The organism is Aeromonas sp. s6, assembly GCF_040907815.1.
Taxonomy (GTDB): domain Bacteria; phylum Pseudomonadota; class Gammaproteobacteria; order Enterobacterales; family Aeromonadaceae; genus Aeromonas; species Aeromonas caviae.
Map to the genome: position 1 here is coordinate 1 of NZ_JBFOCN010000085.1, position 51,562 is coordinate 51,562.

The 51,562-nt window shown below is 63.6% G+C and carries 47 protein-coding genes and 4 pseudogenes; 15 read left to right on the forward strand and 36 right to left on the reverse strand.

From position 1 onward, the window contains the following. The 19 genes and pseudogenes from AB5Y50_RS13120 to AB5Y50_RS13210 form a co-directional block, all read right to left on the reverse strand. On the reverse strand, positions 1–941 hold a 941-nt coding region (locus AB5Y50_RS13120), incomplete at its 3' end, for an IS4-like element IS50R family transposase (protein WP_368162397.1). Between the two features lie 92 nt (positions 942–1,033). Further along, a pseudogene (locus AB5Y50_RS13125) lies at positions 1,034–1,543 on the reverse strand (transporter substrate-binding domain-containing protein); the annotation flags it as partial. 459 nt (positions 1,544–2,002) lie between these two features. Next, positions 2,003–2,314, reverse strand: coding sequence for a DUF2845 domain-containing protein (locus tag AB5Y50_RS13130; RefSeq protein WP_029313965.1), 312 nt, complete (start codon positions 2,312–2,314; stop codon positions 2,003–2,005). Further along, positions 2,299–3,312, reverse strand: a complete 1,014-nt coding sequence (locus tag AB5Y50_RS13135; protein WP_104451726.1) for an ABC transporter permease — start codon at positions 3,310–3,312, stop codon at positions 2,299–2,301. The genes AB5Y50_RS13130 and AB5Y50_RS13135 overlap by 16 nt, the downstream gene beginning before the upstream one ends. A gap of 79 nt (positions 3,313–3,391) precedes the next feature. Continuing rightward, entirely contained in the window at positions 3,392–4,273 is an 882-nt protein-coding gene (locus tag AB5Y50_RS13140) for an ABC transporter ATP-binding protein (RefSeq protein ID WP_180906985.1), read from the reverse strand. 137 nt (positions 4,274–4,410) lie between these two features. After that, positions 4,411–5,022: an FKBP-type peptidyl-prolyl cis-trans isomerase gene (locus AB5Y50_RS13145; protein ID WP_010673478.1), complete on the reverse strand. Its 612-nt coding sequence runs from the start codon at positions 5,020–5,022 to the stop codon at positions 4,411–4,413. 191 nt (positions 5,023–5,213) lie between these two features. Continuing rightward, positions 5,214–5,304 (reverse strand): annotated as a pseudogene (locus AB5Y50_RS13150) (copper homeostasis protein CutC); the annotation flags it as partial. Positions 5,305–5,342: 38 nt separating this feature from the next. Further along, positions 5,343–5,432, reverse strand: a pseudogene (locus AB5Y50_RS13155) (copper homeostasis protein CutC); the annotation flags it as partial. Positions 5,433–5,470: 38 nt separating this feature from the next. Further along, positions 5,471–5,560, reverse strand: a pseudogene (locus AB5Y50_RS13160) (copper homeostasis protein CutC); the annotation flags it as partial. 38 nt (positions 5,561–5,598) lie between these two features. Then, positions 5,599–6,324 (reverse strand): copper homeostasis protein CutC, encoded by a 726-nt coding sequence (locus AB5Y50_RS13165; RefSeq protein WP_043152365.1) that lies wholly within the window; start codon positions 6,322–6,324, stop codon positions 5,599–5,601. 41 nt (positions 6,325–6,365) lie between these two features. Then, the gene (locus AB5Y50_RS13170; RefSeq protein ID WP_041214715.1) at positions 6,366–7,268 is read right to left on the reverse strand and encodes an ROK family protein; all 903 of its coding nucleotides are present in this window, start codon (positions 7,266–7,268) and stop codon (positions 6,366–6,368) included. A gap of 109 nt (positions 7,269–7,377) precedes the next feature. Further along, positions 7,378–7,884 (reverse strand): N-acetyltransferase family protein, encoded by a 507-nt coding sequence (locus AB5Y50_RS13175; protein ID WP_368162968.1) that lies wholly within the window; start codon positions 7,882–7,884, stop codon positions 7,378–7,380. Next, positions 7,872–8,687, reverse strand: coding sequence for a M48 family metallopeptidase (locus AB5Y50_RS13180; RefSeq protein ID WP_010673474.1), 816 nt, complete (start codon positions 8,685–8,687; stop codon positions 7,872–7,874). Before AB5Y50_RS13180 ends, AB5Y50_RS13175 begins: the two co-directional genes overlap by 13 nt. Before the next feature lie 152 nt (positions 8,688–8,839). Next, entirely contained in the window at positions 8,840–9,814 is a 975-nt protein-coding gene (locus AB5Y50_RS13185; protein ID WP_039039286.1) for a PstS family phosphate ABC transporter substrate-binding protein, read from the reverse strand. Positions 9,815–10,087: 273 nt separating this feature from the next. Beyond that, positions 10,088–11,383 carry a phosphate regulon sensor histidine kinase PhoR gene (gene phoR / locus AB5Y50_RS13190; protein ID WP_010673472.1) on the reverse strand — a complete coding sequence of 432 codons (1,296 nt, stop codon included), beginning with the start codon at positions 11,381–11,383 and terminating at the stop codon, positions 10,088–10,090. A 72-nt stretch (positions 11,384–11,455) separates the two neighbouring features. Further along, positions 11,456–12,145 carry a phosphate regulon transcriptional regulator PhoB gene (gene phoB / locus AB5Y50_RS13195; RefSeq protein WP_010673471.1) on the reverse strand — a complete coding sequence of 230 codons (690 nt, stop codon included), beginning with the start codon at positions 12,143–12,145 and terminating at the stop codon, positions 11,456–11,458. A gap of 102 nt (positions 12,146–12,247) precedes the next feature. Next, entirely contained in the window at positions 12,248–12,658 is a 411-nt protein-coding gene (locus AB5Y50_RS13200) for a VOC family protein (protein ID WP_010673470.1), read from the reverse strand. A 68-nt stretch (positions 12,659–12,726) separates the two neighbouring features. Beyond that, positions 12,727–14,013 (reverse strand): GGDEF domain-containing protein, encoded by a 1,287-nt coding sequence (locus tag AB5Y50_RS13205; RefSeq protein WP_043152359.1) that lies wholly within the window; start codon positions 14,011–14,013, stop codon positions 12,727–12,729. 303 nt (positions 14,014–14,316) lie between these two features. Continuing rightward, positions 14,317–15,993: a sigma-54-dependent Fis family transcriptional regulator gene (locus tag AB5Y50_RS13210; protein ID WP_043152357.1), complete on the reverse strand. Its 1,677-nt coding sequence runs from the start codon at positions 15,991–15,993 to the stop codon at positions 14,317–14,319. A gap of 290 nt (positions 15,994–16,283) precedes the next feature. On the opposite strand from AB5Y50_RS13210, the gene AB5Y50_RS13215 reads away from it, so the two are divergent. Continuing rightward, entirely contained in the window at positions 16,284–17,801 is a 1,518-nt protein-coding gene (locus AB5Y50_RS13215; protein ID WP_043152355.1) for an aldehyde dehydrogenase family protein, read from the forward strand. Between the two features lie 51 nt (positions 17,802–17,852). Here the strand turns inward: AB5Y50_RS13215 and AB5Y50_RS13220 are convergent, their stop codons facing one another. Next, a complete protein-coding gene (locus AB5Y50_RS13220; RefSeq protein ID WP_010673466.1) occupies positions 17,853–18,647 on the reverse strand; it encodes a helix-turn-helix transcriptional regulator in 795 nt (264 codons plus the stop codon). Between the two features lie 96 nt (positions 18,648–18,743). On the opposite strand from AB5Y50_RS13220, the gene AB5Y50_RS13225 reads away from it, so the two are divergent. After that, positions 18,744–19,631, forward strand: coding sequence for a DMT family transporter (locus AB5Y50_RS13225; protein ID WP_043152352.1), 888 nt, complete (start codon positions 18,744–18,746; stop codon positions 19,629–19,631). Positions 19,632–19,726: 95 nt separating this feature from the next. Here the strand turns inward: AB5Y50_RS13225 and AB5Y50_RS13230 are convergent, their stop codons facing one another. Then, positions 19,727–20,131 (reverse strand): carboxymuconolactone decarboxylase family protein, encoded by a 405-nt coding sequence (locus tag AB5Y50_RS13230; protein WP_039039282.1) that lies wholly within the window; start codon positions 20,129–20,131, stop codon positions 19,727–19,729. After that, positions 20,128–21,111 (reverse strand): aldo/keto reductase, encoded by a 984-nt coding sequence (locus tag AB5Y50_RS13235; RefSeq protein WP_043152346.1) that lies wholly within the window; start codon positions 21,109–21,111, stop codon positions 20,128–20,130. The genes AB5Y50_RS13230 and AB5Y50_RS13235 overlap by 4 nt, the downstream gene beginning before the upstream one ends. A gap of 99 nt (positions 21,112–21,210) precedes the next feature. On the opposite strand from AB5Y50_RS13235, the gene AB5Y50_RS13240 reads away from it, so the two are divergent. After that, positions 21,211–22,119, forward strand: a complete 909-nt coding sequence (locus tag AB5Y50_RS13240) for a LysR family transcriptional regulator (protein ID WP_043152344.1) — start codon at positions 21,211–21,213, stop codon at positions 22,117–22,119. Positions 22,120–22,234: 115 nt separating this feature from the next. On the opposite strand, the gene AB5Y50_RS13245 is transcribed toward AB5Y50_RS13240, so the two are convergent. Continuing rightward, positions 22,235–22,927 (reverse strand): response regulator, encoded by a 693-nt coding sequence (locus tag AB5Y50_RS13245; RefSeq protein WP_043152342.1) that lies wholly within the window; start codon positions 22,925–22,927, stop codon positions 22,235–22,237. Between the two features lie 3 nt (positions 22,928–22,930). Then, positions 22,931–24,496, reverse strand: a complete 1,566-nt coding sequence (locus AB5Y50_RS13250) for a sensor histidine kinase (protein WP_043152340.1) — start codon at positions 24,494–24,496, stop codon at positions 22,931–22,933. A 258-nt stretch (positions 24,497–24,754) separates the two neighbouring features. On the opposite strand from AB5Y50_RS13250, the gene slyA reads away from it, so the two are divergent. The 4 genes from slyA to AB5Y50_RS13270 all read left to right on the forward strand — a co-directional run bounded on the left by slyA (position 24,755) and on the right by AB5Y50_RS13270 (position 27,867). Continuing rightward, positions 24,755–25,228 carry a transcriptional regulator SlyA gene (gene slyA / locus AB5Y50_RS13255; RefSeq protein WP_010673459.1) on the forward strand — a complete coding sequence of 158 codons (474 nt, stop codon included), beginning with the start codon at positions 24,755–24,757 and terminating at the stop codon, positions 25,226–25,228. Between the two features lies 1 nt (position 25,229). Then, the gene (locus AB5Y50_RS13260; protein ID WP_010673458.1) at positions 25,230–26,285 is read left to right on the forward strand and encodes an HlyD family secretion protein; all 1,056 of its coding nucleotides are present in this window, start codon (positions 25,230–25,232) and stop codon (positions 26,283–26,285) included. A gap of 10 nt (positions 26,286–26,295) precedes the next feature. Continuing rightward, positions 26,296–27,324 (forward strand): DUF2955 domain-containing protein, encoded by a 1,029-nt coding sequence (locus tag AB5Y50_RS13265; protein ID WP_010673457.1) that lies wholly within the window; start codon positions 26,296–26,298, stop codon positions 27,322–27,324. Between the two features lie 183 nt (positions 27,325–27,507). After that, on the forward strand, positions 27,508–27,867 hold the full coding sequence (locus tag AB5Y50_RS13270; RefSeq protein WP_010673456.1) for an MliC family protein: 360 nt from the start codon (positions 27,508–27,510) through the stop codon (positions 27,865–27,867). 58 nt (positions 27,868–27,925) lie between these two features. Here the strand turns inward: AB5Y50_RS13270 and AB5Y50_RS13275 are convergent, their stop codons facing one another. The 4 genes from AB5Y50_RS13275 to nrdD all read right to left on the reverse strand — a co-directional run bounded on the left by AB5Y50_RS13275 (position 27,926) and on the right by nrdD (position 31,417). Continuing rightward, positions 27,926–28,318 carry an energy transducer TonB gene (locus AB5Y50_RS13275; protein WP_010673455.1) on the reverse strand — a complete coding sequence of 131 codons (393 nt, stop codon included), beginning with the start codon at positions 28,316–28,318 and terminating at the stop codon, positions 27,926–27,928. 133 nt (positions 28,319–28,451) lie between these two features. Further along, a complete protein-coding gene (locus AB5Y50_RS13280; protein WP_010673454.1) occupies positions 28,452–28,622 on the reverse strand; it encodes a YqaE/Pmp3 family membrane protein in 171 nt (56 codons plus the stop codon). Between the two features lie 57 nt (positions 28,623–28,679). Continuing rightward, on the reverse strand, positions 28,680–29,189 hold the full coding sequence (gene nrdG / locus AB5Y50_RS13285; RefSeq protein WP_010673453.1) for an anaerobic ribonucleoside-triphosphate reductase-activating protein: 510 nt from the start codon (positions 29,187–29,189) through the stop codon (positions 28,680–28,682). A 110-nt stretch (positions 29,190–29,299) separates the two neighbouring features. Next, complete coding sequence (gene nrdD, locus AB5Y50_RS13290) at positions 29,300–31,417, reverse strand: anaerobic ribonucleoside-triphosphate reductase (protein WP_109422245.1); 2,118 nt, start codon at positions 31,415–31,417, stop codon at positions 29,300–29,302. 439 nt (positions 31,418–31,856) lie between these two features. Between nrdD and AB5Y50_RS13295 the strand changes: the two genes are divergently transcribed. After that, a complete protein-coding gene (locus AB5Y50_RS13295) occupies positions 31,857–32,825 on the forward strand; it encodes an ABC transporter substrate-binding protein (protein ID WP_050485116.1) in 969 nt (322 codons plus the stop codon). Positions 32,826–32,882: 57 nt separating this feature from the next. Here the strand turns inward: AB5Y50_RS13295 and ligA are convergent, their stop codons facing one another. From ligA to AB5Y50_RS13310, 3 genes are all read right to left on the reverse strand, one after another. Next, positions 32,883–34,889 carry an NAD-dependent DNA ligase LigA gene (gene ligA, locus AB5Y50_RS13300; RefSeq protein ID WP_043152325.1) on the reverse strand — a complete coding sequence of 669 codons (2,007 nt, stop codon included), beginning with the start codon at positions 34,887–34,889 and terminating at the stop codon, positions 32,883–32,885. A gap of 99 nt (positions 34,890–34,988) precedes the next feature. Then, a complete protein-coding gene (gene zipA, locus AB5Y50_RS13305; protein WP_010673449.1) occupies positions 34,989–36,119 on the reverse strand; it encodes a cell division protein ZipA in 1,131 nt (376 codons plus the stop codon). A gap of 15 nt (positions 36,120–36,134) precedes the next feature. Then, on the reverse strand, positions 36,135–39,509 hold the full coding sequence (locus tag AB5Y50_RS13310; protein WP_010673448.1) for an AAA family ATPase: 3,375 nt from the start codon (positions 39,507–39,509) through the stop codon (positions 36,135–36,137). A gap of 110 nt (positions 39,510–39,619) precedes the next feature. On the opposite strand from AB5Y50_RS13310, the gene cysZ reads away from it, so the two are divergent. Beyond that, the gene (gene cysZ, locus AB5Y50_RS13315) at positions 39,620–40,384 is read left to right on the forward strand and encodes a sulfate transporter CysZ (protein ID WP_010673447.1); all 765 of its coding nucleotides are present in this window, start codon (positions 39,620–39,622) and stop codon (positions 40,382–40,384) included. Positions 40,385–40,518: 134 nt separating this feature from the next. Next, positions 40,519–41,133 (forward strand): trimeric intracellular cation channel family protein, encoded by a 615-nt coding sequence (locus AB5Y50_RS13320; RefSeq protein ID WP_010673446.1) that lies wholly within the window; start codon positions 40,519–40,521, stop codon positions 41,131–41,133. Positions 41,134–41,227: 94 nt separating this feature from the next. On the opposite strand, the gene AB5Y50_RS13325 is transcribed toward AB5Y50_RS13320, so the two are convergent. From AB5Y50_RS13325 to AB5Y50_RS13340, 4 genes are all read right to left on the reverse strand, one after another. After that, positions 41,228–41,479 (reverse strand): DUF3862 domain-containing protein, encoded by a 252-nt coding sequence (locus AB5Y50_RS13325; protein ID WP_368162976.1) that lies wholly within the window; start codon positions 41,477–41,479, stop codon positions 41,228–41,230. 103 nt (positions 41,480–41,582) lie between these two features. Next, positions 41,583–42,128 carry a DUF882 domain-containing protein gene (locus AB5Y50_RS13330; protein WP_010673444.1) on the reverse strand — a complete coding sequence of 182 codons (546 nt, stop codon included), beginning with the start codon at positions 42,126–42,128 and terminating at the stop codon, positions 41,583–41,585. Positions 42,129–42,276: 148 nt separating this feature from the next. Further along, positions 42,277–43,758, reverse strand: coding sequence for a murein L,D-transpeptidase (locus tag AB5Y50_RS13335; protein ID WP_029313953.1), 1,482 nt, complete (start codon positions 43,756–43,758; stop codon positions 42,277–42,279). Between the two features lie 91 nt (positions 43,759–43,849). Next, positions 43,850–44,617: an ABC transporter substrate-binding protein gene (locus AB5Y50_RS13340; RefSeq protein ID WP_010673442.1), complete on the reverse strand. Its 768-nt coding sequence runs from the start codon at positions 44,615–44,617 to the stop codon at positions 43,850–43,852. A 309-nt stretch (positions 44,618–44,926) separates the two neighbouring features. Here AB5Y50_RS13340 and AB5Y50_RS13345 point away from each other — a divergent pair, with 309 nt between their 5' ends. From AB5Y50_RS13345 to AB5Y50_RS13365, 5 genes are all read left to right on the forward strand, one after another. Further along, positions 44,927–45,472, forward strand: a complete 546-nt coding sequence (locus AB5Y50_RS13345) for a hypothetical protein (RefSeq protein ID WP_010673441.1) — start codon at positions 44,927–44,929, stop codon at positions 45,470–45,472. A 57-nt stretch (positions 45,473–45,529) separates the two neighbouring features. After that, a complete protein-coding gene (locus AB5Y50_RS13350) occupies positions 45,530–46,588 on the forward strand; it encodes a glycosyltransferase family 2 protein (protein ID WP_010673440.1) in 1,059 nt (352 codons plus the stop codon). Continuing rightward, positions 46,585–46,956, forward strand: a complete 372-nt coding sequence (locus AB5Y50_RS13355; protein WP_010673439.1) for a GtrA family protein — start codon at positions 46,585–46,587, stop codon at positions 46,954–46,956. Before AB5Y50_RS13350 ends, AB5Y50_RS13355 begins: the two co-directional genes overlap by 4 nt. Beyond that, a complete protein-coding gene (locus AB5Y50_RS13360) occupies positions 46,956–48,122 on the forward strand; it encodes a membrane protein (RefSeq protein WP_029313951.1) in 1,167 nt (388 codons plus the stop codon). Before AB5Y50_RS13355 ends, AB5Y50_RS13360 begins: the two co-directional genes overlap by 1 nt. 206 nt (positions 48,123–48,328) lie before the next feature. Beyond that, positions 48,329–50,452, forward strand: a complete 2,124-nt coding sequence (locus AB5Y50_RS13365; protein WP_010673437.1) for an alpha-amylase — start codon at positions 48,329–48,331, stop codon at positions 50,450–50,452. 49 nt (positions 50,453–50,501) lie between these two features. Here the strand turns inward: AB5Y50_RS13365 and AB5Y50_RS13370 are convergent. After that, positions 50,502–51,562, reverse strand: a 1,061-nt coding sequence (locus AB5Y50_RS13370; protein WP_368162444.1) for an IS4 family transposase, incomplete at its 5' end; no start/stop codon positions are given.

A 51,562-nucleotide genomic window follows, 5' to 3' on the forward strand; every position in this document is an offset into this window, starting at 1 on the left:
CGCAAGGCTTGGGCTAGCGACTCGACCGGTTCGCTGGTCAGCAACAACCATTTCAACGGGGTCTCACCCTTGGGCGGGTTAATCTCCTCGGCCAGCACCGCGTTGAGCGTGATATTCCCCTGTTTTAGCGTGATGCGCCCACTGCGCAGGCTCAAGCTCGCCTTGCGGGCTGGTCGATTTTTACGTTTACCGCGTTTATCCACCACGCCCTTTTGCGGAATACTGATCTGATAGCCACCCAACTCCGGTTGGTTCTTCAGATGGTCGTACAGATACAACCCAGACTCTACGTCCTTGCGTGGGTGCTTGGAGCGCACCACGAAGCGCTCGTTATGCGCCAGTTTGTCCTGCAGATAAGCATGGATATCGGCTTCGCGGTCACAGACCGCAATCACGTTGCTCATCATGCTGCCCATGCGTAACCGGCTAGTTGCGGCCGCAGCCAGCCATTTGCCACTCTCCTTTTCATCCGCATCGGCAGGGTCATCCGGGCGCATCCACCACTCCTGATGCAGTAATCCTACGGTGCGGAATGTGGTGGCCTCGAGCAAGAGCACGGAGTGAACCCACCATCCGCGGGATTTATCCTGAATAGAGCCCAGCTTCCCAAGCTCTTCGGCGACCTGGTGGCGATAACTCAAAGAGGTGGTGTCCTCAATGGCCAGCAGTTCGGGAAACTTCTGAGCCAACTTGACCGTTTGCATCGCGCCAGCCTTTCTGATCGCCTCGGCAGAAACGTTGGGATTGCGGATAAATCGGTAAGCGCCTTCCTGCATGGCTTCACTGCCCTCGGATGAGATGGTTATTGATTTTCCAGAATATTTTGCCAATTGAGCGGCGACGTTAACCAGACGGGTGGTACGGCGAGGATCACCCAGCGCCGCCGAAGAGAAAACAGATTTGGCCCAGTCAGCCGTACGATGAAGAGCAGAAGTTATCATGATCGTTACTATGTTGGGAGTCACATAGAAGATCAGATCCTGGAAAACGGGAAAGGTTCCGTTCAGGACGCTACTTGTGTATAAGAGTCAGACTTCATGCCGCCATTGGCGCGGAAATAGTCGGCCAGGTTGAGCTCGGTGGTGGTGCCGGACTGGATGCAGACAGCGGCACCGTCAAGCTCCTTGGCGCTCTTGACCCCGAGGGACTGCTTGACCAGGAACCCCTGCCCGTCGTAGTAGTTCACCCCGGCGAACGTGAGGCCCAGCGACCCATCCCGGGTCAGGGTCCAGGTGGTGTTGCGCGAGAGCAGATCCACTTCCCCGGACTGCAGGGCGGTAAAGCGCTCCTTGGCGGTGAGGGAGACATACTTGACCTTGCTGGCGTCCCCCAGTACCGCGGCGGCCACGGCGCGGCACACGTCCACGTCGAGCCCGGTCCAGGTTCCCTTGGCATCCGGGTTGGAGAACCCGGGCAGGCCGTCACCGACCCCGCACTGCACGAATCCCTTCTTCTTGACGGCATCCAGCGTACCGTCCGCCCACGCATTGGCTGCCATCAGCGACAGCGCCATCACCATACCTGCCTTGTGTATCTGCTTCATGTCACTCTTCCCTGTGGTTTGATTCGAACAGGCATCAAAATCTAGCGAGATGCCATCGTTTCCCTGCTTTTTGGCAGCTTATCCAGCCGCAGAAAAACCTGTCAATCGGTGCAATCCGGCCCAACCATGGTGCAACAGAACAAAATATCTAAACGGGGGAATATGCACTCTCAGAATCAAAAGTAGACCCTTATTTGCCAAATAGCCTGCTGCTTAAAACCCTTCTTGGCATGAGGATTATTTTTCGAAAATAAATCGGCTGCACCGCATTGGGGCAGCTATTTCTGCTGACAACTGACTCATCAGATTCGGTTTTATGCCAAAAGCACCAGAGTGAGACAGCATGACCCCATATGGAAAATGGCGATAACAGGCAGGGAAAAGAAACAGAAAAAGAGGTAAAAGACGGGGAAATGGCGACCTCATCTCCCGCAGGCTGGGCTTCAGAAAACCAGGAGGTCATCCTCCCCGTGGACCATCCGCAATGTCGGTGATCACGCCGTTTTCGACGGTGACAAACTGCATGAATTCCCGCTTGCCGAAGTTGTAGGTCCAGCGCTCGGCATACTTGACCGTTACTCTCGCCCCGAAGCCGTTCTCCTCGAAGCGGGTGAGATCTTCCTTGAGCATCGGTTGGCCGCAGCGAACCAGCAGCTCTGCCGTGGTGTCTCCCTCGGTCAGCAAAGCGTTCTTGCAACGCAGGGTACCTGCCTGCACAGGCAAGGCCGCCACCAGCAACAACCACAGAACAGGTTTCATTTTGCACTCCATTTGAACAGCATGGCGCCCAGCGAGATGCACACCAGGGCGAACACCATGACCTGACCCAGAGGGCCTGCCACCTCCTGCCATCCCGCCCCTTCCAGCATCACGGCGCGGGCTGCTTCGATGATCTGGCTGAGGGGCAGCCTGGCCGCAAGCTGCTGCAGCCAGGCGGGCGCGCCTTCCAGCGAGAACCAGACACCGGATAAAAACATCATGGGCAAGCTGATGAGATTGAGCAAACCGCTCGCCAGCTCCTCGTTCTGCAGGCGAGCGGCGATGAGCAGGCCAAGGGAGGCCATGGCCGTTCCTCCCGCCAGGGCGATCACCAGCAGCAGCCACCCCGAACCGATGAGGGGCACATCCAGCAGCCAGTAGGCCGCGCAGAAGACCAGCAGGCTCACCACCAGGGTGATCAGCACCCGTGACAGCAACTGGGCGAAGAGAAACTCCAGCGCGCCGAGCGGCGTGGCTCGCAGCCGTTTCAGCACCCCGTTCTTGCGATAACGCACGATGACGAACCCGACCCCGAACAGGCCGGAGAACATCAGGTTCATGCCGATCACCCCGGGCAGCAGCCAGTCGCCGTAGCGGATGGCGCGCCCGCTCAGAGTCTCTCTTTGCAAGGGCACCTGGACCGCCTGGCGCAGCAGATACTCGGCCATGGCCCCCTGAGGAGCGTCCGGGTTTATCCAGTAACGCCCCCCAGCGGGTGAGAGCAGCAGGTCCAGCTGATGGTGACGGACCTTGAGCTGACCTCTCGACGCCTCGTCATAGGGGATGATCTTGAGCAGCGGCACGGCGCGCAGCGGGGCATAGGTTGCGGGCAGTTCCCCCACCACCCCGATCTGTACCAGCGGTTTGGGCGGGCCGGAGAAGATGAGGGAGAAACCGATGACCAGCAGGAGCGGGAAAAGCAGGTTCCACACCAGGGCCGCGCGATCGCGTACGAACTCGAGGGTGCGGGCATAGAAGAGCGCCCCGATGCGCTTGAGGGATCCCTTCATCGTCCACTCCCGGGATTGCATGTCGGCAAGGCGTACCGCAGCACGGGGGCCACGGTCAGACAGAACTCGGTCATCCCTCTCATGCGCCGCTCCGCAGGCTGTGACCGGTCAGGTTCAGGAAGAGATCTTCCAGATTGGGGGAGCGCACCTGCATGCCGGTGAGCGGCACACCAAGATCCAGCAAGGCTGGCAACAGGGTCGCCACGTCGGGGCAACAGAGCTCCACCTGATCGCCGACCGGACGCAGGGGATAGCCGAGCCCAGCCAGGGCCGGGTGCCCCCCAAGACGCACCAGCACGCCGTCGAAGTGTTGCGCCAGCAAGGCAGCCGGCGTATCCAGACTGAGCAGGTGGCCGTGATCGACGATGGCAATCAGATCGCATAGCTGCTGCGCTTCGTCCATGTAGTGGGTGGTGAGCACCACCGTCTTGCCCTGGGCCTTGATCGCCTCTATTCGCTGCCAGAAGTGGTGGCGCGCCTGGGGATCCAGTCCTGTGGTGGGCTCATCCAGAAACAGCAGTTCGGGATCCCCGAGCAGGGCCAGGGCCAGCAGCAGGCGCTGACGCTGGCCCCCCGAGAGCTTGCGACTGTCCCTGTCGATGAACTCGCCCAAGGCGCACAGATCGATGAGCAGCTCCCGTGGCAAGGGATTGGGGTAGAGGTTGGCGAACAGACGCAGGGTATCGCGCACCGTCAGGAAATCCTGCAGCGCCGTGTGCTGGAACTGGATGCCGATGCGGGAGCGATAATCCGGGCCGCGCGGGGCGCCGTGAAACAGGATCTGGCCGCTGTCCGGGGTGAGGATCCCCTCCAGCAGCTCTATGGTCGTGGTCTTGCCCGCTCCGTTCGGGCCGAGCAGGCCGAAACAGCTGCCGGCGGGAATGGCAAAGCTGAGCCCGTCCACCGCCTTGACGCCGGGGAAGTGCTTGACGAGATCGACGACCTCGATGATGGCTGCCATGGCGTGTCTCCCTCACATGGCCGGAATGGACGACGCTCTGACTATATCCAAATCCCCGCCGAAGGCACATGGCCCGTTTGGGCGGTCCAAAAACAAACGGCGACCTCAGGGTCGCCGTTTGCATCACACCAGCCGGATCACAGGATGTCCAGCAGCTCCACTTCGAATACCAGAGCGGAGTACGGCGGGATGGAGCCGGCGCCACGGGCACCGTAGGCCAGATCCTGCGGAATGTAGAGCTTCCACTTGGAGCCAACCGGCATCATCTGCAGCGCTTCCACCCAACCGGCGATCACGCCGGTCACCGGGAACTCGGCCGGTTGGCCGCGCGCAACGGAGCTGTCGAACACGCCACCGTGGGTGAAGGTACCGTGGTAGTGCACGCGCACGGACTGACCGGCAACCGGCACGGCGCCATTGCCTTCGACCATGACTTCATATTGCAGACCGGAGTCGGTGGTCTTCACTTCGGCGCGCTTGGCGTTGTCGGCCAGGAAGGCTTCGCCTTCGGCGGCAGCGGCCTTGGCGGCAGCTTCCTGCTCTTCCTGCATGCGGGCGGTGATGACCTGGAAGGCATCGTTGATATCGTCACGGCTGACCGCGAACTCCAGGCCGTTCAGGGCATCTGCCAGACCTTGTTGCAGGGCCGGGATATCCAGACCGGCGAAGGCTTGCTGAGCCAGTTGGTCGCCCATGTTGCGGCCGATGCCGTAGCTGGCCTTCTGTTCGATAGAGTCGTATTGGGACATTGAGAGGTTGCTCCGGGTCCTGATGGTAAAAGAGACGGGATGATAACAGACTTTTTTGCACCGTGCTGCCAAGACGCCCCTCAATTGCCCGCCGGTGGGAGACGCCTCACATCGGCCCCCTCATCCCCACCCCTTCTCCCGCAAGGGGAGAAGGGGGCAAAACAGAGCACCATGCCGCCGCACGGTCTGTATCAGGCCCTGTCCAGAAGTGCCCGCACCGCTGCGACCTTGGCGCCGTCGGTGATGTTGACCCGGCCGTCCGTCCGAGGTACCCATGTTGACGTCACAGAGAGAGGCACCATGGCGCCACACGGCCTGTATCAGGCCTTGTCCAGCAGTGCCCTCACCGCTGCGACCTTGGCGCCGTCGGTGATGTTGACCCGGCCATCGTCCGAGGTGCCCATGTTGACGTCAAAGAGAGAGGCACCATGGCGCCGCACGGCCTGTATCAGGCCCTGTCCAGCAGAGCCCGCACCGCCGCGACCTTGGCGCCGTCGGTGATGTTGACCCGGCCGTCGTCCGAGGTGCCCATGTTGACGTCACAGAGAGAGGCACCATGCCGCCACACGGTCTGTATCAGGCCCTGTCCAGCAGAGCCCGCACCGCTGCGACCTTGGCGCCGTCGGTGATGTTGACCCGGCCGTCGTCCGAGGTGCCCATGTTCACTCCATGGGGCACCATGCCGCCGCGCCAGCCCATGCCGGACATGTGCACTTCATTGACGCCGGTGAATTCGATGATGGTGCGCACGTTGTCGGCGTTGACCCCGGCCCCCGGCATCAGGCTGGCCCGTCCCGCCAGCGCCTGGTGCATGGCCTGCAAGGTTTCGAGCCCCGCCAGCGCGGTCGGCGCATGGCCGGAGCTCAGAATGCGCTCGCAACCCGCCGCGACGATCGTCTCGAGATCCAGCCGCCAGTCGGAGGAGAGATCGATGGCCCGGTGGAAGGTGACGCCGAGAGGCCCCGCCGCCTCGACCAGTTGCCGGAGCTTGCCTTCGGGTACCCGTCCATCTTCATCCAGCAGACCGACCACCACCCCTTGCAGGCCGGCAGCACGAGCGGCCGCGATATCCAAGAGCATCATCTCGAACTCGCCGTCGTTGAAGCAAAAATCTCCGGCGCGTGGACGGATCATGGCGTACACCGGCACAGTGGCGTGGCGGGCAGCCAGCTGCATAAAGCCATAGGAGGGAGTGAGGCCACCCAGCCCCAGCGCAGAGCAGAGCTCGATGCGATCGGCGCCGGCCGCCTGGGCGGTGAACAGGGATTCGAGGTTGTCGATACAGATTTCAAGACGGGTCATGATGACTCCTTGTTCGGGGAGATCAGACCCTCTGTCCGATCTCACAGATTGAGCAGGGCTGCACCGCGCACACCGCCGGCTCCACCGAAGCGGGCCTCGCGGATCGCCGGCAGGGCGACACCGGGCAGCAGGTGGCCGGGCAGACGTTTGGGCAACTCCTCATAGAGGGCTGGCAGGGCGCTCAGGCCGCCCCCCAGCACCACCACATCGGGATCAATCACCGAGATGGCGGTGGCGAGGCCAGCGGCGATGATCTCGAGCCAGCAGTCGATGGTCGAAAGGGCCGCCGCCTCACGGGCATCGGCACGGGCGACGATCTGGTGGCCGCTCACCCGTTCCCCATGAACATGGTGGTATAGCCGCTCCAGGCCCGTACCCGACGCATAGGTTTCGAAACAGACCAGGCGCCCGCAGCCACAGCGGGGACGGGGCAAATCCGGGTATTTCATCAGGATGGTGGCGGGCAGCGGGTAGTGACCTATCTCCCCCGCCAGCCAGTTGCGCCCCTGGATGAGCTTGCCCGCCAGGTAGACGGCGCCGCCGATGCCGGTGCCTATGGTGACGCCGAGGGCGCTGCCAGCACCGTCTGCGGCCCCCTGATGCACTTCCGACCAGAGGAAACAGTTGGCGTCATTGTCGACCTTGACCGGTCGGCCCAGCAGTTCGGCCAGATCCGCCCCCAGATGGCGGCCATGGATGGCGGGCAGGTTGGCCGCCACTATGCTCCCGTCAAGGCGATTGAGGATCCCCGGAAACCCGATGCCGACGACCCCTTTCACCCCGAAGCGCGCATCCGCCGCCTCGACCCGCTCGCGGATCAGCTGCTGCAACCCTTCGTAATCATTGCCGGGAGTGCTCATGCGCTCCTCGTGACAGAGATTCAAGGCGCCGTCATACACAGCGAACGCTATCTTGGTGCCGCCAATGTCAAATCCGTAGTACATGCCACACTCCCTTGCGGTGGACCCGGCCACCTCAGTCTGTCCAGATGGGGCACATTGTATTAATTCGCAAAAAAAATAAAGTGACCGAGGGCGAAAAACGGGAGCCAGCTCAAAGCAAACGGAACATTTGTCGCTGTTGGCAAGGTTGTCCGAGGCTCATCAGGGTGCGCTCCTGACCGTCGAACATGAAGCCGCAGCGCAGGTAGAATCCCTCGCCGATGTGATTGCCATCCAGCAGCCAGAGCCTGACGCACTCGCAACCGGCCCGGCGCATCTGCACCGCCACCGCCTGCCACAGCCGTTTGCCATGACCCTGACGCCAGTGATCGGGATGAAGGTAGAGCGCCCGGATCCGCGCCGTCATCAAGCCTTCCTCCAAGGAGGGCTGCCAGTAGAGCAGGCCGATGACCACGTCGTCCTGACAGACCAGCATGGGAACGGGGCCGGGCTCGGCGAGCCGATGTCGCCAGATCTGCAGGTGGTCGGTCACCGCCAACTGGGCCAGCATGTCGGCCCCCAGCACCTCCCCGTAGGCCGCCAGCCAGCTCGCCCGCTGCATCACCGTCATGGCGGCGGCATCGGCGGGACGCGCCAGGCGCAGGCTTACGCCTTGCACTGGGGAACCAGCCCTGATGCTTTCGCCTGCTGGTACAGGGGCTGCACTTCGGCCTGCTGGGCCTGCAGGTTGGCGATCCGGCTCTGGTCGCTGGGGTGGGTGGAGAGCAGCTGGGGCGGTGCCTTGCCACCGGAGGCGGCGCTCATGTTCTGCCACAGGGTGACGGCTTCGGCCGGGTTGAACCCGGCGCGGGCCATCAGCTCGAGACCGAGCCGGTCCGCTTCGCTCTCCTGGGTTCTGCCATAAGGCAGGGCTATCCCCACCTGGACCCCGAGGCCCAGGGCGGCCATGGTGGCAGCGCCCCCGAGGCTGTCGCTGCTGCCGATGGCGGCGTCCGCCACCGCCAGCCCGATACCGGTCAGCTGATCCCGGGAGAGGCGCTCGTTGGAGTGCTGGGCCAGCACGTGGGTCAGCTCGTGACCGATGACGGTGGCGAGCTGGTCCTGATTCTTGGCGACTTTCAGCAGGCCGCTGTACACGCCTATCTTGCCGCCGGGCAGGGCGAAGGCGTTGATCTCCTTGGAGTCGAACACCACCACCTCCCAGCTGGTGATGCCATAGCTGGCAGGCACCTGGGCGGTCACCGCCTTGGCCACGCAGCCCACATAGGCATTCATCCTGGCATCCGTGCTCACCTTCTCCTGCTGCTTCATCTGGGTGAAGGAATCGGCACCCAGCTGGTTCATCTGCTGGGGGGAGAAAAGCAACATCTGGTTGCGACCGGTCGGTGACTGGGCGCAGCCGGCCAGCAGGGCGCTGCACAAGGCCGTCAGGGCCAGTCTGGAGAGGGAAGATGCGCGCATGAGAGGGTCCTTTGCCGTGAAGTTGCCCTATTCTCGGAAATGCCGCCGCCCGGCGCAAGCCGGGCGCTGCGCCCTGCGACCAAAAAGATCCTGGGGCGCACCAATGAAAACGAGCCCGCATGGGGCTCGTTTTTCTGCAAGGGCATGTTCTGTTACATGATGCCCAGCTTCTTCAGGTCGGCCTGAACCACCTTGGCCGGGACCGGCACATAGCCGTCCTTGGCAACGATGGTCTGGCCCGCCTTGGAGAGCATCATCTTCACAAACTCCTGCTCCATCGGGGAGAGCGGCTTGTTCGGATGCTTGTTCACGTAGACGTACAGGAAGCGCGACAGCGGGTACTTGCCGGTGATGGCGTTGTCGGAGCTCGCCTCGATGAAGGTCTTGCCATCCTTGGAGAGCGGAACGGCGCGTACGCCGGAGGTGACGTAGCCGATACCGGAGTAGCCGATGCCGTTCAGGGAGGAGGAGACGGACTGTACCACGGAGGCGGAGCCCGGCTGCTCGTTCACGCCGCTCTTGAAGTCACCGTTGCACAGGGCGTGTTCCTTGAAGTAACCGTAGGTACCGGACACGGAGTTGCGACCGAACAGTTGCAGATCCTTGCCGGACCAGCTGCCGTCCAGACCCAGATCAGACCACTTGGTGGCCGCCTTGGCTTCGCCGCACTTGAGGGTGCTGGAGAAGATGGCGTCGATCTGCGACATGGTCAGCCCCTTGATGGGGTTGTCCTTGTTGACGAACACGGCCAGGGCATCGACGGCGACGCGGATGGCGGTCGGCTTGTAGCCGTAGCGCTTCTCGAATGCCTCCTCTTCACCGGCCTTCATGGCGCGGCTCATGGGGCCAAACTGGGCGACGCCCTCGGTCAGGGCAGTCGGTGCGGTGGAAGAACCGGCGGCCTGGATCTGCACGTTGACGTTGGGATACATGCGCTTAAATTCTTCGGCCCACAGGGTCATCATGTTGGCCAGGGTGTCCGAGCCGACAGAGGACAGGTTGCCCGAGATGCCGCTGGTCGGTGTGTATTCCGGCAGGTCTTTATCCACACCGGCAGCCAGAGCGCTGACAGAAAACAGGGTTGCTGCGGTGAATCCGATGACACCAGCCAGTTTGTTGAGTTTCATCCAATCTCTCCAAGTCCAAGGTTGCAGAAGGCAATCGTCAGGTTGACGTCTAAACGTGGTTGACACCCGATCGCAATGATCCGTGGGCCAGCACCACTCCTTCTCCAGTGTTACAGAAGGTCCGTTCTTTAAGACGGCGCCAGTATCTGGCCTGGCAGTGACAAATTTATGGAATTTATATGACACTTTGATGACATGGGCCGAGAGTGGCCCGGATGAAAAAAGGGCTGCGATGCAGCCCTTCTCTCGTTGCTAACACATTGACACAAAATATTATTTCACCAGCACCATGCGGGCGGGAATGAGAAAGCTGAAGCGGCTGCCCGCACCGACCCGGCTCTCGATATCGAGATGGGCATCGTGATGACTCAGGGCGTGCTTGACGATGGCAAGGCCGAGCCCGGACCCTCCGGTGTGGCGCGAGCGGGCCTTGTCGACCCGATAGAACCGCTCGGTGAGCCGCGCCAGATGCTCGGGGGGGATCCCCTCCCCCTCATCCTGCACCGCAAACAGCGCCATGCTCCCCTGCTTGCGCCACTCCACGGTGATCTTGCGCCCCGCCGGGGTGTAGTGGATGGCGTTGTAGACCAGGTTGGAGACGGCGCTGCGCAGTTGATCCTGATCCCCGCGCACCAGCAGATTGGGCTGAACCATGAAGACGATCTCGTGGGCCCGCTCGCCGGAGAGCGCCCGCGCCTCCTGCTCCAGCAGCCCCAGCATGGCGGGCATGTCCACCAGATGGGAGAGATCCACGGTGGGCGCCGCCTCGATGCGCGACAGGGTGAGCAGCTGGTTGACCAGATTGTCCATGCGGATCGTCTGCTCCATCATCACCTTGTGCGCCTTGGCCCACATGGCGGGGGGCGGCGGCTCCTCGGTCATCTCCAGATACCCCTTGAGCACGGTGAGGGGGGTGCGCAGCTCGTGAGAGACGTTTGAGACGAAGTGCTTGCGCGTCTTCTCCAGGCTGCGCAGCCGGGTCACGTCCCGCACCACCAGCATGGCCTGGTCCTCCGCATAGGGCATGATGCGAAATTCGAGGAACTTCTCCTCGTTGATGGGGGAGTGCATCTCGAACGGCTCGTCATACTGCCCCTTGCCCAGATAGGCGACGAAGGCGGGGTGACGGATCAGGTTGCCGATGTGCTGGCCGGCATCCTCGGGCCAGCGAAAGCCGAGCAGTTGCTCCGCCAGCCGGTTGCACCAGAGGATGCTGCCGTCGGTGCGAAACACCACGGCCGCATCGGGCAGCGCCTCCGCCCCTTCCCGAAAACGGCGGATGAGGCCCGCCAGCTCCCGGCGCCGGGCCCGGTGACGCTGTTGCAACTTGTAGATGCCGTTGAAGATGTGCTCCCAACTGCCGCTGCCGTGGGGCGGCACCAGGCTGCGATCGTGCCACAGCCAGTCCGACAGCCGCTTCTGGAAGCGGTAGTGCCAGACCAGGTGCACCACAGTGGCCACCAGCAGGCAGAGAACGAGATGATCGATTAACCAACCTACCAAGACGAAGGGGCTGTAGAAGAACGCCATTCGCCACAACTGTCGCCGCCAGGCGTAAGGTTGCAACATTAAGATCTCCTAGAGACAGCAAAGAGCCGGGTCCAATGCCCGCCGGCAGGCGCTGGCGGCACTGGCCCTGACCTAGAGACGGGTCGAGAAGCGGTAGCCGGCCCCGCGCACCGTCTGGATCAATCTGTCGTGCCCCGTCTCTTCGATGGCCTTGCGCAGGCGGCGAATGTGCACGTCCACCGTCCTGTCCTCGACATACACGTTGGTACCCCAGACGTTGTTGAGCAACTGCTCGCGGCTGTAGACCCGCTCGGGGTGGGTCATGAAGAAGTGCAGCAGCTTGAATTCGGTCGGCCCCATGTCGAGGGCCTTCTCCTCGGCACTGACCCGGTGGGAAACGGGATCCAGCTTTAGCCCCTGCACCTCGATCACCTCGTCCACCGAGGTGGGAGAGACACGGCGCATCACGGCGTGCAGGCGGGCGGTGAGCTCCTTGGGGGAGAAGGGCTTGGTGATGTAGTCGTCGGCACCGGCCTCGAGCCCGCGCACCTTGTCCTCTTCCTCGCCCCGGGCGGTCAGCATCACCACCGGGATCTGGCGAGTCATCTCATCCTGCTTGAGCTGCTTGAGGAACTGGATACCACTGCCACCTGGCATCATCCAGTCCAGCACGATGAGTTCGGGGTAGGGTTCGCGCACCTTTGCCAGTCCATCGGCGTAATCTTCTGCTTCTACTGTTTCATATCCCTTCTGCTCAAGCACGAAGCAGAGCATTTCGCGGATCGGTGCCTCGTCCTCGACCACCAGAATTCGCTTAGCCATATCCCTTCTCTCTCCTCTGTGAAGATGGGTGCGCCAATTATTAGAACTTTCTGTGACACTTTTATGACTTTATGACGGGCGGGATGATAAACGTTTTCAGATTCAGTTGGCAGCAGCGAGTTGCAGCAGGTCCCAGCGATTGCCACTGATGTCCTCGAACACCACCACGGTGCCGTAAGGTTCGAGGCGCGGCTGTTCACAAAAATGAACGCCATAGGCCTGCATCCGCTCGTAATCGCCCCAGAAGTCGTCGGTCTCAAGGAACAGGAAGACTCGACCGCCCCCCTGGCGACCGATGGCGGCGCGCTGCTCCTCGTTGGCCGCGCGGGCCAGCAGCAGGGCGGAACCGGGAGCCCCCTTGGGAGCGACCCGCACCCAGCGTTTGCCCGGTTTGCCCGGCTCGTCGAGGGGGGTGTCCTCCAATAGCTCGAAGCCCATTCCCCGGGTGAAGAAGGCGATGGCCTCGTCGTAATCCGCCACCAGCAGCGTCAGGGCGCCAATGTGTTGTGCCATAGCATCTCTCCTCGGATGGATGATGGGGCGCATGATAGCCCCGCCCGGCCATGGGCTCCAGCGCCGGTTCAGTCGGGCGCCACCTCCACCCGGTTGCGACCATTCTGCTTGGCCTGATAGAGCGCCTCGTCGGCCCGCTTGAGCGCCTGCTCCAGGCTATCCTTGCGCCGCTCGGCCACCCCGAAGGAGGCGGTGATCCTGAGCCCGAGGGGCCAGCCTCTGTACGCCTCGAGCGCCGCTCTCAGCCGCTCCGCCAGGGCGGCGGCCCGTCCCTCGTCGTAATGGAGACAGACCAGCACGAACTCCTCCCCGCCCCAGCGCACCAGGCGGCACAGGCTGTCACAATGGCGCAGCAGCTCGCTCACCATGTGCTTGAGCACCTCGTCCCCCATGGGGTGGCCGTGGGTGTCGTTGACCCCCTTGAAGTGATCGATGTCGATATAGATGAAGGAGAGCGGCATCTCGCCGAGCTCGCTCAAGAGCTTCTCCCCCCCGAGCCGGTTGAGGGCCCCGGTCAGGGGATCGTAGCGGGCCTCCTCCTCGGTGCGGCGGTTCTGCTCGCTCAGGCTCTGGCTGAGGGCCTCCGCCGCCAGCCGCGCCTCACGGGCCTTGCGCAGCCGATCCCCCATCCACAGGTACTGGATCAGGAACAGCAATATCCCGTAAATCAGCCAGCCCAGCAGCAGCTGGCGGTAGAAGTCTCCCGGCTTGCCCCAGCGGCCATAAAACTCCATCGTCTCCAGGATCAGCCGGTAGTCCCCGGGTTGCATCTTGTCGTCGGTGGCAAGCTCGATGGCATAGACATGGTGCAGATCCGGGCCCTGCTGCGCCAGCGGGATCCGGTACTGCTGCACCCACCAGGAGCTGGGGGCGAACACCTTGAGGGGAACGTCCTGGATGCGGCCGTAATCGTCGGGGCGAAAGAGCACCTCGTTGAACTTGTGGGAGATCTCGTCCCCGGCGATGGAGTAGGCGGGATCATAGTTGCGCAGATAGAGGCGCCAGCTCTGCGACCCCTCCCCTTCCACCCGCAACTTGACCCGCACGCCATCGAAATGGGAGAGATCCATGCCCCGCTCCGGCGCAGAGAGGGTCAGGATCAGCTCGCAGAAGGGGGAGGCGTAGCCCGCACGCAGCCGGCAGTCGATGGCCGGCTTGTCGCCATCGGCCATCAGCGTGGTGACCGAGTGGCCCCCCTGGCTGCGATCATCCTGGGCCCTGGCGGCGATGCCGGCCTGGCTCAGGATGTCCAGCCGCCGCTCGGGGCCGAACTCGAACGCCAGTATGGCCAGCAGGCTGCTGAGCAGCAGGCTCCAGAACAACAGATTGGTCATGCGGGAATAGGATGGGGTCATGGCAATCACACCTGAAAAAGAGCTTTTACTCTACACCTTGTGATTCCGCACCGTGCTGATCCAGATCCAAGGTTATTACACGCGCCCTCATGGGCGCAGGGGCATGGGTCGGCTCAGTCGCCTACCATCTGCCGGGTTGATTCCTGTCGGCATTGCACCGCAAGAGGCGGACGCCAGCTCCGGGGGAAGCGGCTTCCCGATGTCATCATTCCTTTCACCACTGAGCACTACATGCCATTGAAAAATAAAGAAAAATCATCGCAGTGCCCCAGTCTACACAAGCGCTGGACGGCGCGACACCCTTCACCCCTCCTCCCGCAGTGCCCGATAGAGGGTAGTGCGACTGATGCCAAGACGGCGCGCCGCCTCGCTCACGTTGCCGCCGCACTCTGCCAGGGTCTGCTGCACCCGCTGCCGACTCTGCTCGCGCAGGGTACTCCCTCCCAAAGGTGAGCTCTGCCCCCCCTCCACGGCGGGCAGATGCAGATGGGCAGGTTCAATCCAGCCCTGCCCCTCTGCCAGTACACAGGCCACCTCCAGCGCCTGTTTGAGCTGGCGCACGTTGCCGGGCAGAGGGTGAGCCAGCAACCGCTGCTCCGCCTCCCGGCTCAGTTGTAGCGCCGGGTCCATCTGGGCGAGCAGGTTCAGGATCAACCCCTGACGCTCGGGCACCGACCAGGCCCGCAGGGGTGCCAGTTGCTGGCGCCAGCCGCAGATGCGGTAGTAGAGATCTTCGCGAAAGGTGCCGGCCGCCACCATGGCCGCCAGATCCCGATGGCTGGCGCTGACCAGCCAGAAATCCACCGCCTCGGGTCTGTGGCTGCCTACCGGGGTGACGACGCGCTCCTGCAACACCCGCAGCAGCCGGGTCTGGGCCTGGAGCGGCAGCTCGCCAATTTCATCCAGCATCAGGATGCCGCCGTGGGCGGCGCGCAGATAGCCCTGGCTGCCCTGGCTGCGGGCACCGCTGAAGGCCCCCCCCACGTAGCCGAACAGCTCGGCCTCCACCAGCTCCGCCGGCAGGGCGCCGCAGTTGACGCACACCAGAGGGCGCTCCCGACGGCTCGATCTGGCGTGCAGGGTGCGCACCAGGTGCTCCTTGCCGCTGCCGGTCTCCCCCTCGATGAGCAATGAGATGCCCCGCTCCAGCATCTTGAGCGGCACCTGCTGCGCCTGCGATCCCCCCTCCTCAACCGCGCTCGGCAGGGGGAGCCTGGCGGCGCGCTCCCCCGCCTCCGGCACCAGCCGCAGGCCGCGGCGCTCGCGCAGCAACTGCTGACCGTCGAAGGGGTGCTGGCCGAGCCAGAGCCGACCGGCCCGGTTGGCCCCGAGCAGCTCGCCCCCTTCCCCCAGCAGCAGGCGGGCAGACCAGAGACTCTGGGGATCGAGATCCACCAGCCAGCCCGGCTGGCGGGCCAGCAGGGCGTTTTCCAGGGTCATGGCCAGGAGGCGCACGGTGCCCAGCATGTCGCCGCCGTGGTGGGCCGCATCGGTGGAGATGTCGAGCACGCCGAGCAGTTGCCCGTCCGGCCCGAGCAGGGGGCAGGCGCTGCAACTGAGAAAGCTGTGCTGGGCGAAGAAGTGCTGCGCCCCCAGCACCTGCACCTCGCTCTGCTCGGCCAGCGCGGTGCCGATGGCGTTGGTGCCCTTGCTCGCCTCCCCCCAGCGGGCGCCGCTGCGCAAAAAAATGCGCTCGGCATGGCGGGCAAACCGGTCGTCTCCGCTCACCGCGAGGATGGCCCCCTCGCCGTCACACAACAGCAGACGACAGGGTCTCCCCGCCAGCAACTGGCCAAAGAGCGGCAGCACGAAGCGCTGGAAGCAGGCGATGAGCGTCCTGTGCTGCTCCTGGCGAGCCGACAGCTCCCCCTGGGGCAGCAAGTCCAGCTCGGCGCTCTGCTGGCGGCTCAGCCCCTGATGCAGGCAGCGCTCCCAGGAGCGCTGGATTGGGCTGGCACCGGATTGAGGCAACTCGCTCATCACACCTCCTTCTACACACTCGCGAATAGGGCCGCCTTGGGGGAGCGCCTTCATCACGTCTCCTGTTCACAAACGGCACAGTGTCACACCCGATGTTCAGAAACGGCACAGTTCGGGGGCCGCCCTGGGGGGCACTGGTTAACCAAGATACCCCTTGGCACCCCGTTTGATAACGTTTTTGCAACCTTTTTGTGTAGAGCGCCGCCCGCTGGCACGCCCCTTGCGATGACAGGAAGCAACCGGACTGCCCGCCAGGCCGGTCAGGACCACACACACATAAGGATGATGAGATGATTTATACCGCTCCCGGTCAGGCAGGTGCCCTGGTCAGCTTCAAATCCCGTTATGACAACTTCATCGGTGGCGACTGGGTGGCGCCGCGCGCCGGCCGCTATTTCGAGAACATCTCGCCGGTGGATGGCCGGGTGTTCTGCGAGGTGGCCCGCTCCGACGCCGCCGACATCGAGCTCGCCCTGGACGCGGCCCACAAGGCGTTCGCCAGCTGGAGCAAGACCAGCGTCACCGAGCGCAGCAACCTGCTGCTGCGCATCGCCGATCGCATCGAACAGAATATTGAAGTGCTCGCCGTCGCCGAGACCTGGGAGAACGGCAAGGCGGTGCGCGAGACCCTGGCCGCCGACCTGCCCCTGGTGGTGGATCACTTCCGCTACTTCGCCGGCTGCATCCGCGCCCAGGAGGGCTCCGCCGCCGAGCTGGACCAGAACACCGTCAGCTACCACTTCAAGGAGCCCATCGGCGTGGTCGGCCAGATCATCCCGTGGAACTTCCCCCTGCTGATGGCCGCCTGGAAGCTGGCCCCGGTACTGGCGGCCGGCTGCTGCAGCGTGCTCAAGCCCGCCGAGCAGACCCCGGTCACCATCATGCTGATGATGGATCTCATCAAGGACATCCTGCCCCCTGGCGTAGTCAACGTGGTCAACGGCTTCGGCGCCGAGGCGGGCCAGGCGCTCGCCACCAGCAACCGGATCCAGAAGCTGGCGTTTACCGGCTCCACCGAGGTGGGCGCCCATATCCTGCGCTGCGCCGCCGACAAGCTGATCCCCTCCACCGTGGAGCTCGGTGGCAAGTCCCCCAACATCTACTTCGCCGACGTGATGCAGCACGAGAGCAGCTACATCGACAAGGCGGTGGAAGGGATGCTGATGACCTTCTTCAACCAGGGCGAGGTGTGTACCTGCCCCTCCCGCGCCCTGGTGCAGGCCAGCATCTATGACGACTTCATGGACCGGGTGCTGGCCCGCGCCCGCACCATAGTGCAGGGCAACCCCCTCGACACCACGACCCAGGTGGGGGCCCAGGCGTCCCGCGAGCAGTTCGACAAGATCCTGAGCTACATGGAGATCGGCCGCGGCGAAGGGGCCAAGATGCTGCTGGGCGGCGGCCCGGCCAAGGTGAGCGGGCTGGAGGGGGGCTTCTACATCCAGCCCACCATCTTCTCGGGCCAGAACAAGATGCGGGTGTTCCAGGAGGAGATCTTCGGGCCGGCGCTCGGGGTTACCACCTTCAAGGACGAGGCGGATGCCCTGGCCATTGCCAACGACACCCAGTACGGGCTGGGGGCGGGCCTGTGGACCCGGGATAGCAACCTGGCCTGGCGCATGGGGCGCGGCATCCAGGCCGGCCGGGTCTGGGTCAACTGCTACCACGCCTACCCGGCCCATGCGGCCTTTGGCGGCTACAAGAAGTCGGGGATCGGTCGCGAGACCCACAAGATGATACTGGACCACTACCAGAACACCAAGAACCTGCTGGTGAGCCACGACATCAACCCCCTCGGCTTCTTCTAAGCCCATCCCGTGATCCACAAGGGCGCCTGCAGGCGCCCTTTTTCATGCGGTTCAGGCCACGGGTTGGCCCAGCTGCTGGCGATAGCGCTGGGGGGCGCAGCCCTGTTCGCGCTGGAACATGGCGATGAAAGCCGAGGTGGAGGCGTAACCGAGGCGCCAGGCGATCTCCTGCACCGGCATCTCGCCCCGCAGCCAGTCCAGCGCCTTCACCAGCCGCAGCCGGGTGCGCCACTGGCCCAGGCTCATGCCAAGCTCCTTCTGGCAACGCCGCGCCAGGGTGCGCTCCGTGGTGTGCAGCGCCCTGGCCCACTCCACCAGCGTGCGGTTGTCCTCCGGCGCCGCCTGCAATGCCGCCAGCAAGGGTGCCAGCAGGCGATCCCGGCTCTGGGGCAGGTAGCTCGGCTGGCAACGGGTGCGGGCCAGCTTCTCGATGAAGAGCTCACCCTGACGGGCATCCCACTCATCCTCCATGTGGCCGACCCGGCGCTGGGTGAAGTCCTCCAGCAGGGCCCGCAGCAAGGGGGTGAGGGCCAGCAGCTGGGGTTCCCGTGGCAGGCGCGGTGCCAAGGCGTGGCTCACGTAGATGGAGGTGTAATCCAGGGTCTGCTCGTTGAAGGCGGTGTGGGGCAGGTCCGCCGGCACCCAGATGAGGTAGTCCGGAGGCGCCACCAGCCGCTCTCCCCCCACCTCCACCACCATGACCCCCAGGCTGATGAGGCTGAGCTGACCCCAGGGGTGGGCGTGCTCGGCGCAGGCGTTGCCCCCCTGGATCTGGCTGTAGCGAAAGTAGAGGGGGTTGGGGTCGGCCAGCAGGCGATCCTGCTCGGCCAGGGTGAGGGTGCCCATGCAGATTGTCCCAAAGCGGTTATGACATGTCTTATTTACGCTACTTGCCTCGTTCAAGACAAGGCTAGACTCTCCCCATCGTACCAAGGAGTGCCTATGCCTTTTCTCTTCCCCCTGCTCGCCATCCTGATCTGGGCCGCCAATACCGTGGTCTCCAAGGCCGCCGCCGGCGTGCTGGATCCCGCTGCCATCTCCTTCTATCGCTGGGTGATCGCCGCCCTCGCGCTCTCCCCCTTCTGCCTGCCGCAGCTCTGGCGCCGCCGGCGCGATCTCCGCCCCTGGCTCGGCAAGCTGCTGGTGCTCTCCCTGCTCGGCATGGTGCTCTACCAGTGCCTCGCCTACTACGCCGCCCACAGCACCTCGGCCACCAACATGGGGGTCATCGGCTCCCTGCTGCCCCTGCTCACCCTGCTCATCGGGGCCTGCTGCTTTGGCCAGAAGCCGGGCAAGCAGGCGCTGCTCGGCATGAGCCTCTCCCTGTTCGGGGTGCTCTGGCTGCTGGGTCAGGGCAATCCCCTGGCACTGCTGCACAGCGGCATCAACCCCGGCGACGGCATGATGCTGCTGGGGGCGGCCAGCTATGCCCTCTATGGCCTGCTGATCCGCCGCTGGCAACTGCCGTTCGGCCCCTGGCTCAACCTCTACCTGCAGATCCTGCTGGCGGTGCTGCTGCTCATCCCGGTGGCCCTCTCTGCCGATTCCCTGGCCATTCCCGCCCAGGGCTGGAGCATGGTACTGTTCGCCGGCCTCGCCTCCTCCATCTTCGCCGCCTACTGCTGGATGCGCGGCCTCGCCACCCTGGGGGCGGAGCGCACTTCGGTCTTCATGAACCTGATGCCCCTGTGCACGGCCCTCATCGCCGTCATCGCCCTGGGGGAGCCCATCCACGGCTATCACCTGCTGGGGGGCGGCCTCATCCTGACCGGGGTCATGCTCTCCCAGCTCAAGCCGAGGGTACGCCGTCCTCTGCCGGAAGGTGCTTGAGCCGGCCAGCACCATGAAAGAAGGGAGCCTCGGCTCCCTTCTTGCTGCCCTCGTCAGGGCACGCCTGACCTTTTCGCCAGGGTGGCGTCTCCTCCTTAATCCCTGCCCCCCCGCCCCTTGTCATGGGCGGCGAAGGCGCTGCGGGCCGCACTAATGCCATTCATGCAGGCGGGCACTCCGGCATAGACGGCGACCTGGAGCAGGATCTCGATGATGGTCTCCCGGCTGACCCCCACATTGAGGGCGGCCCGGATATGGAACTCGAGCTGTCCGGGCGCCGTGCCCATTCCCATCAGGGTCGCCACCGTGAGCATCTCGCGGGTGCAGAGATCGATGCCGGGACGGGCGAGCACATCGGCAAAGGCAAACCCCAGCACCAGCTCGGCAAGCTCCGGTGACAGGGCATCCAGGCTGGCGGCGACCCGCGTGGGCGCCTGGGGATCGAGCCGGGCCAGCAGCGCGAACGCCCGTTCACGGCGATCCGTGTGCGAGCCGCTCATGCGTTCACCCCCTTCATCCCCTCGGCGGTATAGCGCTCCCCCGCCACCGGCAGGGTCCGGATGGCCTGTCCCAGGGCCCCGAGCTCCGCTGGGGAGAGGCGCACCGAGAGGGCGCCGAGGTTATCCTCAAGGTGGGTCAGGCGCCGGGTGCCGGGGATGGGCACTATCCCCTCCCATTGCGCCAGCAGCCAGGCCAGGGCTATCTGCGCCGCCGAGCATCCCTTCTGCTGCGCCAGGGCCATGACCGCCTGCACCAGGGTGCGGTTGGTGGCGAGGTTCTCCCCCTGAAAGCGCGGCAGACCGGCCCGAAAATCCCCTTCCTCGAACACCGCCTCCTGCTGGTAACGCCCGGTCAGAAACCCGCGCCCCAGGGGGGAGTAGGCCACCAGACCAATCCCCAGCTCCCGGCAGGCGGGCAGCACCGCCGCCTCCACCTCCCGCGTCCAGAGGGAGTATTCGGTCTGCACCGCCGCCACCGGGTGCACGGCATGGGCGCGCCTCAGGGTGGCCTCGCTCACCTCGCACAGACCGATGCGGGCTATCTTGCCCTCCTGTACCAGCTGCGCCAGCCCGGCCATGGTCTCCTCGACGGGATGGGCCGGATCGAGGCGGTGCACATAGTAGAGATCGATCTGCTCGATGCCGAGGCGGCGCAGGGAGCCCTCGCAGCTCTGGCGCGCATAGCGGGCGCTGTTGTCGAGGGTACGCCTGTACTCCCCGTGCTGGCGCACGATGCCAAACTTGGTGGCGACCTTCACCTGCCCCCGCCGGGTCGCGAGAAAACGCCCGATCAGCGCCTCGTTGTGGTGGGGGCCGTACATGTCGGCGGTGTCGAGCAGGTCGATGCCCCGCTCCACTGCCTCCGCCAGCACCCGCAAGGACGTATCATCGTCCCGCGGCCCGTAGAATTCGCTCATCCCCATGCAGCCCAGCCCCAGGGCAGAGACCTGCAGGTTGGCTCCCAGTGTTCGTCGTTGCATCGCATTTTCTCCCTGACAAGTTGCAGGGGAGTATGGTCTTCCGAAAATGAATGAGATATAGAGATAACTGGCAACCTATTTTCCGATTATGGAAACACTATGCACGATCCCCTGCTCTGGGACGACGCCCGCGTCTTCCTGGCCATCGCCCGCAGCGGCACCCTGAGCGGTGCCGCCCACGCCCTTCGCATGGGGGTGGCCACCGTCTCCCGGCGCCTGGACAGGCTGGAGGCGGCCCTCGGCCTGCCCCTGTTCAGCCGCCACCAGCAGGGCTATCGCCTGACCGACGACGGGGAGGCCCTGCTTGAGCGAGCCGAGGCGCTGGAACATGCGGGACTGGCCTTTGGCGAGGCGGGGCAGTTGCAGGGACAGGTGGCCGGCACAGTGCGCCTCGCCACTGCCGAGAACCTGGCCAATCCCCTCATCATCCCCTCCCTGCCGACGCTCTTTGCCCAGCACCCCGAGCTGAGGGTAGAGCTGGTCACCGGGGTGCAGACGGTGAACCTGCACCGGCGCGATGCCGATCTCGCGGTGCGCATGGTCAAGCCCGATGCCGGCCACCTCACCCTGCGGCGCCTGGGCACCCTGGGCTTTGGCCTCTACGGGACCGGCGCCTACCTGGATGCCCGCAGCCCCGGGGTGGATGCCGCCAGCTTCGATCAGGATGACTTCATCGGCTGGAACGAAACCCAGAGCCACCTGCCCGCAGCCAGATGGATGACCCGCATGCTGCGCGGCCGCCCCTGCCGGGTGGAGACCGGCACCCTGGCGGCCCAGCTCGCCGCCGCCCAGGCCGGTCTGGGGCTCGCGGTGCTGCCCCACTACCTGGCCCGCCAGACGGATCTGGTCTGCCTGCTGCCGGAGCTCGGGGTGGATCAGCCCATCTGGCTGGTGCTCCACAGCGATCTCGCCCACTCCCGGCGGGTGCGGGCCGTGGCGGATCACCTCATCGCCCTGTTCGAGCGCGCCCGTACCGCCCTGCACCCCTTCTCGGGCGACCCCAGATAGAGCGGGCCGGGTCGCATCGGGGCGAAACAAAAGGGAGCTCAAAGGCTCCCTTTTATCTGCGCGGCCTGCGCAGCATGGTGTGCGCGGCCTCTTCGGCGTTGTGCCCGCGACGGGGTCACGACTCCCGGCGCCAGTGGTAGCGCCGCTCCGGGCGGCCGCGCTGGCCGTAGCTGAGCTCCACGTCCAGCCGATCTTCTGACTCCAGAAACTCCAGGTAGCGGCGGGCCGTGGTGCGACTCAGGGAGAGGCGCAGGGCCACGGTGTCGGTGGAGAAGGTGTTGTCCGGCTCCCCCGCCAGCAGATCCAGCACCTGGCGCAGGGTGATGGCGTCGATCCCCTTGGGGGTTTCCCGCGCCTCCCGCCCCTGGTTGCGCGCCTTGCCCATCAGGCGGTCCAGGTCGCTCTGGGCCAGCTCCCCCGGCTCGCAAAGGCGGCGATGCAGGACCAGGATCTCCTCCAGGCTCTGCTGGATGCGAAACAGCCGCAGCGGCTTGATGACGTAGTCCTGCACGCCCAGGTTGAGGGCCTGCTGTATGGTCTCCACGTCGCAGGAGGCGGTCACCATCATCACCATCACCTCCCGGTTGTGGCTGCGCAGCCGGCTCACCCACTCCAGGCCCGAGCCATCGGGCAGGGAGATGTCGACCATCAGCAAGCGGGGCTCGCTCCCCGCCATCAGGCGATCCGCCTCGGCCAGGGTGCCGGCCCGCCCCATCAGGGAGAACCCGGCCGTGGAGGAGACCAGCTCCCCCAACATGGCGCCTATCCGCTCGTCATCCTCGATAATCAGCGTGAAGATTGGCTTCATGACTTACACCAATTGGTTTTTATTCAAATAGATACCAAACAGGGTCGTCTGCTCGGCGGTGCGGCGCCATTCTATCACGCCCCCCCGCCTGGCCACCGTCTTCTTGACCAGGAAGAGGCCGACCCCGTGATCCCCGGTCTGGCGGCTGACACCGTAGTCGAACAGGTGATCCGCCAGCGCCTCGTCCACCCCCTCGCCACTGTCCTCCACCTCGATCACCAGCCGCCGCCCCAGATCATCGAGGGAGAGCAGCACCCTGGGAGCGGCGTGCTCGCGGTTCCCCCAGGCGGCGCGAATGCCGTTGTCCAGCAGGTTGCCGATGCAGGTGATGAGATCCGCCGACACCTCGGCCGGATACTCCCCGAGGGCCGACCCCGCATCCAGCACCAGCTCCACCCCCAGCTCCCGCGCCCGGCTGAACTTGCCGAGGATGAGCCCGGCCACCGGCTTGTTCTCGATGACCCGCAGCAGATCCTGCAACATGTTCTGGCAGGCTTCGTTCTCCTGCTGGATGAGGTCTACCGCCTGCTCCACGTGGCCGAGCTGGAGCAGACCGGAGAGGCTGCTGAGCTTGTTGGCGAATTCATGGGTCTGGATGCGCAGCATCTCGCCGTACTGGCGCAGGTGGGTCACCTGCATGCCCAGGCTGCCGGTGCCGTCTGGCCGGCTGAAGATGAGCATGCGCCCCGGCTCGCGACCGCTGAGCTCCTGCCAGTGGCCGACGAAGTCATCCCCCTGCACGGTGAACCTGACCGCCCCCCCTTGCTGCAACGTGGGCACGAGGCCGGGGGCCAGCTCCGCCAGGGAGCGGCCCAGCAGGGCGTGGCGCCCGGTGCCGGGCAGTCGCAACTGATAGAAGGCTGCGCTGTTGAGCATGGTGATCCTGTGCTGGTTGTCCAGGGCCACTATCCCCTCCGAGATCCCCTCCAGCACCAGATCCTGCTGGGCGAAGCGATTGGCGATGGTTTCCGGCTCCAGATCCAGCAGGGTGCGGCGCAGCAGGTGCTGCACCCAGAGCGCCAGCAGCAGGCCGCACCCCAGCACCGCTGCAATGGCGCCGACCAACAGGGCGATCCGCTCCTGATAGGTGCCCTCCACGGTGCGCATCAGATAACCCACCGCCACCGCGCCGATGGCCTGGCCATCGGGCCCCACCACGGGAGCGAAGCAGCGGATGGCGGGGCCCAGGGTGCCCACGTCCCGGGAGCAGTAGCTCTCGCGCGACTGGAGTGCAGGCCAGATGTCCTCCCCCCGGAAGGTCTGGCCCACCAGCTCGGGCGAGGGGTGGCTCAGGCGCCTGGCATGTTCGTCGGTCACCACCATGTAGGCGGCATCGGTGCGGCTGCAGATCCCCTGCACATAATCCCGCAGCCCGGGATCGCTCCCCTTCTCCAGGGCCTGGACCACCCGGCTGTCCGCCGCCAGCACCCGGGCCAGATCGCTCCCCTTCTCCTTCAGGTTGTTCTCCAGCAGGTGGCGCATGAAGAGGGCGAGCAGACAGCCCAGGATCAGGATCAGCAGCAGTGACAAGCCAAGCGAGAGGGTGACTAGCTGGTGGCGCAGTTTCATCGTTCAACCTTGCAGCGGACGGGAAAGCCCAGGGTGAGGGTGTCGCCCCGCCGGGTCAATGGCCAGCCTGGCGCACCTCAAAGGTGGCCACTCTAACGCCTCCTCCGGCCGTTGTCGGTTAGCTGGCCCGCAAAGCCATATAAAAACTTAAACACCACGGCCCGGGCAAAAAACCTGAACGTGAGCTGTATCACACTATTTACTTAGCCTGCGAAATAAATATAATGCTTCGCAAGCTAAGTAATTGAGGTGCCCGTCATGAAAAAGGATCTGGAGATGTTGCGAGAACTCTCCCTCGCCGAGCAGCTGGGGCGATTGCACCGGCTCTGGCGCACCGTGGCCGATCTCGAGCTGGCGCCTCTGGGGCTCACCCATCCCCGCTGGACCGCCCTGTGGAAACTCAGCCGCCTCGGCGGCCACCTCAGCCAGAAGACCCTGGCCGAGGCCCTGGAGATAGAGCTCCCCTCCCTGATGCGGACCCTGGGTCAGCTCGAGGAGCAGGGGCTGATCGAGCGCCATTGCTGCAGCCAGGACAAGCGGGCCCGCATCGTCACCCTGACCCCGGCGGGCAAGGCGCTGCTCGATCAGATCGAGGGCCGCATCATCGCCGTGCGCCGGGAGCTGCTCACCGGCATCAGCCAGCAGGAGCTGGCCCAGTTTGAAGACATTGTGCACCGCATCTCCGCCAACGCCCTCGGCAAGATAGCCGCACAGCACGAAGAGAGAGAATAAGATGACACCGGATCAACAATTCAAGCGCTGGATAAAGTGGGCCATCGTCTGCTTCGTCCTGGTGTTTGGCTACTTTCTGCTGGCCGACATCAAGATGCCCCTGACCCCCCAGGCCATGGCCACCCGGGTCGTCACCCGGATGGCCCCCCAGGTCAGCGGCAAGGTGGTCGAAGTCGCCGTCGCCAACAACCAGCACGTCAAGCAGGGGGATCTGCTGTTCGCCCTCGACCCGGAACCCTTCCAGCTCGCCGTGGATCAGGCCAGGCTCGCCCTGGATCAGGCCAGGCAGCAGAACCGCCAGCTGGACGCGACCCTGACCGCCTACGAAGCGGAGTACAGCTCGCTGCGCACCCAGGCCGACCAGAAACAGCGGGAAGCGGCGCGCATCGACGCCCTCTACCGCCGTCACATGGTCTCTGAACAGCAGAAAGATGACGCCGACAGCGCCGCCCGCACCGCCCGTGCCAACCTGCTCGGCAGCCAGGCCCGGGTAGAGCAGGCCCGCGTCAACCGCGGCTTGCCAGGGGAAGACAACCTGCTGCTGCGCCAGGCCCGCAACCGCCTCGCCCAGGCCGAGCTCAACCTCGCCTACAGCCGGGTTCATGCGAGCCAGGACGGCATCATCACCAACCTGCAGCTCAAGCCTGGCAGCGTGGCCAATGCGGGCTCCCCCCTGCTGGCCCTGGTCTCCGAGCAGGTGGACGTGATCGCCGATTTTCGCGAGAAGAGCCTGCGCCACGTCAGCGCCGGCAGTCAGGCCCTCGTCGCCTTCGACGGCGAGCCCGGTCGTCTCTATCCTGCCCGCGTCGCCAGCCTGGATGCCGGGGTCAGCGCCGGCCAGTTTGACGCCAACGGCCAGCTTGCGAACCCCGTCGAGTCCGATCGCTGGGTGCGGGATGCCCAGCGCCTGCGCCTGCACCTGACCCTGGAGCAACTGCCCGCCCACCTGCCGGCCGGGGCTCGCGCCACGGTGCAGCTGCTGCCGGACAACACCCTGACCGGGCTGCTGGCCCGCGGCCAGATCCGTCTGCTCAGCCTGCTGCACTACATCTATTGAGATGATGACCATGAACCTGTGGCACAGACCCCTCACCCCCAACGAACTGCGCCAGTGTCTGCGCATCGCCTTTGGCTGCACCCTGGGGTTTGTGCTGTGCAAGATCTTCGGCTGGAGCAACGGGGTCTTCTTCACCGTCACCCCGGTGCTGCTGCTCGGCCTGGTGCCGGTGATGAACGGTCACGCCGCCCGCCAGCTCATCGCCTCCGCCGCCATGTGCGGTCTGGAAGTGGGACTGCTCGGCGGCCTGTTTGGCGGCCACCCGGGGCTCATGACCCCCCTGGTCTTTTTGCTCTTCCTCTACCGTTTCGCCGCCATGTCCCGGGGCAGCCTGTTCCTGTTCGGTGCCAACGGGGTGCTCAGCCTCAGCATCATGCTGCACTTTGCCAGCTACCCCGGGATTGATCTGAACGACCTCATCTTCAGCAACCTCTGGGCCAGCGTCCTGTCGGTGCTCATCGCCTATCTGATGACGGCCCTCATTCCGGATGTGGAGGAGCGCCCCAGGCCGGCCCCCTCCCCCAAGGCGCCGCACCGGATGCGCCACGAAGCCCTGCTGGGAGCGTCCATCGCGACCCTCTCGTTCCTGGTGTTCCAGATCTTCGATCTGCGCGACTCCATGTCCGCCCAGGCCACCACCCTGCTGCTGCTCTTCCCCATGCACTGGAACGGCGCCCTAGACTATGCCCGCAAGCGGGCCATGGGCACCCTGCTGGGGGTGAGTTTCGGCATCCTGGGGCAACTGGTGCTCTATGACTGGTCCGGCTTGCTGCTGCTGGTGACCCCGGTGCTCTGGCTCGGTGCCATGCTGTTCAGCTATGCCCATGTGAAGGAGGCGAGCGGCTCCGGAGTCGGCTTCGGTGCCCTCACCACCCTCGGCATCCTGTTCGGCCAGTACCTGACCCCGGGCAACGACCTGGTGTTCAGCGCCCTCTATCGGGTGAGCAGCATCCTCTTTGCCATCGTGGTCACCCTGCTCGCCTGCTACCTCATCCACCGGCTGCTCAATCGCTTCGAGGCGACACGGTTCGGCCACTGACCCTTTTCTGCAGCCATTGGATGGCTCCCTTTCGCCCCGCTTGCCTGCCGGGGCGTTTTTTTGCCTGCCCCACGGACCAGAGGGAGACGGACGCATCCCGACGCAGGGCTCCTGCCACGAGGTTGCAGTTGTGCCTCATCCTGTTAGGCTCAAGGCCATATGACACCGTTGTGAGGATCAAACATGAAACACGCCAAGCTCTTTCTACTGGGGGCGGGCGCCATCACCCTGCTCGGCGGCTGCGATCTGGGCAGCGGCAAGCTGGGAGTGACCGGCGGCGATCCCGTCACCTATCTGTGTGAACAGAACCAGAAAGTGCAGGTTCGCTACTTCTCCCTCTCGGACGAGAGCCTGAACTTCGTCAAGCTCTCCCTCCCCGATGGCAAGGATTACACCCTGCCACAGGCGGTTTCCGCCTCCGGCGCCCGCTATACCGACGATCACGAGGTGGTCTGGTGGAACAAGGGCAAGGAGGGGTTCGTCGAGATGCGTGATGACGCCGGGGAGTGGCAGAGCCGCTACAACGACTGCAAGGAGCAGTGATCCGCGCCGTCATGGCACACAGCCCACACGAAACACCCCGGCCTGGCCGGGGTGTTTGTCATTTCACTTCCACTTCAAATCGGGCCACAACCCGAGCCGGAATGGCTTGCTGATTCTGCTCCGATGGCCGGTAGCGCAGCTGCGCCAGCCCGGAGATGGCGATGAGATCCAGCACGCCGGGAGGCTGGGACTCCAGTACCTCTGGGCTGAACAGCGTGCCATTGGAATCGATGAGGTAGCGAAGGGTCACATACCCCTTGACCGGCCTCTTCGCCGGCAGCCCCCCGACCGGGTTAAAACTGATGGCATCCCCCACCAGCACCCAGTATTCGGGCAGCGTTTCCCAGGTGACATCCACCGGAGGCTGATTCAGCTTGGCGGTGGGGCTGGCACAGCCCCCGAGCAGGGCCAGGGCGGCCCACAGAAACAACCCTTTCACACGCACTGACATTCCCTCTTCGTTGTATCGCTCGATTCCATGAGCGACGCGCCAGTGTCAGGCAAAGGGGCTCATCCGGGAAGCCCCCATCTGGCAGGCAAAAAAAAGCCAACCCCGGAGGGCTGGCCTTGTGATCTCTCACGGCTCAGGCGCGCTTGTCGCTTACCACCAGCCAGAGGGCATGAACCATGCCGGGCAGACCGCCCAGCAGGGTCAGCACTATGTTGATGAGGAAATGGAGGCTGAAGCCTACCTGGATAAAGGCGCAGACCGGGGGGAGAAAGATGGCCAGCAGGATCTTGAGCAGATTGTTCATCGGGATTCCTCGTGTAAACAGCACTTGGGGTTGGCCTAACCATAAACACCCAAAGCCTCAACTGCAAACCAGACAGGGGATCCGCTCTCCTCCTTTCCGCCAGGCGTTGAGGTCGTGAACCATCTGGTTGCTGCTGCCACGCCAGAGCAGACCGGGATCCGCCAGGGCCTTCTCGAACCTGCCATCCACCAGCACGTCCAGCAAGGCCACCAGCTCCCGCTGGGCCGGGCTGAGATCGGCCAGCAGATAGCCGGTCCAGCACCAGATGTCCTTGCCGGGGCACTCGGCCCGCACCCGCTTCACCAGCGCCAGCACATGCGGCACGTTGGCGGGGTGGAGCGGATCGCCGCCGGAGAGCGACAGTCCGCGCCGCTTGATGCGGCTGTCGTTGAGATCGTGAATGATGCGATCGCTCATCGCCTCATCGAACGGCTTGCCCCCATCGAGCCGCCAGGTGCTCTGGTTGTAGCAGCCGGGACACTGGTGCTCGCAACCCGACACGAACAAGGTGGCGCGGGTGCCTGGGCCGTTGATCACATCGACCGGGTAGTACTGGTGGTAGTGCATTCGAGTTCTCTGGGTTAACGGCCAACCCCCTCCCAACCTCCCCCTTCGAAAGGGGGAGGAGCTTCTTTGCCCCCCCTGCCAAGGGGAGGGCTGGGGTGGGGTCTGCTCGCTTACATATGCTTGACGCGGCGTTTGACCTCTTCCTGCTTGCCCGCGTTGAAGGGGCGCGCATCCGGGCTGCCGAGATAGCCGCACACCCGGCGTGTCACCGACACCTTGGCGGGGTCATGGTTGCCGCAGCGCGGGCAGGTGAAGCCCTTGGAGATGCACTCGAACTCGCCGGTGAAGCCGCAGTCGTAGCACTCGTCGATGGGGGTGTTGGTGCCGTAGTAGGGCACCTTGTCATAGCTGTAGTCCCAGACGTTCTCCAACGCCTCCAGGTTGTGCTGGATGTTGGGGTACTCGCCGTAACAGATGAAGCCGCCGCTGGCGATGGGCGGATAGGGCGCCTCGAAGTCCAGCTTGTCGTAAGGGTTCACCTGCTTCTCCACGTCCAGGTGGAAGCTGTTGGTGTAGTAGCCCTTGTCGGTCACCCCGGCCACCACGCCAAACTCCTTGGCGTCGATGCGGCAGAAACGGGTGCAGAGGTTCTCGCTCGGGGTGGAGTAGAGGCTGAAGCCGTAGCCGGTCTCCTCCTTCCACTCGTCGGTGGCCGCCTTGAGCCGCGCGATGATGGCGATGGCCTTCTGGCGCAGGGTCTCGCTGTCGAACAGGTGGACGTCTGTGCCATAGAGGGCGTTGATGGTCTCGTGTACCCCGATGTAACCCAGCGAAATGGAGGCGCGGCCATGTTTGAAGATCTCGCTGATGTTGTCATCGGCCTTGAGGCGCACCCCGCAGGCCCCCTCCATGTAGAGGATGGGGGCGACCCGGGCCTTGACCCCGTCGAGGCGCTTGATGCGGTACATGAGCGCTGTCTTGGCCACCCGCAGGGCGGCGTCCAGCTTGTCCCAGAAGTCCGCTTCATCGCGGGATTTCAGGGCAATGCGCGGCAGGTTGAGGCTCACAACCCCCAAGTTGTTGCGCCCTTCGTGGACCAGCTCGCCATTCTCTTCAAAGGCACCGAGGAAGGAGCGGCACCCCATGGGGGTCTTGAAGGAGCCGGTGACCTTGACCACCTGGTCGTGGTTGAGGATGTCCGGGTACATCCGCTTGGAGGCGCACTCCAGCGCCAGCTGCTTGATGTCGTAGTTGGGATCCCCCGGTTTGTGGTTCAGGCCATCCTTGATGGCGAACACCAGTTTCGGGAAGACGGCGGTCTTCCTGTTCTTGCCAAGGCCGGCGATGCGGTTGCCAAGGATGGCGCGCTGGATGAGGCGCGATTCCCAACTGTCCCCCAGGCCAAAGCCGAAGGTGACGAACGGCGTCTGACCGTTGGCGGTGTGCAGGGTATTGACCTCGTATTCGAGGGACTGGAAGGCGTCGTGGCACTCCTTCTCGGTGCGAGCCATGGCGTAGGCGTCCACATCCTGGATCCCCCACTCCTCGGCCACCTCCCGGTGCTTGTGCCAGCTGATGGTCACATAGGGTGCCAGCACTTCGTCGATGCGGTTGATGGTGGTGCCGCCATAGATATGGCTCGCCACCTGGGCGATGATCTGGGCGGTCACCGCGGTGGCGGTGCTGATGGATTTTGGGGTGTCTATCTCCGCGTTGCCCATCTTGAAGCCGTGGGTCAGCATCCCCTGCAGATCGATCAGCATGCAGTTGAACATGGGGAAGAAGGGGGAGTAGTCGAGATCGTGGAAGTGCAGGTCGCCGCTCTCGTGGGCCTGCACCACGTCACGGGGCAGCATGTGACTGATGGCGTAATGCTTGGCGACGATGCCCGCCAGCAGGTCACGCTGGGTCGGGATCACCTTGGAGTCCTTGTTGGCGTTCTCGTTGAGCAGGGCCGCGTTGGTCTGCTCCACCAGGCCGCGGATCTCCTGGGCCAGGCGACCCCGGGCCTCGCGAGCCTGATCCCGGTCGTGACGGTATTCGATGTAGGCACGGGCGATGGCCTTGTCGTCGGAGGCCATCAGGTGGTTCTCGACCCGGTTCTGGATCTCGTGGATGTCTACCTCCCCTCGCCCCTCCAGCTCCTGGCTGACAGCGGCGGCAATGCGCTCTGCCAGCGCCGGACTGGCCTGATTGACCGCTGCCGCCGCCCGGCTGACCGCATCGCGGATCAGTTGGCCATTGAATGGTGCACGACATCCATCGCGTTTGATCACTACCGGTTTCATCGATTTTCCCCGTATTGAAAGACCTGGTGGCCACCCTCGGCTCACCCTCGTTGAGTCCCCTTCTCCACGCCCGTCCCCGGCGCAAACAAGGTCAGCCAAGGCTTGAAACACCTGGGCTGACACTGAGAGGGCGACCACTTATGCACAGCTTTATGACACTATATATGGGTGTTTTTTTTATGCTTACCCCTATATGTGGGGTCTATTAGGCACCAAAGCGGTACCCTGTTTCTTGATCCAGAACAGGTTTTGGAAGGAGTGGGGCAGTTCACGACCAGCGCCAAAAGACGCTCTTTTTGCTCACCCCAGACGGGATGCGGGCTCCCGCCCGGCAAGGGATAAAAAGAGAGGGGCACGCCTTCCGACAACAATTGACCGAGGCGCCAGAGAGCGGGAGAGCACATACTGGGGAACAGTCTGTCCCTTGCGGAAAAAACACGTGACCAAGGTCTTGCTCCTGCTCTCCCTCCTCTCCCTCCCGCTGCTGGCCGCCGAGATCCTGGTGATCAGCAGTTATCACCAGAGCAACCAGTGGGATCAGAGCTACAGTGCCGGCCTCGAGCAACACCTCAAGCAGGCGCATCACCTCGGCTATCTCTATCTGGACACCAAGCGCCAGCCCGGCCAGACCCGTGACGAACTGCTCGCCAAGGGAATGGCCGCCTACCGGACCCACCAGCCGGCGCTGGTGATCCTGGGGGATGACAACGCCATCAACGCCCTCGCCCGACCCATCGCCGCCCGGGGAACGCCCGTGGTGTTTCTCGGGATGAACGAGAATCCGCGCCCCAAGGGGCTGGTCGGCCACCCCCTGATCACCGGCGTACTGGAACGCCCCCTGCTCAAGCGCAGCATCAGCGAGATGAGTCAGTTGATGGGAGGGCTGGAGCGTGCCCTGGTACTGTTTGACGAAAGCGAGGTGTCCCGCACCGCCGTCGCCCACGAGTTCAAGGGGCGAGGCGAGCTGACGATCGGCCAGACCCGGGTCAGCAGCCGCCAGTTCACCGACTATGGACACTGGCAGGAGGCAGTGCTCGCCAGTCGGAAAAACGGCTATCAGGCGCTCTTCCTCGGCCTCTACCACACTCTCACCGACGCTCAGGGCCAGCATGTAAGCGAGCAACAGGTGCTGGCATGGACCAGCGCCAACAGCCCGGTGCCACTGTTCTGCTTCTGGGCCTTTGCGGTGGGCAGGGGAGCCGCCATCGGCGGTCTGGTGCTCGACGGCCACAGCCAGGGAGAAAGAGCCGCCGAACTGGCCAATGCCATCCTCTCGGGCACGGCGCCCGGCGCCCTCTCCCCCCGCGCCGCATCCCGCGGGGAATATCTGTTCAGCAAGAGCGAACTGGCACGCTGGCACCTGACGGCTCCCGATGCCTGGCAGGACAAGGTGAGCTACGTCGAGTGAGCCCACCTACGACAAACCCGGCCAGTAGGCCGGGTTTGTCTGCTCAAACGTGCATTCTCAGGGCTGAATGGCCGCCTGCAACTCGGCCTCGGTCCAGATGGTGATCCCCAACTCCTGGGCCTTGGCGAGCTTGGAGCCTGCCGCCTCCCCCGCTACCAGCACGTCGGTCTTGGCCGACACCGAGCCCGCCACCTTGGCCCCCAGGGCCTGCAGCGCCGCCTTGGCGTCGTTGCGGGACAAAGCGGTGAGGGTACCAGTCAGCACGAAGGTCTTGCCGGCAAAAGGTTGATCGCTTGCCTCTTTCTTCTCGATGGCCGGCCAGTGGATCCCGGCGGCCAACAGGGCGTCGAGCACCTCGATGTTGTGGGGCTGGCGCAGGAAGTAGTAGACGTGCTTGGCCACTATGTCTCCCACGTCGGCCACTTCCAGCAACTGCTCCACCGAGGCGGCGCGCAGGGCATCCAGAGTGAGGAAGTGGTTGGCGAGGTTCAAGGCGGTCGTCTCCCCTACTTCGCGGATCCCCAGGGCAAACAGGAAGCGGGGCAGGGTGGTGCTGCGGGCGGCATCGATGGCGGCCACCAGGTTGAGGGCCGATTTTTGCCCCATCCGCTCGAGACCGGCCAGCTGGATGGCATTGAGGCTGAACAGGTCCGCCGGGGTCTTCACCAGCCCCTTGTCCACCAGTTGCTCCACTATCTTGTCGCCAAGGCCATCCACATCCATGGCGCGACGCGCCGCGAAGTGCTTGATGGCGGCCGCCCGCTGGGCCTCGCAGAAGAGACCGCCGGAGCAGCGGGCCACGGCCTCCCCTTCCAGCCGCTCCACCGCCGAGCCGCACACCGGGCACTCGGTCGGGAAGAGGATCGCGCGGGCATCCGCCGGGCGCTGCGCCTCCACCACAGCCACGACCTGGGGGATCACGTCCCCGGCCCGGCGCACGATCACGGTGTCGCCGATCATGACGCCAAGGCGCGCGATCTCGTCCGCATTGTGCAGGGTAGCGTTGGAAACGGTGACGCCGCCGACAAACACCGGCTTGAGCTTGGCTACCGGGGTGATGGCACCGGTGCGGCCCACCTGGAACTCGACGTTCTCAAGCGCCGTCATCTCCTCTTCTGCCGGGAACTTGTGGGCAGTGGCCCAGCGCGGCGCGCGGGCAACGAAACCGAGCTCCTGTTGCAGTGCTATGTCATCCACCTTGTAGACCACGCCGTCGATCTCGTAGGGGAGATCCCCGCGGCGCGCCAGGATATCATCGTGAAACGCCTGGCAGCCGGCGGCACCCTCTTTGAGCTTCACTTCCGGGCTGAGCGGCAGACCCCAGGCCTTGAGCTGATTGAGGCGACCGAAGTGGGAATCCCCCAGCTCGTCGCCACCGACTCCCACGCCGTAGGCATAGAAGCTGAGGGGGCGGCTGGCGGTGATGCGTGAATCGAGCTGGCGCAGGCTGCCGGCAGCGGCGTTGCGCGGGTTGACGAACACCTTCTCCCCCGCCGCCAGCGCATCGCGGTTCATCGCCTCGAACCCAGCCTTGGGCATGAAGACCTCCCCACGCACCTCCAGCCGCGCCGGCCACCCCTGGCCGCGCAGGGTCAGGGGAATGGCCTTGATGGTGCGCACGTTCTCCGTGATCTCCTCCCCCGTGGTGCCGTCCCCGCGAGTGGCGGCCTGTACCAGCTGGCCATCCACGTAGAGCAGGCTCACCGCCAGACCGTCGAGCTTGGGTTCGCAACAGAAGGTGAAAGTCACCTCCCGCTTGAGGCGATCACTCATGCGTTGCTCGAACGCCTGCAACTCCTCGCTGCTGAAGACGTTGTCCAGACTCAGCATGGGGATCTCGTGGCGTACCTGCTTGAAGGCGGTCAGCGGCTGGCCTCCCACCCGCACGCTCGGCGAGGCCGGGGTTTTCAGCTCGGGATGCTCGGCCTCCAGCGCAATCAGCTCGCGCATCAGACGATCGTATTCGGCGTCCGGCACCGTGGGGTTGTCCAGCACATAGTACTGATGGCCGTACTCGGTCAGCAGCTCACACAGTTGACGGTGGCGGGAGAGGATATCGCTCATGAAAAAGTCTCGAAGTGTGATGGAACATTCAGTCTGGGGCAGAAACAAAAATGCGGCACCGGGGTACCGCACTTTTCATTGTTCAAGCCCCATGGCGCATCAGTCGCGGCTGGCCTCGTAGGCGGCCAGCTCGTGGCGATAACGGGCGATGTCGTCGTCGCTGAGGGGACTGCGCGAGGCGTCGGTCAGCATGGCATCGAGATCGCTCGCCAGCTGATCCGCAGCCTGCAACATGTGCTCGAAGGCGAAGGCGGCATTGCTGCGAAGGGGCAGTTGCATGAAGAGGGACACACCCGGGGTGCTGAACTGCTCCATGCGATAGGGGTTGAAGGTACCCGGCTTGACCATGTTGATCATGGAGAAGAGCACTTCCCCCTTGCCGCCCAGATCTTCGTGACGGTGGAAGATGTCCATCTCGCCAAACTTGAAGCCCAGCGCCAGCAGGGAAGAGAGCAGAGTCGCACCTTGCAGATCGTGGCCGGGACGGGCCATCAGGTTGATGACATAGACATCCTGCCAGATCTTCTCGACCGGGGCCGGAGCGGGTTCTGGCTCGGCTGCGTGAACCGGCTCTTCATAGGCTGGCTCGTCATCGTAAGCGGGCTCTTCATAAGCCGGCTGGGCGTAGCGGGGAGCCTGCTGGGCAACCGGTACCGGCTCGCGTGCACCGAAGGTCGGCGCCTGGGCATAGGCCGGCTCCACCAGCGGCTCTTCGTCCAGCGGCTGCATCATGGGCTCGCGCTGCGGACGGGAACGGTGTACCGGCGTACGGCGGATCACCTGTGCAGGTTTGCGCACCGGCGCGGCAGGGGCCTCTTCAACAGGGGCGGCAACCGGCTCGTCATAGTCCTCTTCTTCCTCATACACAGGCTGAGGGGGGACAGGGCGAGCGGCAGGCTTGCGCACCACGGGAGGCGGCAGATCGGCGTCGTCATCTTCATCATCGAAGGCGGGAACGGGGGCGACACGGCGGGGTTCGGGCTGACGGGCCTCGTCGCTGCGCAGTTTGGGCTCGGCACGACGGCCACCGCTCACCACACGCACCTGACCGATGCCATCGCTGTCGAAGGCGTCGTTGTCACGCTCACGGGACTTGGACTCCATCCGACCCAGGGGTTTCTCCTTGATCGGTGCCTGACGATTCTTTCTGTTGCTCCACAACCCGTGAATGAGCAATGCCGCGATGGCAATACCGCCCAGGGCAACCAAGATGTAACGCAATTCCTGCATTAGCTGCTTCTCTTTCTAGTTTTGCTCAGCCAAAGCGACGGCTTCACCGATATCGACCGACACTATGCGCGAAACCCCGGGCTCTTGCATCGTGACGCCAACCAGCTGCTCGGCCATCTCCATGGAGACCTTATTATGACTGATGTAAACGAACTGTACTGTGCTCGACATCTCTTTGACAAGAGAACAGAAGCGACCGACGTTCACTTCATCGAGCGGTGCATCCACCTCATCCAGCAGACAAAATGGTGCTGGATTGAGTCTGAAGATGGCGAAAACCAGCGCAAGGGCGGTTAGCGCCTTCTCCCCCCCGGAAAGCAGGGCAATGGTAGCATTCTTCTTGCCCGGAGGTCTTGCCATGATGCTCACTCCGGCCTCCAAAAGATCATCCGAGGTCAGCTCAAGCCAGGCACTGCCCCCCCCGAACACTTTTGGGAACAGGGATTTTAAATCTTCATTGACCTTATCGAAAGTGTCGCGGAAGCGTATTTGTGTTTCTTTATCAATTCTTTTAATGGCTTGGCTCAAGGTATCGAGGGCCTGCTCCAGATCCTGGCACTGATTTTCCAGGTAGCTTGAACGGGTTTTCGCCTCCTCATACTCTTCCAGTGCCGCCAGGTTGATGGCGCCAAGCGCCTCCACCTGCGCCTCCAGCGTCTGGATCTCCTGGCGCAGCTTGCCGCGATCAGCGGCAATCAGCACCGCCTGATCGAGGTCCACCAGGCGCACGCCCAGCTCTTCGAACTGCTCGTGCAGTCCCTGCCTGCGCGTCAGGTTGCGCTCGCGCTCGAGCCGCAGAGTCGCCAGCTTCTCTTGAATTTTCACCAGCTGCTTGTGATCGGCGCTTCTGGCCTGCTCCAGCTCGGTCAGCTGACGATCCAGCTCCGCGAGCCGCTGGTGACAGGCCAGTTGCTGCGCCTCAAGATTGCGCTGTTCGACCAGCAGGGGCGACAGATCCTGACTCGGAGCGGCCCCTGGCTCCTTGAGTTCCGCCAGCTCCAGGCCGAGACGGGCCAGCTCCTGCTCGCGCAGCGTGATGAGCTGGCGCTGGTTCTGCTGCTCCAGTTGCAACCGCTGGCAGGCCGCCTGCTGCTGCTCCCGGCGAAGGCGCGCCTCTTCCAGCGCCCGCTCCGCCCCGCTTACCTGCTCCTGGGCGAGCAGCAGCGCCTCGGCGAGTACCTCCCCCTGCTCCTGCTGCTCGCCAAGGGCCGCTTCATCCTGCTCAAGCCGCTCCCCGGCCGACGCCAGCCGCTGCGCCTCCTCAGCCTGCTCCTTATCGAGCCGGGCCAGCTCTTCCCCCAGCTGGCCCAGGCGCTGCAAGCGCTCCTGGCGCTGCCCCTCGCGCAGACTCCAGGCTTCGCGCAGTTGTTGCCACCGCAGCTCCTGCTCGCGCAGGGTGCGCTGAGCCAGCTCATGCGCTCCATGCTGCTGGGCCCGCGCTGCATCGGCGGCGACAAGCTGCTCGTCGAGTCTGTGCAGCGCCTCCCGACCCGCGGCCAGCTCGGTGTGCAGCCGCTCACGCTCACCGAGCAGCGCCAGCGTACCCAGGGCCATGCCCTCCCCCAGATCCGCCCAGTTGGGGCCGAACCAGTCGCCGGCGGGAGTGAGCAGCGACTCACCGGCAGAGAGGCTGTGCAGGCGGGACAGCGCCGCCTCCCTGCTCTCTGCCAGCCAGATGGCATTGAGGAAAGCCGGAATGTGCTCGCCCCCCAGTTGCGCCGCCAGGGTACCGGCCCTGGCTGGCTGGGCCGGGCCAATCCAGAGTCCAGGTTGCGCCAGGTTGCACTCGTCCGCCGGGATTGCGGTGAGCCAGCGGCCGAGCACCTTGTCCAGCCCCCGGGCCCACTCGGGGGGAACCTGCAACCGATCAGCCAGGGTCTCACCCGCCATCTGCTCCCCCAGGATCTGATCCAGGGTGGCGAGGCGCGCCTCCAGCTCGCGCAGCAGGCCCTGCTGGCGACCCTGCTCTGCCTTGAGTGCTTCATGGCGCGACACACCGGCCTGCCACGCCGCATCGGCTTCCTCATGGCGGGCGCGGGAGAGCGAGAGTTCCGCCGCCAGGGCATCGAGGGCCGGTTGCAGGTTCTCCCCCTCCCCGCCAAGGGGCCCGGCCTGTTCGTCTTCCAGCTTGAGGCGGGCAAGCCGGGTCTTGGCCTGCAGCTCCTGCAGGCCATTCACCTCGGCGCGGGTCTGGTTGAGCCGCCCCTGCAACTGGCCCAGCTGCTGCTGCCACTGCTGCTGACGCTGGCGCGCCTGCTCGAGCCGATCGCCCGCTGCCGCCCGCACGCTCTGCTGGTCGGTAAGTAACTGCTCACACTGCTCGAGGCGCGCCGACGCCACCTCCCCCTGCAACGTGCTGTCGCCCAGTTGCTCCAGCTGGCCGGCCAGCTGGGCCTTGAGACCGTCGATACGCTCGCCGAGGGACTGCCGCCTCGCCTGCCAGTCGCGACCGAGTTCGTTCTGGTGCAGTTGCTGCTGCTCGAGGCGGGCGATGGCTTGCCCGCCGAGGAAAATCTGTTGCTGGCGGCTCGCCTGCTCGGCCTGCGCCTCCTGGCGGGCCACCGACAGGGTGACGTGACGCCCCTCGTCTGCAGTGCGCTTGGCATCGAGTGCCGCCAGCGCCTGCTCGGTCTGGGCCAGTTCGGTCTTGGCTTCGCCGAGTCGCGTTTCCAGCGCCCACAGTTCCGAGCCGATCAGCTCCGCACGAGCGGCACGTGATCGACTCTTGAGCTGCTTGTAGCGCTCGGCGGTCTCGGCCTGGGCCTTGAGATGCTCGAGGCGCGAGCCCAGTTCGCCGCGGATGTCGCCGAGGCGCTCCAGGTTCTCCTGGGTATGGCGGATGCGCTGCTCGGTCTCCCGGCGCCGCTCCTTGTAGCGGGAGACCCCGGCGGCCTCTTCCATGAACAGCTTGAGATCGGCGGGGCGGGACTCCACCAGCCGGCTGACGGTGCCCTGTTCGATGATGGCGTAACTGCGGGGCCCAAGGCCAGTGCCGAGGAAGAGGTCGGTCACGTCCTTGCGGCGGCACTTCTGGCCGTTGATCTGGTAGTGGTTGGAGCCGTCGCGCAGCACTTCGCGGCGCACCGAGATCTCGGTAAAGCGGCCGAACTCGCCGGGTACCCGGTTGTGGGGATTGTCGAACACCAGCTCCACCGAGGCGCGGCCATGGGCGCTGCGGTTGATGGAGCCGTTGAAGATGACGTCGGTCATGTTCTCGCCGCGCAGATGGCGGGCGGAGCTCTCCCCCAGCACCCAGCGCACGGCGTCGATGACGTTGGATTTGCCGCAGCCGTTGGGGCCCACCACGGCGGTCATGTCGGCGTTGAGTTCGATGCGGGTCGGCTCGACAAACGACTTGAAACCGGCGAGTTTGATCAATTTCAGACGCATGGCGGCCTATGTGGGTAACGAAATAAAGAGGAGGCGGGCAGGCGACTTTACCAAATCAAAGGCTTGTTTGTAATATGCTGGCACTTTCCCCATTCACTGATGGAGCTCACATGAGCCAATCACCCCACATGGTCAAAGATTCGGTCAGCGGTGCAGACTACTTCCTGCGCGGCTTCTCGCTCATCCGCCAGCCCGGCATCCGCACCTTCGTGCTGATCCCCCTGCTGGTCAACTTCGTGCTTTTTGCCGGTGCCTTCTACGCCCTGTTGCTACAACTGGACGGCCTGTTCGCCTGGCTGCACCAGCAGATCCCGAGCTGGCTCTCCTGGCTTGATTACCTGCTCTGGCCCATCGCCCTCATCACCATACTGGTGGTCTTCTCCTTCATCTTCAGCTCGGTGGCCAACTGGATAGCTGCCCCTTTCAACGGCCTGCTGGCAGAGAAGGTGGAACAGATCCTCACCGGTGAAGCCATGAATGACACCGGCATGCTGGATGTGGTGAAAGATGTGCCCCGTACCTTCGGCCGCGAATGGACCAAGCTGAAATACTATCTGCCCAAGGCCATCGGCTGCCTGATCCTCTTCCTGATCCCGGTAGTGGGCCAGACCCTGGCACCCGTGCTCTGGTTCCTGCTCAGCGCCTGGATGATGGCGATCCAGTATGTCGATTATCCGTTCGACAACCACAAGATCGGCTTCATCACCATGCGCGACGCCCTCAAGCAGCGTCGTGGAAAGTGCCTGAGCTTCGGCGCCCTGGTGACCCTCTTCTCCGCCATCCCGGTGGTGAATCTCTTCGTGATGCCGGTGGCCATCTGTGGCGCCACCGCCATGTGGGTGGACCAATACCGCAGCGAGCAACTTGGACGCTGAACCGCGTCATCATGATCAAAAGAGGGGGCGAAAGCCCCCTTTTCATTACTTAATCTAATGCATAACCAAGATAGCTTGTCGCCCCAGCGCAGGGTTGTTAGGATGCGAGCCTTTCTCGCACCCTGGGATATCTCATGTTACATGCACTCTTCTTGCTCGGCCTGGTGGCCGAAGGGATGACTGGCGCGCTGGCAGCGGGTCGGCGACGGATGGATCTGTTTGGCGTCGTGATCATCGCCTCGGCGACGGCCATCGGTGGCGGTACCATTCGGGATGTGCTGCTGGGCCACTATCCCCTGCTCTGGGTCGAGCACCCCGAATACGTGCTGCTGGTGGCGGGCGCCGCCATGGCCGGGGTCATCTCGGCCCCGCTGATGCGCTACCTTGGCAAGCTGTTCCTGGCGCTCGATGCCCTGGGGCTCGTGGTCTTCTCCATCTTCGGGGCTGCCCGGGCGCTCGAGATGGGCCACGGGGCCGGCATCGCCTGCATCATGGCCGTGGTGACCGGCGTGTTCGGGGGGGTGCTGCGGGACTTGCTGTGCCAGCGTATCCCGCTGGTGTTCAAGCGCGAGCTCTATGCCGCCGTCTCGCTGATCACCGCCGCGCTCTACTGCTTTGCGCTGCACCATGGGCTGCCCAACGACTGGGCCGCTTTCGGTGCCATCGGCATCGGCTTCGTGCTGCGGCTCCTGGCGGTACGCTTCAAGTGGGGACTGCCCACCTTCAACTATCAGTACGCCACCCATTGATCGCGCCAGTTCCTGGCCATATTGCACGGATAACGAGCAACAAAAAAGCGCCATACGGCGCTTTTTTGTTGGGCATCGGCAAGAGAGGAAAGGGTCAGTTGATCCCTTCCGAGCTGAAGAAGGTCGCCTTGTCGGCGATGAAACGCACCTTGATATTCTTGCCTTCCCCTCCCCAGACACAGCTCGTGGTGCCGAGAGCATCGTCGCAACGCTCGGCCTTGCCGAGGATGGCACTCGCTTCGGCATAGCTCATCCCGACTTTCAGCTTGTCGTAGCTCTCGCGGTTGAGCTTGCTGCAACCAGTCAACAACAGGGCGATGAGCCCCCCGATCACAATCTGCTTCATCTTTCTCTCCTCTGGCTGGAGTCCAGAGCCTAGCAGCTTGGTTCCCCTCAATGCCAGCGGCAAAAAGACACAATCGGCACTCAACCCTTGAGGAAATCCCGACTCACCAGCTGCGAACGGGGCCTGTGTCCAGGTGCACGAAGTTGTCGGAAGGGTAATAACCCACACCGCCCACCTTGAGGTTCAGGGCGGCCTTGCGCAGGTGCGCCAGCTGCACGCCGGGGATGCGCACGTCAACCGCCTGCCCCAGGGTGTGGTAGCTGTGCTTGGCGACGCCGCGACTCTTGCGCCGCTTCTGCTGATTGGTGGCCGGGGAGCGATAACCCGAGATGAGCTGGATTTCGCCGTGGCGTCCCAGCTTGTGTTGCAGCAGAAAGAGCTGATCGAACAGCTTTCTGTCGATGTTGAACACTTCGTTGCGACGGTAGTCACGGAAAATATGGTTGAGCTCCGCCAGCCCGTCGCTCAGATAATGGCCATCTTCCCAATAACTGGCGCGTACCCGCTCGCCGGTATTGAGGTTGAAGAAACTCAGTTCCCGTCCCGAAGTGCTGCGGCTCGCCAGCGCAGGGAACGACAGCAGGCTGGTCCCCATCAGGCAACCCGCCCCCAGCAGCAGACGGCGTCGGCTTATCCCTTGTCCCAGCATCCGTTGTCCGTCCATCTCATGGTGAAGTCACACAGGTGAATGAATTTGATACAAGGGCCGAAACTACCTGCCAGAAAAAGCGCTGTCAAACCCCATTCACCCATGAAAAAGCCCGGCACGGGCCGGGCTTTTCACTCTGTGGCGAGGATCACAGCAAGCGGCTTTGATAGCTGACTCTGTCGAATCCGTAGATATCGTTGCGCAGTTGCTGACGTCCCTCTTCATCAATCCAGCTGCTCCAGTAGACGGTAAACACCGGGATAGGGTTGCTCAGGGGCAGCCACTTGGTCTGGGTCTCTTTCAGGATACTGGCCACCTTGTCCGGCTGATAGCGGGAGTCCGCCAGCAGCAGCTCTGCCAGATCGTCGGCGTGTTCCACCCGGATGCAACCCGAGCTGAAGGCACGGGCCCCCTGCTCGAACAGCGCCTTGCGCGGGGTGGAATGGAGATAGATGGCATCGTTGTTGGGCAGATAGAACTTGTAGCGACCCAGGGCATTGTGATCCCCCGGCTTTTGCCGCAACCGGTAAGGGAAACCGGAGGCCAGCGCATGGTGCCAGCCATCTTCGCTGAACTGCACCGGATTGCCCTCGCCGTCGATCACCTCGAACTGTTCGCGATCCAGGTAGGCAGGATCGCGCCCGAGCTTGGGCAGAATGTCCTTGCTCAGGATGGAGCGCGGCACGTGCCAGGCCGGGTTCAGCACGATGGAGCGGATCTCGCTGGCGAGGATGGGGGTGGCCCGCTGCTCCTTGCCGACGATGACCCGACTGGTGAAGACCTCGCTGCCAGACTCCACCACGCTCAGGCGGTAGTCCGGAATGTTGACCAACACATAGCGACCGGCAAGGTGATCCACCAGATCACGGCGCCACAGGTTGCGTACCAGCAGGCTGGCGCGCACCTCGGGGCCGGTATTGAGCCAGCTGCGGGTCTGACGGCCGATGATGCCGTCGGCCGTCAGGCCGTGGCGGCGCTGGAACTGCTTGATGGCCTGTTCGGTCTCGGGATCGTAGAGGCTGTCCTGGTGAGTTGGGGCACTGTCCCCCAGTTCGTTCAGGATGGAGCGGATCTGGCCGAGCTCGGTCGAGCTCTCCCCGGCCCGCAGGGTCGACATGGAGAGGGTGGGCCAGTGCTTGGCCATGGGCATGGCCAGCAGCTTGCGCACTTCTTCGCGCACGGCGTCGTATTCCGCCACCTGTGGCCTGAGTTGCCTGACCTGCTCCAGCAGATTGTCTCCCTGGGGGGCATGGGCCAGGGGGCGGTTCAGATCCAGCTTGAGGGTCTGCATCTGTTCGCGCGCGACCAGATCCATCCCTCGCCAGGCCTGCTGGAACCGGGCCAGCTTGCCAAAGGCCTCATCGTAGAGGGCACCGCGTCGATCCGCCGGGGTCTTTTGCAACTGCTGCCAGAGGCGGTAGAAATCCGGATGCAACTGGGCCAGCACCGCTTCCTGCAACTGCTGTTCAAGCTCATGACGAGCCTGCTCGGCCACCTCGTTCTGATACCAGTCATGCTGAATGCTGGGACTGGCCACTACCGTCTGTTCCGTGCTGGCATGAACCATACTGGCCGGCCAGCAGCCCAGCCAGATGAGATTCGCCAATGCCAACCAATACTTCTTACCCATGCTTCTTACCACGCTTGCCTCAAATCGGTTCATTTCGGCCTGTCAGGCGCGACGGTCAGGTCCCCATGATGCGTGAATGCTGGCGACTTTGCTAGCGGACGGAGGTGTAACGACGCCAGATGAGTTCCTGCTCCCCGCTGTCACCGACGGCCACTATCGCCTCGTTGAACCGCTCCACGAATTCCCCGGACAGGGTCTTCTTGCTCAACATGAAAAAGGTGGGCGTCTCATGGATCGCCATGGTGTGGGGGACGACCGCATCCGACAGCCCCTCTCTCTTCAGACCCCAGGGCGTGGCCAGACTATCCCCGAGAAAACCGTCTATCCGCCCAAGCAGCAGCTTGCGATAGTTTTGCACATCGTTGACCTCGCTCACCTGGTTGCGGTATCGCTGCAGAACCTTGGTGATTTCCGGGCCGTAATAGTAGTCCCTGGTCACACCGAGGCGATGCCCGTGGGCCAGCCAGCTCGCCAGATCCGACTCCTCACCGGTACCGGATTTGCGTACCCAGAGCGATGTCCGGCCCGGGTTGTAGGGGATGGAGAACCAGGCATAACGCGCCCTCTCATCGGCAAAATACGCCTCCATCACGATGTCCAGCCGACCCCGCTCAAGATCGTGCAACCCCCGCTTCCAGGGACGCTCCACATAGACCAGACGACACCCCAGCCGATTCGACACGGCATTGAGGTAGTCGACCGCAAATCCACGCAGTTCCCGACGTGCGCCCTCTTGCTGGTAATAGTGGTATGGGGGCCAGTCATCGAAACCGACGCGAAGGGGGGAGGAGCAGAACGATTGCGCCCACAACGGTTGGAGGGGCAGACAGCAGAGCACACACAGAGAGAAGAGTCTCATGGGTCATCCTTGACGACGGGACAGGCCATCTTAATTCTGCCCGGGTGAAATGGCGACAGATCCTGCCACAACAAAGCACAATATCAGCCGTTTGCCTGATGCGCCCCAGGTGGCGGCAGACAGGTTGGCGCCGAAAAAGCCACAATCAAGAAGAGGAAGCAAACGACCCCAAAGCCCCTTTGTAAGCAGGGTGATTGAGGGTTAATATGTGAGCAAATATATTTTTGTGATCCACTATGCTTTTTTTGCAATTGGATTAGCATATGCGCGAAATCTGCCTATCAATCTGTCGGGCGTCGAGTGAGTAATATGACCTACAAAAAGTTCGGTTTTCTGGCTGCCATCCTGGCACTGAGCGGTTTCTACCTTTATACCCTCTATCTGGCCGCTCACCCCAACGTGAGCCTGGCTTACAAGCTCTATTACCTGGAAGGCAAGACCCGTTTCTGGGAGCACAACTCCAGCATGACCTACCAGCCCGGCAACGAACTCAACCTGACCAAGCCGAGCCGCTTCCTCTCAAGCGAAGGCTGGGCCAAGAAGCCCAGCGAGCAAGGCACCGAGCTGAGCGGTCAGGGCGGTCTCTATTTCGTGCTGCCCAAGCAGCAAGCCCAGCCGGAGCAGCTCACCATCCAGGCCAGGATCAACAGCCCCCAGGCTGGTGCCCTGCTCAAGGTGGCGCTGGGTCATGATTTCACCACCACGGTCAAGCTGGCCAAGGCGGGCATCAACGAGATCCGCCTCAGCCTGCCGGGCGACTCCCTGACCGCCGATCCCAAGCGTCCCAACTTCCTGGCGCTCTCCGCCCCGACACCGCTCAACGTCCAGTCCGTGCGACTGACCGTGGCTCAGTGAAGCGGAATGCCCCAAGCATCTGTTCCGTAAAATAATTCTTTCAATAAGGAAGTTCCCATGTCCCGTGCCGATTTTCGACTCTCTCTGGTCGTTCCCGTTTACAACGAGGAAGAGAGCATAGACGCCTTCATCAGCGCGATAGATACCGAACTGGCCCCGCTCAAAGACCAGCTTGAAATCGTGTTCGTCAACGATGGCAGCCGTGACCGCACCCGTGAGGTGGTCGAGCAGGCCATCGCCCGGGATCCCCGTGTGACCCTGGTCAACCTGGCCCGCAACTTCGGCAAGGAAGCGGCCATGACCGCCGGCCTGCACCAGGCCAAGGGCGACGCCATCGTCCCCATGGACGTGGACCTGCAGGATCCCCCCTCTCTCATTCTGGAGTTCGTCAAGCTGTGGCAGACCGGCGACTATGACACCGTCTACGGCATCCGGGTGGATCGCAGCGCCGATACCCCGATGAAACGCCTGACCGCCGGTGGCTTCTACCGCTTCTTCAACGCCCTCTCCACCAGCACCAAGCTGCCGGAGAACGCCGGTGACTTCCGCCTCATCGATCGCAAGGTGGTCGAGGCCATCAAGCAGTTGCCGGAGCGCAACCGCTTCATGAAGGGGCTGTTCGCCTGGGCCGGTTTTCGCGCCGTCGGCGTCCCCTACGAGCGCCCGGCCCGCCATGCCGGCGAAACCAAGTTCAACTACTGGAAGCTGTGGAACTTCGCCCTTGACGGCCTGATGAGCTTCTCCAGCTGGCCGCTGCGGGTGTGGAGCTACATCGGGGTCGGTGTCTCCTTCATCGCCTTCCTCTATATCCTCAAGATCATCACCCAGGTGCTCTTCTTCGGCATCGACGTGCCCGGTTACGCCTCCCTGATGTCGGTTATGCTGTTCCTCGGCGGCATCCAGCTGCTGTCGCTGGGCATCATCGGCGAGTACATCGGCCGCATGTTCGTCGAGGTGAAACAGCGCCCCGTCTACCTCATCGAAGGGGTCTACGGCCAGTACGCCAAGCAGGATGAAGAGCAGAAGCAGGAAGTGCCCACCACCAGCAAGAAGAGCGCTGGCAAGAAGGCCGCCGCGAAAGCCGCTGATGATCAGCAGGAGCAGGCGTCTCAATGATCTCCCGCGAGGAATTCTGGCGGCTGGTTCGCTTCGGTTTTGTCGGCGGGGGGGCCACCCTCGTCGATCTGGGTACCTCCATCGCCCTGTTTCATACCTGGCCGGCCATCTCCGAGCACCTGGTCACGACCCTGGCCTTTGCCGTGGCGTTCTGGTTCTCGTTCTTCGGCCATCGCTACATCACCTTTCAGAAACAAGGTGCCGCCAGCAAGTTCCTGCTGGTTGCCCTCTTCTCTCTGGCGGTGCGTAACCTCATCCTGAGCGGTTTGCTGTTTGCCGGTCTCTCCGGCCTGTTGCCGGTGGTGATCGCCACCCTGACCGTCACCGTGCTCACCTACGTTCTCTCCCGTATCTGGGTTTTTGCCTGATGAATGATATGACCAATACCGCCCCGTCAACCGGGGCTGCACTCCCCTATCGCCCGTCACTGCGCATCAGCGGCCGCGACTGGCTGATGATTGTCGCCGCCTTTGTGCTGAGCCGGGTGGCGCTCTATGGCATGGGCTATTTCGGCGTCCAGCTCTATGGCGCCACCGACATCGGGCCGCTGCAGGCCTACTGCCAGTTCGACTGCGTCTGGTTCCAGCGCATCATCGAGAATGGTTACGACCTCTATCCACGCTGGTTGAGCAAGGGCAATGCGGCGAACTGGGCCTTCATGCCACTCTATCCCATGCTGGCCGGCGGTCTCTCCAGCCTGTTTGACATGGAGAGCCTCATCGGCCTGATGCTGGTAGCCAACATCGCCTTCTTCATCAGCCTGCCCCTGATGCTGCTGGTGCTGCGCCAGCTCAAGCTGGGGGACGACACCGCCCGCTTCGGGGTCTGGCTGCTGGCCTTCTCCCCCTTCTCCGCCTATTTCGTCTCCGGCTATACCGAGCCCATGTTCATGGCCTTGATGCTGGGAATGTTCCTGTTCGCCTACCGCGAACAGTGGCTCATGGTCGCCTTCCTCGGCATCTTCATCTCCGCCACCCGCAACCTGGGGGTGATGATGGTGTTCCCGGTGCTGATCCTGGCCCTGCAGGCCTACGGCTGGCGCGAGTTCTTCCGCTTCACCGAGCGCGCCTTCAAGGTGGTGTTCACCCTCTGGCTCATTCCCCTCGGCCTCTTCTCCTACATGGTCTATCTCTATCACCTCACCGGGGATGCCCTGGCCTTCAAGCACATACAGGTGGCCTGGGGCCGCTATATGGACAGCCCCCTGGACTGGTGGCTGAGCGGCTTCGAGCTGGGGGGGCGCAAGGCCTATCTCTCCATCATGGTGATCTTCGGCTGGTGCCTGAATGGCTACCTGTTCAGCCAGAAACGCTGGGCCGAAGCGACCCTGATGTTCATCTGCTGCACCATCCCCCTGATGACCGGTCTCAACGCCATGCCCCGCTACATGTTCGGCCTCTATCCGACTCTGCTGGCCATCGTGCTGCTGGCCCATCGCTGGCCTGCCATCCGCCCTGCGGTGCTCTGCATCAGCGGCATGGTTGCCTCCTTCATCGCGGTGGCCTTCGTCAACTTCAAGTTCTTCACCGTGTGACGCCACCCCGAATGCCTACAAGCCGGTCAACTGACCGGCTTTTTCATGGCCGCGACACCCGGTTCACACTTTTCCATTCTTGAAAACGTAACCATTTGAACTGACGTCACAAATCGGTATTTTACCGGTCCAAGCCTGCCCCAGCGCGCCCTAGAATGAGTGCCTCAACGGACCCTGCTCCTCACACTCTGCTCAAGGAATGGCTTATGCGTCTCTCTTCGCGCCCCGCTCTTCGCCCATCACCCCTGTGGCTGGCCGTGCTCGCCACACCGCTGTTCATCGGTCAGGCGATGGCCGCCCCCGAGGTCTATCTCCATGTGGATGGCAAACCGGTGGCCGAGGCGCTGACGCTGGACAAGGGCACCGTCACCCTGACCCACAGACTGGACAAGGGGAGCCACCAGATCCGCATCAGCGATGCGGGCAACAGCTGCGGCACCAGCTTCGGGCCAACCGAGGCCAAGCCCCTTCCCTTCGGCACCGCCCAGCCCATGGACAAGTGCAACAAGGGGACAGACTTCCATCTGAGGGTGATGCTGGCGGGGGACTACGAGTTCACCTTCAACCCCGATACCCCCAGCCTCAAGGTGTTGCGGGCAACCAAAAAGAGCGAGTTCAAACGCCAGCCTCCGGAAGAGCCCTGCATCAGCTGGGATGGCGGCCCGGTCACGACATCACTCAAGGGAGTCTGGCCCGACGGCACCCGGTTGCGGGATGCCTACTCGGGACAGGAAGCCGTGGTCAAGGGCGGCAAGATCACCCTGACACCGAGCAAGGAGAGCGGCGGCCTGCTGCTGCTCGAGCCGGTCAAGGCCGCCAAGCCTGCTCCCTTTAGCTGGGATCAGGCGAGCGTCTATTTTCTGCTGACCGACCGCTTCCACAACGGCGATCCCGCCAATGATCACAGCTTCGGTCGTCAGAAGGATGGTCAGGACGAAGTGGCCACCTGGCATGGCGGTGACTTCAAGGGGCTGACCGAGAAGCTCGACTACATCAAGCAACTCGGCATCAACGCCATCTGGATCACCCCCATGGTGGAACAGGTCCACGGCTTCATCGGCGGTGGCGAACAGGGGAACTTCCCCTTCTACGCCTACCACGGCTACTGGGCGCTCGACTTCACCAAGATAGATCCCAACTACGGCGACGAAGAGAGCCTGAAAACCCTGGTGGACGAGGCCCACAAGCGCGGCATGCGGATCATCCTCGACGTGGTGATGAACCACGCAGGCTACGCCACCCTCGCCGACTTGCAGGATCTGGGGCTCACCGATCTCACCCAGAACACCGGCAAACTGCCGAGTCGCTGGAACGAATGGCGCCCGAGCGGCGGCCTCAACTGGCATGGCTACAACCAGTTCATCGACTACCAGTCATCCCACTGGGACAAGTGGTGGGGCCCTGACTGGGTGCGGGCCGGCCTGCCCGGCTACCCGCAACCCGGCACCGACGACGTCACCGGCTCGGTGGCGGGACTGCCGGACTTCCTGACCGAATCCACCAGATCGGTGGGGCTGCCACCGCTGCTCGCTGCCAAAAAAGACACCAGGGCCAAGGCCCTGCCCAACGCCACCGTGAGCGATTACCTCATTGCCTGGCACACCGACTGGGTGCGCCGCTTCGGCATCGACGGCTTCCGTGCCGACACCGTCAAGCACCTGGAGCCCGCGGTCTGGGCCAGGCTCAAGCAGGCGGGCACCGACGCGCTCAAGGAGTGGAAGGCCGCCAACCCGGGCAAGGCCCTCGATGACCTTCCCTTCTACATGGTGGGCGAGGTGTGGGATCACGGGGTCGCCAAGGACTTCTGGTACCAGCACGGCTTCGATTCCCTGATCAACTTCGACTACCAGCGTGAATTCGCCCTGCCCCAGGCCCAGTGCATGGCGGGGGCAGAGCCCACCTATGCGAGCTATGCCAGCCGCATCAACCAGGATCCCGAGTTCAACGTGCTGAGCTACATCAGCTCCCACGACACCAAGCTCTTCTTCGGCGACTACCAGGACGTGGCGCTGCAACGGCGGGTGGCCAACAGCTTCATGCTGCTGCCGGGGGGCATCCAGATCTACTATGGCGACGAGTCCGGCCGGGGGCTTGCCAAGGATGGCGGCGTGTTCGATCAGAGCGTGCGCTCGGACATGAACTGGCAGGAGCTGGCGAGTGGCGAGAAGGCGGAGCTGGTCAAGCACTGGCAACGGCTCGGCCAGTTCCGTGCCGCCCACCCTGCCATCGCGGCGGGCAGCCACAAGAAGATTTCCGATGCCCCCTACGGCTTCGTGCGGGAGAAAGGAGAAGACAAAGTGGTCGTGGTCTTCGCAGGTCGGCAGAAATAGCGACCTGGCCTGAATAAAAAGGGGAGCCGATGGCTCTAATGCCAGTCAGTTAAGCCTGACTGGCATTGTTTTTACTAGGTTTTCTCGTCGCATACTTCTGTGGTTTGGCTTTGATGCACCTTGGGTAACTTCGTTCTCGGCGGGCGGGTAACTTGAACTGCTCTGCCTGTTTGTCCAACTCAGCGACACGCCCTGGAACCATGCCCGGTGACACAAACGGCAGGCAACTGAGTTCATGCAGCAGATACACCGATGCCATGTGAAAGCTCAACTGGCTGGCCGTATAGCCCTTTAAGCTCGCCGCCATCCTAACCATCTGATATCTCAGTAGGTTATAGGCCAATACCAAGCCCCATAGCTCCTGCCTTACTCCATCGGGTTTCTTGCTGCGCAGCGTCAGCCGGTGCTGTTGCAGGCTATGTTTCATCTCCCGATAGCCCAGCTCGATTTCCCAGCGATTCTGGTATAGCTCCATCAACTCGCTGGCCGGGAAGCGCAGCGGGTCGGTGAGCGAGGTCAGCACCTGCCGCTCCTTGCCGTTTACCGTCCGGGTCAGCAGCCGGGCTTCGAACTGCTCCGGCAACTCGCTCCACTTCTTCTTGGCCTGCGGACTGGCACTGAGGCGTACCAGCACATCCTGCCGCCCCAGCTTGCGGATGACCTCGTATTGAGCCCCCTTTTTCAGCGGAATAAGCCAGTGACGCGCTACGCCCTGGCGTTGCCAGGCATGGAGTAACCCCAGTGAGTAGAAGCCCTTATCGAACAGGGTCAGGCTATTATCGGGTGTTTTTTCAATCAGTTGCTCTGCCAACACCATCTCGTTTACCGCACAGGAGTCCATCACTGTCTGGGTCAGCAGATGACTGGTCAGCTCCATCTGACACAACATGCGGACCTGGGGATATTGCGTCTCCCCCTGGACGGTTTTCGACTTGGCAAAGGCGCCGGCATTGTCCGGAGTATCGGGCGTGCGCCAGACCACCCCGTCCACGGCCAGCAGCTGCAAGCCGGCCCAGGTGGGGTGCTGACACTGCTGATGCCAGAGTGTGGCGGTCTGCTGGAACACCTGTCGAACGGCTTGGTCAGCCAGTTTTTGGCGCGCCTGGATGA

What these genes read in the sequence shown, in the direction of transcription:
- AB5Y50_RS13130 (WP_029313965.1), bottom strand. Translation starts at nt 2,314, where the DNA reads ATGGAGTGCAAAATGAAACCTGTTCTGTGGTTGTTGCTGGTGGCGGCC.
- AB5Y50_RS13135 (WP_104451726.1), bottom strand. Translation starts at nt 3,312, where the DNA reads ATGAAGGGATCCCTCAAGCGCATCGGGGCGCTCTTCTATGCCCGCACC.
- AB5Y50_RS13140 (WP_180906985.1), bottom strand. Translation starts at nt 4,273, where the DNA reads ATGGCAGCCATCATCGAGGTCGTCGATCTCGTCAAGCACTTCCCCGGC.
- AB5Y50_RS13145 (WP_010673478.1), bottom strand. Translation starts at nt 5,022, where the DNA reads ATGTCCCAATACGACTCTATCGAACAGAAGGCCAGCTACGGCATCGGC.
- AB5Y50_RS13165 (WP_043152365.1), bottom strand. Translation starts at nt 6,324, where the DNA reads ATGACCCGTCTTGAAATCTGTATCGACAACCTCGAATCCCTGTTCACC.
- AB5Y50_RS13170 (WP_041214715.1), bottom strand. Translation starts at nt 7,268, where the DNA reads ATGTACTACGGATTTGACATTGGCGGCACCAAGATAGCGTTCGCTGTG.
- AB5Y50_RS13180 (WP_010673474.1), bottom strand. Translation starts at nt 8,687, where the DNA reads ATGCGCGCATCTTCCCTCTCCAGACTGGCCCTGACGGCCTTGTGCAGC.
- AB5Y50_RS13185 (WP_039039286.1), bottom strand. Translation starts at nt 9,814, where the DNA reads ATGAAACTCAACAAACTGGCTGGTGTCATCGGATTCACCGCAGCAACC.
- phoR (WP_010673472.1), bottom strand. Translation starts at nt 11,383, where the DNA reads ATGTTGCAACCTTACGCCTGGCGGCGACAGTTGTGGCGAATGGCGTTC.
- phoB (WP_010673471.1), bottom strand. Translation starts at nt 12,145, where the DNA reads ATGGCTAAGCGAATTCTGGTGGTCGAGGACGAGGCACCGATCCGCGAA.
- AB5Y50_RS13200 (WP_010673470.1), bottom strand. Translation starts at nt 12,658, where the DNA reads ATGGCACAACACATTGGCGCCCTGACGCTGCTGGTGGCGGATTACGAC.
- AB5Y50_RS13205 (WP_043152359.1), bottom strand. Translation starts at nt 14,013, where the DNA reads ATGACCCCATCCTATTCCCGCATGACCAATCTGTTGTTCTGGAGCCTG.
- AB5Y50_RS13210 (WP_043152357.1), bottom strand. Translation starts at nt 15,993, where the DNA reads ATGAGCGAGTTGCCTCAATCCGGTGCCAGCCCAATCCAGCGCTCCTGG.
- AB5Y50_RS13215 (WP_043152355.1), top strand. Translation starts at nt 16,284, where the DNA reads ATGATTTATACCGCTCCCGGTCAGGCAGGTGCCCTGGTCAGCTTCAAA.
- AB5Y50_RS13220 (WP_010673466.1), bottom strand. Translation starts at nt 18,647, where the DNA reads ATGGGCACCCTCACCCTGGCCGAGCAGGATCGCCTGCTGGCCGACCCC.
- AB5Y50_RS13225 (WP_043152352.1), top strand. Translation starts at nt 18,744, where the DNA reads ATGCCTTTTCTCTTCCCCCTGCTCGCCATCCTGATCTGGGCCGCCAAT.
- AB5Y50_RS13230 (WP_039039282.1), bottom strand. Translation starts at nt 20,131, where the DNA reads ATGAGCGGCTCGCACACGGATCGCCGTGAACGGGCGTTCGCGCTGCTG.
- AB5Y50_RS13235 (WP_043152346.1), bottom strand. Translation starts at nt 21,111, where the DNA reads ATGCAACGACGAACACTGGGAGCCAACCTGCAGGTCTCTGCCCTGGGG.
- AB5Y50_RS13240 (WP_043152344.1), top strand. Translation starts at nt 21,211, where the DNA reads ATGCACGATCCCCTGCTCTGGGACGACGCCCGCGTCTTCCTGGCCATC.
- AB5Y50_RS13245 (WP_043152342.1), bottom strand. Translation starts at nt 22,927, where the DNA reads ATGAAGCCAATCTTCACGCTGATTATCGAGGATGACGAGCGGATAGGC.
- AB5Y50_RS13250 (WP_043152340.1), bottom strand. Translation starts at nt 24,496, where the DNA reads ATGAAACTGCGCCACCAGCTAGTCACCCTCTCGCTTGGCTTGTCACTG.
- slyA (WP_010673459.1), top strand. Translation starts at nt 24,755, where the DNA reads ATGAAAAAGGATCTGGAGATGTTGCGAGAACTCTCCCTCGCCGAGCAG.
- AB5Y50_RS13260 (WP_010673458.1), top strand. Translation starts at nt 25,230, where the DNA reads ATGACACCGGATCAACAATTCAAGCGCTGGATAAAGTGGGCCATCGTC.
- AB5Y50_RS13265 (WP_010673457.1), top strand. Translation starts at nt 26,296, where the DNA reads ATGAACCTGTGGCACAGACCCCTCACCCCCAACGAACTGCGCCAGTGT.
- AB5Y50_RS13270 (WP_010673456.1), top strand. Translation starts at nt 27,508, where the DNA reads ATGAAACACGCCAAGCTCTTTCTACTGGGGGCGGGCGCCATCACCCTG.
- AB5Y50_RS13275 (WP_010673455.1), bottom strand. Translation starts at nt 28,318, where the DNA reads ATGTCAGTGCGTGTGAAAGGGTTGTTTCTGTGGGCCGCCCTGGCCCTG.
- AB5Y50_RS13280 (WP_010673454.1), bottom strand. Translation starts at nt 28,622, where the DNA reads ATGAACAATCTGCTCAAGATCCTGCTGGCCATCTTTCTCCCCCCGGTC.
- nrdG (WP_010673453.1), bottom strand. Translation starts at nt 29,189, where the DNA reads ATGCACTACCACCAGTACTACCCGGTCGATGTGATCAACGGCCCAGGC.
- nrdD (WP_109422245.1), bottom strand. Translation starts at nt 31,417, where the DNA reads ATGAAACCGGTAGTGATCAAACGCGATGGATGTCGTGCACCATTCAAT.
- ligA (WP_043152325.1), bottom strand. Translation starts at nt 34,889, where the DNA reads ATGAGCGATATCCTCTCCCGCCACCGTCAACTGTGTGAGCTGCTGACC.
- zipA (WP_010673449.1), bottom strand. Translation starts at nt 36,119, where the DNA reads ATGCAGGAATTGCGTTACATCTTGGTTGCCCTGGGCGGTATTGCCATC.
- AB5Y50_RS13310 (WP_010673448.1), bottom strand. Translation starts at nt 39,509, where the DNA reads ATGCGTCTGAAATTGATCAAACTCGCCGGTTTCAAGTCGTTTGTCGAG.
- cysZ (WP_010673447.1), top strand. Translation starts at nt 39,620, where the DNA reads ATGAGCCAATCACCCCACATGGTCAAAGATTCGGTCAGCGGTGCAGAC.
- AB5Y50_RS13320 (WP_010673446.1), top strand. Translation starts at nt 40,519, where the DNA reads ATGTTACATGCACTCTTCTTGCTCGGCCTGGTGGCCGAAGGGATGACT.
- AB5Y50_RS13325 (WP_368162976.1), bottom strand. Translation starts at nt 41,479, where the DNA reads ATGAAGCAGATTGTGATCGGGGGGCTCATCGCCCTGTTGTTGACTGGT.
- AB5Y50_RS13330 (WP_010673444.1), bottom strand. Translation starts at nt 42,128, where the DNA reads ATGCTGGGACAAGGGATAAGCCGACGCCGTCTGCTGCTGGGGGCGGGT.
- AB5Y50_RS13335 (WP_029313953.1), bottom strand. Translation starts at nt 43,758, where the DNA reads ATGGGTAAGAAGTATTGGTTGGCATTGGCGAATCTCATCTGGCTGGGC.
- AB5Y50_RS13340 (WP_010673442.1), bottom strand. Translation starts at nt 44,617, where the DNA reads ATGAGACTCTTCTCTCTGTGTGTGCTCTGCTGTCTGCCCCTCCAACCG.
- AB5Y50_RS13345 (WP_010673441.1), top strand. Translation starts at nt 44,927, where the DNA reads ATGACCTACAAAAAGTTCGGTTTTCTGGCTGCCATCCTGGCACTGAGC.
- AB5Y50_RS13350 (WP_010673440.1), top strand. Translation starts at nt 45,530, where the DNA reads ATGTCCCGTGCCGATTTTCGACTCTCTCTGGTCGTTCCCGTTTACAAC.
- AB5Y50_RS13355 (WP_010673439.1), top strand. Translation starts at nt 46,585, where the DNA reads ATGATCTCCCGCGAGGAATTCTGGCGGCTGGTTCGCTTCGGTTTTGTC.
- AB5Y50_RS13360 (WP_029313951.1), top strand. Translation starts at nt 46,956, where the DNA reads ATGAATGATATGACCAATACCGCCCCGTCAACCGGGGCTGCACTCCCC.
- AB5Y50_RS13365 (WP_010673437.1), top strand. Translation starts at nt 48,329, where the DNA reads ATGCGTCTCTCTTCGCGCCCCGCTCTTCGCCCATCACCCCTGTGGCTG.